The sequence below is a fragment of the Shinella granuli genome (genome assembly GCF_004341885.1).
Classification (GTDB): domain Bacteria; phylum Pseudomonadota; class Alphaproteobacteria; order Rhizobiales; family Rhizobiaceae; genus Shinella; species Shinella granuli.
On record NZ_SLVX01000004.1, the window covers coordinates 275,574 to 330,898 of the forward strand.

54 protein-coding genes (1 of these 54 only partly in view) are annotated in these 55,325 nt (G+C 66.0%); 26 read left to right on the forward strand and 28 right to left on the reverse strand.

The features are described from left to right. Positions 1–560, reverse strand: partial view of a glycosyltransferase family 2 protein gene (locus EV665_RS09665; protein WP_133033931.1) — the start only. The gene continues 1,375 nt to the left of window position 1, outside the view; the window shows 560 of its 1,935 coding nt (coding positions 1–560); the start codon lies at positions 558–560; its stop codon lies beyond the left edge, outside the window. 56 nt (positions 561–616) lie between these two features. Between EV665_RS09665 and EV665_RS09670 the strand changes: the two genes are divergently transcribed. Next, entirely contained in the window at positions 617–1,498 is an 882-nt protein-coding gene (locus EV665_RS09670; protein WP_133033932.1) for a transporter substrate-binding domain-containing protein, read from the forward strand. Between the two features lie 7 nt (positions 1,499–1,505). On the opposite strand, the gene EV665_RS09675 is transcribed toward EV665_RS09670, so the two are convergent. Together EV665_RS09675 and EV665_RS09680 are read right to left on the reverse strand one after the other, a co-directional pair. Beyond that, positions 1,506–2,168, reverse strand: a complete 663-nt coding sequence (locus EV665_RS09675) for a S24 family peptidase (RefSeq protein WP_133033933.1) — start codon at positions 2,166–2,168, stop codon at positions 1,506–1,508. A gap of 94 nt (positions 2,169–2,262) precedes the next feature. Beyond that, positions 2,263–3,168: a DMT family transporter gene (locus EV665_RS09680; protein ID WP_064328714.1), complete on the reverse strand. Its 906-nt coding sequence runs from the start codon at positions 3,166–3,168 to the stop codon at positions 2,263–2,265. A 188-nt stretch (positions 3,169–3,356) separates the two neighbouring features. Here EV665_RS09680 and EV665_RS09685 point away from each other — a divergent pair, with 188 nt between their 5' ends. The 4 genes from EV665_RS09685 to EV665_RS09700 all read left to right on the forward strand — a co-directional run bounded on the left by EV665_RS09685 (position 3,357) and on the right by EV665_RS09700 (position 7,350). After that, positions 3,357–4,238 (forward strand): DMT family transporter, encoded by an 882-nt coding sequence (locus EV665_RS09685; protein ID WP_133033934.1) that lies wholly within the window; start codon positions 3,357–3,359, stop codon positions 4,236–4,238. Positions 4,239–4,354: 116 nt separating this feature from the next. Beyond that, positions 4,355–5,851: a sensor histidine kinase gene (locus EV665_RS09690; RefSeq protein ID WP_133033935.1), complete on the forward strand. Its 1,497-nt coding sequence runs from the start codon at positions 4,355–4,357 to the stop codon at positions 5,849–5,851. Next, positions 5,848–6,294: a response regulator gene (locus EV665_RS09695; RefSeq protein ID WP_064328717.1), complete on the forward strand. Its 447-nt coding sequence runs from the start codon at positions 5,848–5,850 to the stop codon at positions 6,292–6,294. The genes EV665_RS09690 and EV665_RS09695 overlap by 4 nt, the downstream gene beginning before the upstream one ends. Further along, positions 6,295–7,350 (forward strand): sensor histidine kinase, encoded by a 1,056-nt coding sequence (locus EV665_RS09700; RefSeq protein ID WP_133033936.1) that lies wholly within the window; start codon positions 6,295–6,297, stop codon positions 7,348–7,350. A gap of 74 nt (positions 7,351–7,424) precedes the next feature. Here EV665_RS09700 and EV665_RS32290 read toward each other — a convergent pair whose 3' ends face one another. From EV665_RS32290 to EV665_RS09735, 8 genes are all read right to left on the reverse strand, one after another. Then, the gene (locus EV665_RS32290; protein ID WP_162853019.1) at positions 7,425–7,601 is read right to left on the reverse strand and encodes a hypothetical protein; all 177 of its coding nucleotides are present in this window, start codon (positions 7,599–7,601) and stop codon (positions 7,425–7,427) included. Between the two features lie 216 nt (positions 7,602–7,817). After that, the gene (locus tag EV665_RS09705; protein ID WP_133033937.1) at positions 7,818–8,042 is read right to left on the reverse strand and encodes a hypothetical protein; all 225 of its coding nucleotides are present in this window, start codon (positions 8,040–8,042) and stop codon (positions 7,818–7,820) included. A gap of 77 nt (positions 8,043–8,119) precedes the next feature. Then, entirely contained in the window at positions 8,120–8,359 is a 240-nt protein-coding gene (rpsU, locus tag EV665_RS09710) for a 30S ribosomal protein S21 (RefSeq protein WP_064332379.1), read from the reverse strand. A gap of 73 nt (positions 8,360–8,432) precedes the next feature. Beyond that, positions 8,433–8,720: a cold-shock protein gene (locus EV665_RS09715; protein WP_133033938.1), complete on the reverse strand. Its 288-nt coding sequence runs from the start codon at positions 8,718–8,720 to the stop codon at positions 8,433–8,435. Positions 8,721–8,835: 115 nt separating this feature from the next. Next, positions 8,836–9,045 carry a cold-shock protein gene (locus EV665_RS09720; RefSeq protein ID WP_064328721.1) on the reverse strand — a complete coding sequence of 70 codons (210 nt, stop codon included), beginning with the start codon at positions 9,043–9,045 and terminating at the stop codon, positions 8,836–8,838. Positions 9,046–9,384: 339 nt separating this feature from the next. Next, positions 9,385–11,592, reverse strand: a complete 2,208-nt coding sequence (locus EV665_RS09725; protein ID WP_162853020.1) for an FAD-dependent oxidoreductase — start codon at positions 11,590–11,592, stop codon at positions 9,385–9,387. 125 nt (positions 11,593–11,717) lie between these two features. Further along, positions 11,718–12,926 carry an acetyl-CoA C-acetyltransferase gene (locus EV665_RS09730; RefSeq protein ID WP_133033940.1) on the reverse strand — a complete coding sequence of 403 codons (1,209 nt, stop codon included), beginning with the start codon at positions 12,924–12,926 and terminating at the stop codon, positions 11,718–11,720. Between the two features lie 67 nt (positions 12,927–12,993). Then, complete coding sequence (locus EV665_RS09735; RefSeq protein WP_133033941.1) at positions 12,994–14,790, reverse strand: acyl-CoA dehydrogenase C-terminal domain-containing protein; 1,797 nt, start codon at positions 14,788–14,790, stop codon at positions 12,994–12,996. 492 nt (positions 14,791–15,282) lie between these two features. On the opposite strand from EV665_RS09735, the gene EV665_RS09740 reads away from it, so the two are divergent. From EV665_RS09740 to EV665_RS09750, 3 genes are all read left to right on the forward strand, one after another. Next, positions 15,283–19,182: a peptidoglycan-binding protein gene (locus EV665_RS09740; protein WP_133033942.1), complete on the forward strand. Its 3,900-nt coding sequence runs from the start codon at positions 15,283–15,285 to the stop codon at positions 19,180–19,182. Between the two features lie 515 nt (positions 19,183–19,697). Further along, positions 19,698–20,624 carry a sulfite exporter TauE/SafE family protein gene (locus tag EV665_RS09745; RefSeq protein ID WP_064328726.1) on the forward strand — a complete coding sequence of 309 codons (927 nt, stop codon included), beginning with the start codon at positions 19,698–19,700 and terminating at the stop codon, positions 20,622–20,624. Continuing rightward, on the forward strand, positions 20,621–21,415 hold the full coding sequence (locus tag EV665_RS09750; protein WP_133033943.1) for a TIGR02186 family protein: 795 nt from the start codon (positions 20,621–20,623) through the stop codon (positions 21,413–21,415). Before EV665_RS09745 ends, EV665_RS09750 begins: the two co-directional genes overlap by 4 nt. Positions 21,416–21,418: 3 nt before the next feature. Here the strand turns inward: EV665_RS09750 and EV665_RS09755 are convergent, their stop codons facing one another. Then, positions 21,419–21,859: a universal stress protein gene (locus tag EV665_RS09755; protein WP_133033944.1), complete on the reverse strand. Its 441-nt coding sequence runs from the start codon at positions 21,857–21,859 to the stop codon at positions 21,419–21,421. A 76-nt stretch (positions 21,860–21,935) separates the two neighbouring features. Further along, a complete protein-coding gene (locus tag EV665_RS09760; protein ID WP_133033945.1) occupies positions 21,936–22,442 on the reverse strand; it encodes a winged helix-turn-helix transcriptional regulator in 507 nt (168 codons plus the stop codon). 116 nt (positions 22,443–22,558) lie between these two features. Between EV665_RS09760 and EV665_RS09765 the strand changes: the two genes are divergently transcribed. Next, positions 22,559–23,119: a dihydrofolate reductase family protein gene (locus tag EV665_RS09765; RefSeq protein WP_064328730.1), complete on the forward strand. Its 561-nt coding sequence runs from the start codon at positions 22,559–22,561 to the stop codon at positions 23,117–23,119. Here the strand turns inward: EV665_RS09765 and pdeM are convergent. From pdeM to EV665_RS09785, 4 genes are all read right to left on the reverse strand, one after another. After that, complete coding sequence (gene pdeM / locus EV665_RS09770) at positions 23,109–23,834, reverse strand: ligase-associated DNA damage response endonuclease PdeM (RefSeq protein WP_133033946.1); 726 nt, start codon at positions 23,832–23,834, stop codon at positions 23,109–23,111. The two genes, EV665_RS09765 and pdeM, sit on opposite strands and share 11 nt — an antisense overlap. Positions 23,835–23,863: 29 nt before the next feature. After that, a complete protein-coding gene (locus EV665_RS09775; protein ID WP_133033947.1) occupies positions 23,864–26,389 on the reverse strand; it encodes a ligase-associated DNA damage response DEXH box helicase in 2,526 nt (841 codons plus the stop codon). 55 nt (positions 26,390–26,444) lie between these two features. Next, positions 26,445–27,080, reverse strand: coding sequence for a YitT family protein (locus EV665_RS09780; protein ID WP_064328733.1), 636 nt, complete (start codon positions 27,078–27,080; stop codon positions 26,445–26,447). A gap of 65 nt (positions 27,081–27,145) precedes the next feature. Continuing rightward, a complete protein-coding gene (locus tag EV665_RS09785) occupies positions 27,146–28,087 on the reverse strand; it encodes a class I SAM-dependent methyltransferase (protein ID WP_133033948.1) in 942 nt (313 codons plus the stop codon). A gap of 144 nt (positions 28,088–28,231) precedes the next feature. On the opposite strand from EV665_RS09785, the gene EV665_RS09790 reads away from it, so the two are divergent. Genes EV665_RS09790 through EV665_RS09800 form a run of 3 tightly spaced genes read left to right on the forward strand, consistent with a single transcriptional unit; the run spans position 28,232 to position 30,387 of the window. Further along, the gene (locus EV665_RS09790; RefSeq protein ID WP_023512405.1) at positions 28,232–28,498 is read left to right on the forward strand and encodes a DUF6460 domain-containing protein; all 267 of its coding nucleotides are present in this window, start codon (positions 28,232–28,234) and stop codon (positions 28,496–28,498) included. 2 nt (positions 28,499–28,500) lie between these two features. Further along, positions 28,501–28,989: a CAP domain-containing protein gene (locus tag EV665_RS09795; protein ID WP_133033949.1), complete on the forward strand. Its 489-nt coding sequence runs from the start codon at positions 28,501–28,503 to the stop codon at positions 28,987–28,989. A gap of 36 nt (positions 28,990–29,025) precedes the next feature. Continuing rightward, entirely contained in the window at positions 29,026–30,387 is a 1,362-nt protein-coding gene (locus EV665_RS09800) for an MATE family efflux transporter (RefSeq protein WP_064328736.1), read from the forward strand. Between the two features lie 23 nt (positions 30,388–30,410). Here the strand turns inward: EV665_RS09800 and EV665_RS09805 are convergent, their stop codons facing one another. From EV665_RS09805 to EV665_RS09815, 3 genes are all read right to left on the reverse strand, one after another. Next, a complete protein-coding gene (locus EV665_RS09805; protein WP_133033950.1) occupies positions 30,411–30,770 on the reverse strand; it encodes a DUF2934 domain-containing protein in 360 nt (119 codons plus the stop codon). A 138-nt stretch (positions 30,771–30,908) separates the two neighbouring features. Further along, on the reverse strand, positions 30,909–31,994 hold the full coding sequence (locus tag EV665_RS09810; RefSeq protein WP_133033951.1) for a quinone-dependent dihydroorotate dehydrogenase: 1,086 nt from the start codon (positions 31,992–31,994) through the stop codon (positions 30,909–30,911). Further along, the gene (locus EV665_RS09815; protein ID WP_133033952.1) at positions 31,994–32,341 is read right to left on the reverse strand and encodes a DUF952 domain-containing protein; all 348 of its coding nucleotides are present in this window, start codon (positions 32,339–32,341) and stop codon (positions 31,994–31,996) included. The genes EV665_RS09810 and EV665_RS09815 overlap by 1 nt, the downstream gene beginning before the upstream one ends. Before the next feature lie 109 nt (positions 32,342–32,450). On the opposite strand from EV665_RS09815, the gene EV665_RS09820 reads away from it, so the two are divergent. Together EV665_RS09820 and EV665_RS09825 are read left to right on the forward strand one after the other, a co-directional pair. Beyond that, the gene (locus tag EV665_RS09820) at positions 32,451–32,879 is read left to right on the forward strand and encodes a hypothetical protein (RefSeq protein WP_133033953.1); all 429 of its coding nucleotides are present in this window, start codon (positions 32,451–32,453) and stop codon (positions 32,877–32,879) included. Between the two features lie 70 nt (positions 32,880–32,949). Continuing rightward, the gene (locus EV665_RS09825) at positions 32,950–33,603 is read left to right on the forward strand and encodes a response regulator (RefSeq protein ID WP_064328741.1); all 654 of its coding nucleotides are present in this window, start codon (positions 32,950–32,952) and stop codon (positions 33,601–33,603) included. Between the two features lie 3 nt (positions 33,604–33,606). Here EV665_RS09825 and EV665_RS09830 read toward each other — a convergent pair whose 3' ends face one another. Beyond that, complete coding sequence (locus tag EV665_RS09830) at positions 33,607–37,107, reverse strand: PAS domain-containing hybrid sensor histidine kinase/response regulator (RefSeq protein WP_133033954.1); 3,501 nt, start codon at positions 37,105–37,107, stop codon at positions 33,607–33,609. Positions 37,108–37,292: 185 nt separating this feature from the next. Between EV665_RS09830 and mscL the strand changes: the two genes are divergently transcribed. Further along, positions 37,293–37,733, forward strand: a complete 441-nt coding sequence (mscL, locus tag EV665_RS09835; RefSeq protein WP_064332380.1) for a large conductance mechanosensitive channel protein MscL — start codon at positions 37,293–37,295, stop codon at positions 37,731–37,733. A 47-nt stretch (positions 37,734–37,780) separates the two neighbouring features. Here the strand turns inward: mscL and EV665_RS09840 are convergent, their stop codons facing one another. From EV665_RS09840 to EV665_RS09860, 5 genes are all read right to left on the reverse strand, one after another. Next, positions 37,781–38,569 (reverse strand): hypothetical protein, encoded by a 789-nt coding sequence (locus tag EV665_RS09840; protein WP_133033955.1) that lies wholly within the window; start codon positions 38,567–38,569, stop codon positions 37,781–37,783. Between the two features lie 307 nt (positions 38,570–38,876). Further along, the gene (locus tag EV665_RS09845; RefSeq protein WP_133033956.1) at positions 38,877–40,484 is read right to left on the reverse strand and encodes a 5-guanidino-2-oxopentanoate decarboxylase; all 1,608 of its coding nucleotides are present in this window, start codon (positions 40,482–40,484) and stop codon (positions 38,877–38,879) included. Then, a complete protein-coding gene (locus EV665_RS09850; protein ID WP_133033957.1) occupies positions 40,481–41,671 on the reverse strand; it encodes a pyridoxal phosphate-dependent aminotransferase in 1,191 nt (396 codons plus the stop codon). The genes EV665_RS09845 and EV665_RS09850 overlap by 4 nt, the downstream gene beginning before the upstream one ends. A gap of 28 nt (positions 41,672–41,699) precedes the next feature. Further along, entirely contained in the window at positions 41,700–42,338 is a 639-nt protein-coding gene (locus tag EV665_RS09855) for a TetR family transcriptional regulator C-terminal domain-containing protein (protein WP_133033958.1), read from the reverse strand. Between the two features lie 10 nt (positions 42,339–42,348). After that, positions 42,349–43,227, reverse strand: a complete 879-nt coding sequence (locus tag EV665_RS09860) for a dimethylarginine dimethylaminohydrolase family protein (protein ID WP_133033959.1) — start codon at positions 43,225–43,227, stop codon at positions 42,349–42,351. A 211-nt stretch (positions 43,228–43,438) separates the two neighbouring features. Between EV665_RS09860 and EV665_RS09865 the strand changes: the two genes are divergently transcribed. From EV665_RS09865 to EV665_RS09910, 10 genes are all read left to right on the forward strand, one after another. Continuing rightward, the gene (locus EV665_RS09865) at positions 43,439–44,212 is read left to right on the forward strand and encodes an ABC transporter ATP-binding protein (protein ID WP_064328749.1); all 774 of its coding nucleotides are present in this window, start codon (positions 43,439–43,441) and stop codon (positions 44,210–44,212) included. A 28-nt stretch (positions 44,213–44,240) separates the two neighbouring features. Continuing rightward, positions 44,241–45,023, forward strand: a complete 783-nt coding sequence (locus EV665_RS09870) for a transporter substrate-binding domain-containing protein (protein WP_064328750.1) — start codon at positions 44,241–44,243, stop codon at positions 45,021–45,023. 168 nt (positions 45,024–45,191) lie between these two features. After that, positions 45,192–45,923 (forward strand): ABC transporter permease, encoded by a 732-nt coding sequence (locus EV665_RS09875; RefSeq protein ID WP_064328751.1) that lies wholly within the window; start codon positions 45,192–45,194, stop codon positions 45,921–45,923. Further along, positions 45,920–46,738, forward strand: a complete 819-nt coding sequence (locus tag EV665_RS09880; RefSeq protein WP_133033960.1) for an ABC transporter permease — start codon at positions 45,920–45,922, stop codon at positions 46,736–46,738. Before EV665_RS09875 ends, EV665_RS09880 begins: the two co-directional genes overlap by 4 nt. A 13-nt stretch (positions 46,739–46,751) precedes the next feature. Continuing rightward, positions 46,752–47,921 (forward strand): M20 aminoacylase family protein, encoded by a 1,170-nt coding sequence (locus EV665_RS09885; protein WP_133033961.1) that lies wholly within the window; start codon positions 46,752–46,754, stop codon positions 47,919–47,921. 602 nt (positions 47,922–48,523) lie between these two features. Further along, positions 48,524–48,778, forward strand: a complete 255-nt coding sequence (locus tag EV665_RS09890) for a hypothetical protein (RefSeq protein WP_133033962.1) — start codon at positions 48,524–48,526, stop codon at positions 48,776–48,778. A 51-nt stretch (positions 48,779–48,829) separates the two neighbouring features. Further along, positions 48,830–49,090, forward strand: coding sequence for a hypothetical protein (locus EV665_RS09895; protein ID WP_133033963.1), 261 nt, complete (start codon positions 48,830–48,832; stop codon positions 49,088–49,090). A gap of 222 nt (positions 49,091–49,312) precedes the next feature. Further along, positions 49,313–50,731, forward strand: coding sequence for a cytochrome ubiquinol oxidase subunit I (locus tag EV665_RS09900; RefSeq protein ID WP_133033964.1), 1,419 nt, complete (start codon positions 49,313–49,315; stop codon positions 50,729–50,731). Further along, positions 50,721–51,725 carry a cytochrome d ubiquinol oxidase subunit II gene (gene cydB / locus EV665_RS09905; protein WP_133033965.1) on the forward strand — a complete coding sequence of 335 codons (1,005 nt, stop codon included), beginning with the start codon at positions 50,721–50,723 and terminating at the stop codon, positions 51,723–51,725. Before EV665_RS09900 ends, cydB begins: the two co-directional genes overlap by 11 nt. 446 nt (positions 51,726–52,171) lie before the next feature. Continuing rightward, positions 52,172–52,471, forward strand: coding sequence for a chorismate mutase family protein (locus tag EV665_RS09910; RefSeq protein ID WP_064328758.1), 300 nt, complete (start codon positions 52,172–52,174; stop codon positions 52,469–52,471). A 3-nt stretch (positions 52,472–52,474) separates the two neighbouring features. On the opposite strand, the gene galE is transcribed toward EV665_RS09910, so the two are convergent. Continuing rightward, complete coding sequence (gene galE / locus EV665_RS09915; RefSeq protein WP_133033966.1) at positions 52,475–53,467, reverse strand: UDP-glucose 4-epimerase GalE; 993 nt, start codon at positions 53,465–53,467, stop codon at positions 52,475–52,477. 113 nt (positions 53,468–53,580) lie between these two features. Here galE and EV665_RS09920 point away from each other — a divergent pair, with 113 nt between their 5' ends. Continuing rightward, complete coding sequence (locus tag EV665_RS09920; protein WP_133033967.1) at positions 53,581–54,108, forward strand: AAA family ATPase; 528 nt, start codon at positions 53,581–53,583, stop codon at positions 54,106–54,108. A 6-nt stretch (positions 54,109–54,114) separates the two neighbouring features. On the opposite strand, the gene EV665_RS09925 is transcribed toward EV665_RS09920, so the two are convergent. Continuing rightward, on the reverse strand, positions 54,115–55,281 hold the full coding sequence (locus EV665_RS09925) for a pyridoxal phosphate-dependent aminotransferase (RefSeq protein ID WP_133033968.1): 1,167 nt from the start codon (positions 55,279–55,281) through the stop codon (positions 54,115–54,117). Positions 55,282–55,325 lie beyond the last annotated feature (44 nt).

The window sequence follows — 55,325 nt, forward strand, 5'->3', positions numbered from 1 at the left end:
ATGGTGGCATGGAGGTCGTCGACGGTGTCGCGCAGCCGTCTTTGCTGGCCGGCCTGCCAGAGCGCGGCCCGGAGGGCCGAAGGCGTGGTCGCCGCCATCATGGTGCGCAGGACGGGCGAATGCGCCAGCCGTTCGCTAAGATAGGCGAGCCGCTCGGCACTCGGCACGATCGCCGTCGTCGGCGGGCGCGAGGAATGGCGCAGCCGTACCACGGTGGGCTCGACAAGCTGGGTATCGGCGCCGGGAATATCCTCGACCTCCGCCGGATCCAGCCGGTCGAGGAAGGGGATGTTCAGGATTTCGGCCAGCGCCTCGTAGTAGATGTGCTCCGAAACCGAACCGCTCGCCAGCAGCTCCGTTTCCAGTGACGTGCCGTGCTGGTTGGCGCGCACCAGCATGGTCGAGATGAGGGGCTTGGGCAGGCCGAGGCGCCGGAAGAGCCGGGCTTCCGTCATCAGGTGCGACGGCACGGTGTCGTCGCGGGGTGGCGCCGGCGGCGCCGGCAGGATGCCGATTGCGGTAGCGAAACCGATGTCGTCGGGATATTCTGCCAGTCGCATGCAGCCCCGCAGCCGCGTAGGCGGCCACGCCCCCTTTAAACCCCAGGTTGATTGTAATGCGGCATATCAAAATTGCACCCCTCAAAATTTACGGGCTGCTCGCCTTTTGCCTGTTGCTGGCGGCGGTGCGGCCGCAGGAGGCGGCAGCGCAGGAGCCTGCGTCGGTCGACCTGCCGATCCTGTTCGACACGCGCGAGCGCATCGCGCGACCGGACCTGTCCGGCATCGTGCGGCTGCGCTTCCTGACCACGGTGGATTTCCCGCCGTTCAACTTCATCGACCAGACCGGCAAGCTCGCCGGCTTCCATGTCGATCTGGTGCGGGAAATCTGCCGGGAGCTGGCACTCACGGAAAAATGCCAGATCCAGGCCGTGACCTTCCCGGAACTGGAAAAGGCGCTGGTCGACGGCAATGGCGAGGCGGTCGCCGCGGGTGTCGCCGTCACCGCGGAGCTGCGCAAGCGCTTCCTCTTCTCGCGCCCCTTCATGCGCCTGCCGGCCCGCTTCGCCGTGGCGAAGAAGACGCCGCCCGCCGGAGAGACCGCGGCGGCGCTCGATGGCAAGCGGGTCGGCGTCGTCGCGGCGAGCGCGCATGAGGCGATGCTGAAGGCCTTCTTCCCGCGCGTGCAGGTGCAGACCTTTCCCGATCGCGCCGCCCTGCTGGCGAGCCTCAAGGACGGCAAGGTGGATGCAGCCTTCGGGGATGGCATGCAGCTCGCCTTCTGGACGAGCGGCTCGGAATCGGCCGGCTGCTGCCGCCTGTTCGACGGCCCCTATCTGTCGGAGCGGTTCCTCGGCGAGGGGCTGACCATCATGTTCCGCAAGGAGGACGCGACGATAACCGGCGCGATCGACCATGCGCTGCTGGCGCTCTCGCGCAGCGGCCGCCTGCAGGAGATCTATCTGCGCTATTTCCCGGTCAATCTCTACGGCGGCTGACGCGCCCCTACTGGCTGGCCCAGATGATGCGGGCGATCCAGTCGACGTCGTCGATGTCGAAATTGCGGTTCGGATGCTCGGGGTTGAGCGAGACGAGCTCGATCGTGCGCGGCGTCTGGCGATGCAGCACCTTGGCCATGACCTCGCCCTCCCGGGTCTTGACGACCACGCGGTCGCCGCGGCGCACCTGCGCGCCCGGCTCGACGATCAGGACGTCGCCGTCGCGGTAGAGCGGCAGCATGCTGTCGCCCTGCACCTCCAGCGCATAGACGCCCGGCTTGCGATCCGGCGAGGCGGGAAACTCCACCACGTCCCAGCCCTGGCCGGCCGGAAAGCCGCCATCGTCGAAGAAGCCGCCGGCGCCCGCCTGTGCGAAGCCGAGCAGGGGAATGGTGCCGGTCTGCGGGGGAAAGGCGCCCTGCGGCAGGGCGGCATCGCGCGCCGGGTCGGCCAGCGTGAAGAATTCGTCGATCGAGGCGCCGGTCGCGTCGAGCACCTTGGCGATCGATTCCGTCGAGGGCCAGCGCTGGCGGCCATCGGCGCCCTGGCGCTTCGACTTGTTGAAGGATGTCGGGTCGAGCCCGGCGCGGCGGGCAAGGCCGGACGGCGAGAGCCGGTTGCGCTCGGCAAGGGCGTCGATCGCTGCCCAGATCCGGTCGTGGGAGAACATGCTGAAAAACCCTGCCAAGGCAACGGACCGGCAAGGGCCGGTCCGAGTGATCGGAAGCATATCCAAGGATGGCGGGCGAGTAAAGGAAAAAGGATTATTTTCCTGTATTCTTTCCGGACCGGTTTTCCGCCGCCCGGCGCCGGGCGACGACGCTCTCGCGCCAGACGGTGAAGATGCCGGCGCCGACGACGATGGCCGAGCCGAGCACCATGTTGAGGTTCAGCGTTTCGCCGAAGACGCTGACGCCGATGATCGCCGCCAGCACGACCTGGAGATAGGTGAGCGGCTGCACGGCGGCGGCATCGAGCAGGTCATAGGCGCGGATCAGGAAATAGTGGCTCGACATGCCGGTGATGCAGAGCAGGCCCATCCACAGCCAGTCCCCCGCGGTGAGGTTCGTCCAGAAGAACGGGCCGACGAGCGAAATCGCCGCTGCGCCGACGACGCCGATGTAGAAGAAGCTCGTCGAGGCCGTGTCGTCCCGGCTGACGAGGCGGGTCGCGATCACATAGACCGCGAACATGAGCGCGGAAACCAGCGGCAGCAGGACGCCCATGTCGAAGCCGCCGTCGCCCGGGTTGAGGATGATCAGCACGCCGCAGAGCCCGGCGCCGATCGCCGTCCAGCGCCGCCAGCCGACCCGTTCGCCGAGCAGCGGCATCGACAGGAGCGCGACGAAGATCGGTCCCGATGCCAGGATCGCCTGCGAATGGGCAAGGCCGACCGTGGTGAAGGCGGTGATGGTGACGACGATCTGGCAGGCGAGGAGCACGCCGCGCAGGATCTGCAGCGCCGGCCGTTTCGTCGCCGCCGCCACCTTCAGGCCGCCCGGGCTGCGGGCGCCCAGCGCGATCGCGAAGGCGCCGAAGGCCCAGAAGCGCAGCATGGCGATGAAGACCGGCGGATAGAGGCTGCCGAGATGTTTCGAGATCGCGTCCTGCAGGCTGAAGATCAGGATGGCAAGCAGGGTGAAGAGATAGCCGGTGCGTTTGGAATCCATGGCTCGCGCATATACCTGTGCGGCCCCGCTTGCACGCCGAAACTTGCAGGCGAAACGGACTTTTCGCGGCAAGGTTCACGGCGGTGGGAAAAATTTCCTCCCCCCGTGATTTTCAGCCTCTTTCGCCGTATTGATCGGCGCGCTATCAAGGCGGGGCGCGGCGCTTCCGCGCCTTCGAGGCTCACTCCGTGCAAAAGACCGTCTCTTCCGGCATTCTGCTGACGTCCTTCGCCTATTTCATGTTCTCCTTGCAGGATGCGACGGTCAAATGGCTCGTCGCGGCCCTGCCGGTCTGGCAGATCCTGTTCGTGCGCAGCCTGACGATCTTTCTGCTCTGTCTGGCCTTCGGCGGGCGCCCGCTCCTGCAAAACGCGCGCCGCTCTCCGGTGATGAAGCCGCTTTTCCTGCGCAACCTGCTGCTGCTCGCCGCCTGGCTGTCCTACTACACCGCCGCGCGCGACCTCGGCCTTGCCGAGCTGACGACGCTCTACTACGCCTCGCCGGTCGTCATGACGATCCTCTCCGTGCCGATCCTCGGCGAGAAGGTGCCGGGATACCGGTGGTTCGCGGTGGTGATCGGTTTCGTCGGCGTGGTCGTCGCCTGCGGGGTGGCGGTCAATGGCCTGCAGCTTTCGCTGCCCGTCTGTCTCGCCCTGCAGGCCGCCATCTTCTGGGCGATCGCGACGGTGCTCCTGCGCAAGACGGCGCTGCACGAGCGCACCGAGGTACAGGTGACCATATCGAGCGGCTTCTTCCTGCTCTTCACCGCCATCGCGCTGCCCTTCGTCTGGCAGCCGGTCGCGCTGCTCGACCTGGCGCTGATGGCGGGAACGGGGGTGATTGCCGGCATCGGGCAGTTCGCGATGTTCGAGGGCATGCGCCGGGCACCGGTCTCCGTGCTCGCCCCCTTCGAATATTCCTCGCTCGTCTGGGCCTTCGTGCTCGGTTATCTCATCTGGAGCGACGTGCCCGGCTCGAATGTCTTCGTCGGCGCCACGCTGATTTTTTCCGCCGGCATGGTCATCATCGCGAGCGAACGCTTCGCCGGGCGCTTCCGTATCAGGATCTGACCCCCTAAGTGACGAAACAACCAAAAGAATTCCGTTTTCATCACGCTGGTTGGTTGCAAGCGTTCATGACCACGATATTGTCGCCGTCCTGTGGACGGCTTGAACCGGGGGGTTAGATGCCGATTTCGAACGCCGCCTTCGTGCGCTCGACGGTTATTCTGTTGATAGCAGGCATGCTTGCGTTGCTCGGCATCGTCGGCACGTCGCTCTGGCTCGTCAGCAAGGTGCAGGGCTATTTCGCCGGCTTCATCGAGGTGCGCGAAGCGCGCAGCGCCTCTGCCGACCTCCTGTCCATCCTGAAGGACGCGGAAACGGGCCAGCGCGGCTTCATCATAACAGGCGATATCGCGTTCCGGGCCCCCTATGACAGCGCGCTGCGCGGCGTCGCCGAGCAGGAGGAGGTCTTCCTCGAGAAGACGATGCGCCTGCCCGAATATGCCGGGCGGGCCAGGCGGGTCGGCGAGCTCGTCGAGCAGAAGCTGGCGGAGCTTGCCGCAACCGTCGATCTCATGGAACAGGGCCGCCAGGCGGAGGCGATCGAGGAGATCAAGACCGATCGCGGCCGCGTCCTCATGGACCAGCTCCGCGTCGAAATCGGCTCCATCATGAACGATGCGGACCGGCGTCTGGAGGAGAGCGTTGTCGATACGCTCCGGTCCGCCGGCGCGCTGCAATGGACGACGGTGATCGGCGCCATCGCCATCATCGGCGTGCTCGGCGGCGCGGCCGTCGTCGTCATGCAGTATACCCGCGATATCCTCGCTGCCCGCCGCGAGGTCGAGACGCTGAACGCCACGCTGGAAAAGCGGGTGGACGAGCGCACGGAGGAGCTGATCCGCGCCAACCAGGAGGTGCAGCGCTTCGCCTATATCGTGACGCACGACCTGCGCGCGCCGCTCGTCAACATCATGGGCTTCACCAGCGAACTGCAGGCCTCGCTCGCCTCCATCCAGAGCTACGTGCTGGCCGACGGCAAGGCGCCGAGCGAAGGCGACATCCTCGAGGCGCGCCGCGCGGCCTCGGAGGACCTGCCCGAGGCGATCGGCTTCATCCGCTCCTCCACCAAGAAGATGGACGGCCTCATCAACGCCATCCTGAAGATTTCGCGTGACGGGCGGCGGGAACTCAGGATCGAGCGCGTGGACATCAAGGCGCTCGTCGAGACGGGCGCGGCGGCCGTGGGTCACCAGGTCGGCGAATCCGACGGCGAGGTCACCATCGACGACAAGCTGCCGACCGTCATTTCCGACCGGCTGTCGCTGGAGCAGGTTTTCGGCAACCTCTTCGACAATGCGATCAAATACCAGGTGCCCGGCCGGCCGCTGCGCATCTCCGTCACCGCGAAGAATGGTGGCCGCGCCGGTTTCGTCATCGAGTTCACCGACAATGGCCGCGGCATCGCGCCCGAAGACCACGAGCGGGTCTTCGAGCTGTTCCGTCGCTCGGGCACCCAGGACAAGCCCGGCGAGGGCATCGGCCTTGCGCATGTGCGTTCACTGATGCGCAATCTTGGCGGTGATATCGTCGTCCGATCCGAACTCGGGCAGGGGACGACCTTCGTGCTTCGTCTTCCGCCCGACCTCAGCAAAGTTGTCAGGAGTATGCAGGCATGAACGGACTGGGTAAGGAAGTCACCATCGTCATGATCGAGGATGATGAGGGCCATGCGCGCCTCATCGAGAAGAACATCCGCCGCGCCGGCGTGCACAACGAGGTCGTGCCCTTCACCAACGGCACCGATGCGCTCGATTTCGTGCTGGGCAAGGACCGCTCCGGCCTTGCGAGCGCCGGCAAGTTCCTGCTGATCCTGCTCGACCTCAACCTGCCGGACATGTCCGGCATCGATATCCTCCAGCGGATCAAGACCAATGCCCACACCAGGCGCCTGCCGGTCGTCATCCTGACGACGACGGACGACGAGCGGGAAATCCAGCGCTGCTACGATCTCGGCGCCAATGTCTACATCACCAAGCCGGTGGAATACGAGAGCTTCGCCCATGCGATCCGCCAGCTCGGCCTGTTCTTCTCCGTGATCCAGATCCCCGAGACGCAGTAAATGAAGGAAGGCGCCGTCCGCATCCTCTATATCGACGATGATCCGATCCTCGCGCGGCTCGCCGAGCGTGCGCTCGGCCGTCTCGGTTACGAGGTGCTGCATGCCGAGGACGTGGAGCATGGCCGTGCGCTTTTCCAGGACGGTGGTTTCGATGCCGTCGTGCTCGACCACTTCCTGAAATCCGGCACCGGCCTTGCCTTCCTGAAGGAACTCGTCGATGCGCCGGGTGCCGTGCCGGTCGTCTATGTGACGGGCTCCGACGACGCCCAGGTCGCCGTCGAGGCGCTGAAGGCGGGCGCGGCGGATTATGTCATCAAGTCGGTCGGCGACGACTTCATGCCGCTTTTGGCCAATGCACTCGGTCAGGCGCTGGAAAATGCCGAGCTGAAGCGTGCGAAGCTCCGCGCCGAGCAGGAGATCCGCGCCGCCAAGGAGCGGGCCGAGGTGCTTCTGGCCGAGGTAAACCACCGTGTCGGCAATTCGCTGGCGCTCGCCGCCGCCCTCATCCGCCTCCAGATGTCGAGCGCGTCCGACGAGGCGGTGAAGGAGGCCTTGTCGGAGACGCAGGCCCGCATCACCGCCATCGCGGGCATCCACCGCCGGCTCTACACATCGGAAGACGTGCGCCATGTAGATATGGGCGCTTATCTCTCGACGCTGCTTTCCGAACTCGACACGTCGATGAAGGGCCAGGGCTGCAACGTGCGGCTCAACCGCATGCTGGAACCGCTGCATGTGCCGACCGACCGGGCCGTCTCGCTCGGCGTCATCGTCACGGAACTCGTCACCAATGCCTTCAAATATGCCTATGGCGATATTGGCGGCGAGGTGCGTGTCGGCTTCACCCGCCTGGACCCGGAGACCGCGCTGCTCTTCGTCGAGGACGACGGCATCGGCTGGCGCGGCGATGGTCCGGTGCGCGGCACCGGCCTCGGCTCCAAGATCATCGGCGCCATGGCCACGAGCCTCGGTGCCAGGCTCGCCTATGCCAGCCGCACCGTCGGCACGCGCGCGGAACTGCTGGTGCGCATGGCCGATGCCGCACGGCAGGCATAGGGCGGAATACCGCACGACAAAGGACCCGGATGCAGGGACATCCGGGCCTTCGGGGAGGTCGGCGGGAAAGGCGCTTACTTGCAGACCTTGATCTTCTTGATGATCACGTTGCCGTAGTAGTCGTAGGACTTCACCTTCTTGATGAAGCAGTGCGGCTTGTAGCCGTAGCTGTAGTAGCCGGCCTGCGAGGGGGCGGCGAAGGAGATGGCGGCAACGGCTGCGATGGCGGCGGAAACGATGATCTTGCGCATGGGGTCTCTCCTGATCGGTTGGGGATGAGCCTCTCTCATCCGGTGATCAGAAGGTCTCACATCGCCGCGCCCGCCGCTGTTCCGCAGGAAACAGGAAAAATGCCGCATCGCCCGGGACGATGCTGCGCGGCTGACTTCGAGCGCAATTCCAGAAAAAGGGCGACGCGGTTTTGCGTCCCGCATCGCGGCGAAGCACGCCAAAGGTTGGCGGCCGGCTCAGAGAGTTGCGGAGGCTGCGCGCTTGCGGGATTTGCGGGCCGGCTTGGGCTCTGCCTCGACGGGCTCCTGCTGCAGGCGCAGGGCGCGCAGCCGGGCGGTCTTCTTTTCCCGCTCGGTCGCTTCGGCAGCGATGATGGTGCGGGCCGTCTGGTCGGTCGCAGCCGCCTTGTCCTGCGCAGAAAGTTTGACGGGGTTGAAGAATTTTTCCTTGGTCGCGGTCATGACGTCTCCTTTCTGGAGTGAGGTCCGACAGGACGGGCCGGGCGGCGGACTGCGTCACCCGGCGCGCTGATGGATGGTCAGCGGGCGGGACGCGCCGCACGCTTGGGCGCGGGCAGCAGGCCTTCGCGCTGCAATTTCTTGCGGGCGAGCTTGCGTTGGCGGCGAACCGCTTCGGCCTTCTCGCGGACCCGTTTTTCGGACGGCTTCTCATAGGCGCTGCGCGCCTTCATTTCGCGAAAGAGGCCTTCGCGCTGCATCTTCTTCTTCAGCACACGAAGCGCCTGGTCGACATTGTTGTCTCTGACGAGAACCTGCACGATATGTCCTTTCTCTCGCGGCTTGCGCCGCATTGGGGTCGATATGCCGCCGCTCGCCTCCGGAGCGGCCGCGTCACTTTCCGATGCGAATGCTCGACGGCTTCAGCCAGGGACCGCCCTTGCCGGCGGCGGCTGTCGCCGTCTTGCGCGACGCAGGGGCGGCGGTTTCATCGGCATCGATGTCGCTATGGACGATGCGCCGCTCGAAATTCTCGTTGTCGAGCTGCACCCGATACTGGGCTTCTCCATGGTCGGCCGGCAGAACGCTGACGATCCGGCATGTCCGCTCGCCCGTCGCCGTACGGGTCAGGCCGGCCTTCAGAACGACGCGATCGCCGACGGCATGAGTTTTCCGGCTCATGACCTTCTCCTTCGGGGCTATGGAAACAAAAAGGCCGGGTGTGACCCCGACCTCTTCCCGTCACTCAAACGCTCTGCCGCCAGTACATCCGTGGTCGGCGGGCGGAATGACAATCTTAAACGGCGCGAAGGTTGTCGGCCGAGCTCTTGCCGGACTTGCGGTCGCGGACGATCTCGTAGCTGACCTTCTGGCCTTCGGCGAGCGAGCCGAGGCCCGAGCGCTCAACGGCGGAGATGTGAACGAACACATCCGTCGCGCCATCGTCAGGCTGAATGAAACCGAAACCCTTGGTGCTGTTGAACCACTTTACGGTACCTGAATTCATAACGATATCCTTTCCATCGCTAGTGTAATCGGACGATATCTTGTCCGTTTTGATCGATCTTGAAAGGAAATCTGACAGAGCTTGAAGGCTCAAAGACAAAGGTCGCAAGCAGTTTTCGACATGTTCTATATAAAGTTTATTCGCGAAAACGCAATGGTTGGCCGGAATTTTTCTGACGGCCCCCGAGGGAAAAGCCGAAAAACGCAACGATTCGCTGATTTTATGTCGAGCTGGATTTATGGATTCGACAGTTTTATTTTCGCGCCCGTGGATGAAACGCAGGCATCGGACGAAGAAAGGATGGCGCCGCGCCATCCTTTTCCTGTCGATGCGCCTGCTTCAGGCCGCCTTCTTCGCCTCCGGTGCGAAGCGGCTGTAGAAGGTCTCGCCCTTGGCGGCCATGTCCTTCAGCAGCGGCGTCGGCTGGAAGTGGCTGCCGTATCGGGCGGCAAGCTTCTCGCAGAGCTCCACGAAGGTCTTCACGCCCATGCCGTCGATATAGGAGAGCGTGCCGCCGGTATAGGGCGCGAAACCGAAGCCGAGGATGGAGCCGACATCGGCCTCGCGCGGATCGGTGACGATGCCCTCTTCCATGGTGCGGGCCGCTTCCAGCGCGATGGTGGCGAGCAGGCGCTGCTTGAGCACCTTCACATCGACATTTTCGGGCTTCTGCTGCGGATAGAGGTCTTTCAGCCCCGGCCACAGCTTCTTCTTCGCCGGCTTCGGCGGATAGTCGTAAAAACCCTTGCCGGCCTTGCGGCCGAGACGGCCTTCGCCTTCCACCAGCTTCGTCACCAGTTCCATATGGCGCGGATCGACCGATTCCGGCCCGAGATCGGCGATGGAGGCCTTGAAGATCTTGTAGGAGAGATCGACGGCCACCTCGTCATTGAGCGACAGGGGGCCGACCGGCATGCCGGCCATCTTCGCCGCATTCTCGATCATCGCCGCCGGTACGCCTTCGATCAGCATGTCATAGGCCTCCGCCATGTAGCGGAAGACGCAGCGGTTGACATAGAAACCGCGCGTGTCGTTGACGACGATCGGTGTCTTCTTGATCGCCGCGACATAGTCGAGCGCCGTGGCGAGCGCCCGATCACCCGTCTCCTTGCCGAGGATGACCTCCACCAGCATCATCTTGTCGACCGGCGAGAAGAAGTGGATGCCGATGAATTGTCCGGGACGCTTCGAATTCTTCGCAAGGCCTGATATCGGCAGTGTCGAGGTGTTGGAGGCGAAGATGGCGTCCTCGCGCAGCACCGCCTCGATCTTCTCCGTGACCTCCTTCTTGACCGTGCGGTCCTCGAAGACCGCCTCGATGACGAGGTCGGCATCGGCGAGGCTGGCATAGTCGGGCGTCGGCGTGATGAGGGAGAGCAGCTTTTCGCCCTCTTCCTTCGTCATGCGGCCCTTGCCGATCGCACCGGTGACGAGCCCTTGCGAGACGCCCTTGCCCTTGTCGGCGGCCTCCTGGTCGCGGTCGATCAGCACGACCGGAATGCCGGCGGCGGCCGTCACATAGGCGATGGAGGCACCCATGAAGCCGGCGCCGACGACGGCGACCTTCCTGAACTCCGCCTTCGGCTGGCCCGCCGGGCGGCGCGCGCCCTTGCCGAGTTCCTGCATGGAGACGAAGAGCGACCGGATCATCGAAAACGCTTCGGTCGTCTGGAGGATATGGGTGAAGTAGCGCTGCTCGATCCTCAGCCCCGTCTCGAAGGGCACTTGCAGGCCCTCATAGACGCATTTGAGGATGGCGAGCGCGCCCGGATAATTGCCCGCGGTCTCGCGGCGCAGAATGGCGGGCGCTGCCGGCCAGAGCTGCGCGGCGGCCGGCGTCCAGATGCCGCCGCCCGGTGCCTTGAACCCCTTTTCATCCCAGGGCTGGACGGGCTTCAGGCCGTCCTTGATCATCTGCTTTGCCGCGGGGATGAGCTGGTCCGGCTCGACCACCTGATGCACGAGGTTCATCGCCTTGGCGCGCGCGGCCGTCAGCGAGGAGCCTGTCGTCATCATCTGGAGGGCGTTCTGCGCATTGGCAAGCCGCGGCACGCGCTGGGTGCCGCCGGCGCCCGGGAAGAGGCCGACCTTGACTTCCGGCAGCGCGATCTTGACCGACTTGGCGTTCGAGGCGACGCGGCCGTGGCAGGCGAGCGACATTTCGAACGCGCCGCCCATGCAGGTGCCGTTGATGGCGGCGACCCACGGCTTGCCGCAGGTTTCGAGCTTGCGGAACAGCCAGGTCATGCGCCCGGTCGCCTCGAAAAGCTTTTCGACGGCGGTGGCCGGGTCCTTCGCCTTCGCCTCCTTCAGGAGATCGAAGCTCGCCTGGATCATCGAAAGATCGGCGCCGCCGGAGAAGGAGCTTTTTCCGGAGGTGATGACGACGCCCTTGACCGCGCTATCCGCCACGACCTGGTCGACGATCTTTTCCAGCTCGTCCATCACCTCGATGGTGAAGACGTTCATCGACTTTTCCGGCATGTCCCAGGTGACGAGCGCAATGCCGTCGGCGTCGGTCTCGATGGTGAAATTCTTGTGGCTCATGATGGGATTCCTCTTCCCTGAAATCTTTTGCGGAGCGGCCGGTTGCCCCTCATCCGCCTGCCGGCACCTTCTCCCCGTGAACGGGGAGAAGGGACATGCCGCGCCGTCGCCGTTCCCCCTCGCCCTCAGACCCGTTCGACGATCGTCGCCGTGCCCATGCCGGCGCCGATGCAGAGCGTGACGAGGGCGGTGTTGAGGTCGCGGCGCTCCAGTTCGTCGAGCACGGTGCCGAGGATCATCGCGCCGGTGGCGCCGAGCGGATGGCCCATGGCGATCGCCCCGCCGTTGACGTTGATCCTGTCATGCGGGATGTCGAAGGCCTGCATATAGCGCAGCACGACGGCGGCGAAGGCCTCGTTCAGCTCGAAGAGGTCGATGTCGGACAGCTGCATGCCGGTGCGGGCGAGCAGCTTTTCCGTGACATCGACGGGGCCGGTCAGCATCAGCGCCGGATCGGAGCCGATATTGGCGAAGGCCTTGATGCGGCCGCGCGCCTTCTTTCCGAGGATGTTGCCGCCTTCCTTCGAGCCGAGCAGCACGGCGCTAGCGCCGTCGACGATGCCGGAGGAATTGCCGGCATGGTGCACATAGGTGATGCCCTCGATTTCCGGATGGGCCTGGATGGCGACGGCCTCGAAGCCGCCCATCTCGCCGGGCATCTGGAAGGAGGGCTGGAGCTGGGCGAGCGCCTGCATGTCCGTGCCGGGGCGCATGTGCTCGTCATGGGCGAGGATGGTGAGGCCGTTGATATCCTTCACCGGCACGACGGATTTTTCGAAATAGCCGCTCTGCCAGGCATGGGCGGCGCGCTTCTGGCTCTCGACGGCATAGGCATCGACATCGTCGCGCGAAAACCCGTATTTCGTGGCGATGAGATCGGCCGAGACGCCCTGCGGCATGAAATAGGCCGGGAAGTTGACCGAGGGGTCCATGAACCAGGCGCCGCCCGACATGCCGAGCCCGATGCGCGACATGCTCTCGACGCCGCCGGCGATCACGAGGTCGTCGGCCCCTTGCGCGATCTTCGCCGCGCCGAAATTCACGGCGTCGAGGCCGGAGGCGCAGAAGCGCGAGATCTGCATGCCCGGCGCGCGGGTCGAATAGCCGGCTTCGAAGGCGGCGGCCTTGGGGATCACCGCGCCCGCATCCATGACGGGATCGACGCAGCCCATGACGATGTCGTCGACTTTCGCCGTATCGAGCCCGTTGCGGTCGCGCACCGCCTCCAGCACCTTGGCGGCGAGGCGGACGGACGGCACTTCATGCAGCGAGCCGTCCTTCTTGCCGCGCCCGCGCGGGGTGCGCACATGATCGTAGATGAAGACGTCGGTCATTGGTCTCTTCTCCCTGGGCGGCGCAGCGGCGCCGTCAAACTCGCAATGGATCGTCTGATTCTAGAGGCTAGAACGCCTCGGCCGAAAGCGCCATCATCGTCTCGGCGCCGGCCTCGATGCGGGTCTTGCGCAGCGCCGTTTCCGGCATCAGCCGCTCCATGAAGAATGTTGCCGTGACCAGCTTGTTCTTCAAAAAGTCTTCGCGCTCGCCCGCGCCGGCCGCAATTCCGTCCTCGGCGGCTTTCGCGATCTTCGCCCACATATAGCCGATGACGACGAGGCCGAAGAGATGCATGTAGTCGGTCGAGCCGGCACCGGCATTGTCGGGCTTGGCCATGGCGTTCTGCATGAACCACATGGTTCCGGCCTGGAGATCGTTCAAGCCCTTCTTCAGGTGCTTGGTGAAATAGGCCAGCTTCTCGTCATTGCGGTTCTCCTCGCAGAAATCGCCGATCTCCTTGAAGAGCGCCATCACGGCGCGACCGCCGTTCATGCCGAGCTTGCGGCCGACGAGGTCGAGCGCCTGGATGCCGTTGGCGCCCTCGTAGATCATGGCGATGCGCGCGTCGCGCACATAATGGCTCATGCCGTGCTCTTCGATATAGCCGTGGCCGCCAAAGACCTGCTGGGCCATGACGGCGTGGTCGAAACCCTTGTCGGTCAGGACGCCCTTGAGGATCGGCGTCATCAGGCCGAGCAGGTCGTCGGCGGCCTGGCGTTCCTTCTCGTCGGCGGCGCGGTGGGCGATGTCGGATTTCAGCGCCGTCCAGAGCGTGAAGGCGCGGCCGCCCTCGGTCCAGGCCTTGATGGTCATCAGCGTGCGGCGGATATCCGGGTGGACGATCAGCGGATCGGCCTTGCCATCGGGGTTCTTGACGCCGGAGAGCGAGCGGCCCTGCAGGCGCTCGCGGGCATAGTGGGCGGCGTTCTGGTAGGCGATCTCGGCGATCGACAGGCCCTGCAGGCCGACGCCGAGGCGGGCCTCGTTCATCATCACGAACATGGCGTTGAGGCCCTTGTTCTCCGCGCCGATGAGGAAGCCTTTCGCCGCGTCATAGTTCATGACGCAGGTGGCGTTGCCGTGGATGCCCATCTTGTGCTCGATGGCGCCGCAGGACACGCTGTTGCGGTCGCCCGGCGTGCCGTCGTCCTTCAGCAGGAATTTCGGCACGATGAACAGCGAGATGCCCTTGGTGCCCTCGGGCGCGCCCTCGATGCGGGCGAGGACGAGGTGCACGATGTTGTCGGACATGTCGTGCTCGCCGGCGGAGATGAAGATCTTCTGGCCGGAAATCCTGTAGGAACCGTCGCCCTGCGGCACGGCCTTGGTGCGCAGCAGGCCGAGATCGGTGCCGCAATGGGGCTCCGTCAGGTTCATCGTGCCGGTCCAGGTGCCCTCGACCATCTTCGGCAGGTAGGCGGCCTTCTGCTCGTCGGAGCCGTGCACGAGGATCGCGGCGATCGCGCCCTGCGTGAGGCCCGGATACATGGTGAGCGCCATGTTGGCCGAGGACATGTATTCGCCGACGGCGGTGTGCAGCACGTAAGGAAGGCCCTGGCCGCCGAATTCCTCCGGCACCGCAAGGCCGATCCAGCCACCCTGGCGGTAGAGGTCGTAGGCGGCCTTGAAACCCCTGGGGGTCGTCACCGTGGCGTCGTCGTGGCGCTTGCAGCCCTCCTGGTCGCCGGAAAGGTTGACCGGGAACAGCACCTCTTCTGCCAGTTTCGCGGCCTCGCCGGCGATCGCCTCCAGCATGTCGCCCGTGGCATCGGCAAAACCGGGCAGGTTGTTGTACCGTTCGAGCGCCAGGACGTCGTTCAGGATGAAAAGCGTGTCATTCACGGGGGCCTTGTAGATCGGCATGCTGGGGTCCTCACCTGTCCCGCGGACATGGGTCCGCTCCTTGAGATCGGATACTATAAAACTTTGACGTTTGCGTAAACGTCAAAACACAGTCGCAGCGAAATTTTCGTCGAACGGGGAGGGACGGCGGGTGGGCGAGGCGGCGGCGGATGGCTCGTCCCGCGCCCATGGCTGTGCCGCTAACGGTCGCCTTTCCTTCCGAAGGCCATTCTATGAGCAAATCGTTAAAAAATTTCCGGGGCGATTAACCCCTTGTTTACCATGTTTCATGAATTGTGACGCCTGAGGGCGTGGGATCGGGAATCATTTCGGCATCCCTTTGTAACGGCCGGACGGACGGTCCGGTACAGACAGGGGCGATACTGTTTCCCATCGCGCATGCAGTGTTTGACGGCGGGGATCCGCCGGCGTGGAAGAAGGGGCGCAGCCGGGCGGCAGTGCCTTCGGAAGTATCTCCCGGCAGGCCGCTCGGCCGCCAAAGCGAGGCGAAAGATGAACGGATCGCGAAACCCGCAGCGTCACGGCGAAAGATCCTCGCTCGATGCGCTCAATCGCACCATCGAGGGGTTGGAAGCCCGCATCGAGGGCCTGATGGCGGGCGGGCGCGAGGCGCGCGGACGCGGCGAGGAGCGTTTCGCGCCGCGCGGCGAGCAGCCCCGTTATGAACCGGCGCGCGCGATCCCGCTGCGCGACGATCCGGTTTCCGAAATCGTGCAGCGCCAGCGTGCCATCGAAGGCGGCCGCGAACGCGTCGCCCAGCGCCTGGAGCGCCGTCCGCTGTCGGCCGACCACCATGCCGCCGCCCAGCAGGCCCACGCCGCCTATGGCGGCGCTCAGGCAGGTGCCGCCCATGGCGGCCAGCAGGTTCATCCGGCCTATGGTCATCAGCAGGCTGCGCCCGCCCGCGCGGACAATTCCGTCGAGGACATCGCCAAGGCGCTCGTCTCGCTGCGCCAGGACCTGAAGAAGGACATCGCCGACGGGCTGGAGCGCGAGATGCAGTCGCTGCGCTCGGAGATCCGGGGCATCCGCCAGATGGCCGAAGGCCGCGACAACAATGACGACCTGCGCGAGGAATTGCTGCGGCTGTCCACCGGCATCAACCAGCTCGGCCGTCAGTCCGGTCAGACGGAAAGCCTGCGCGTCGAATTCGACGAATTGCGCTCCGTGCTCGACGGGCTCGCCCGCGAGGATTCCGTGCGCCGCATGGAGGACCGCTGGAATGGTGTCGAGAAGAAGCTCTCGATCTTCGACCAGACGCGCGACGACGAGCTGGTGGCGCTTGCCTACCGGCTGGACGAGCTGAAGAGCCAGATCGGCGCGGTGAGCGCCACGCCGGCCATCCATGCGCTGGAAGGCAAGATCGAGACCATCGCCCGCGCCATCGACATGCTGGCCCGCCAGGCGCAGCCGGATGACGGCCGGTTCGTTTCCGCCGTCACCTCGCAGTTCGAGGGGCTGGACACCCGCCTCGACGAGATCAGCCGGGCGATCGCCGCGGCCGGCCGCATGCAGCAATCGTCCATGGCCGACAACGGCATGATGCAGCGCCTCGAAGGCCGCATCGCCGATCTCGCCGGCCAGCTCGATCTCATCGCCCATCGCCCGGACCCCGCCCCGGACCAGGGCCTTTCCCTGCGCATCGAGGCGCTGGCGAGCCGCATCGAGGACTTGTCGAACGAACGCGCGGCGCTGCGCCTCGAAGAACGCATCGAGCACCTCTCGCAGATGCTGGAGCAAAGCCAGCAGGCCGCCCCTGCCCAGGGTGGCGAGGAGCTTGCCTACTACCTCTCCGACATTTCCCGCAAGATCGACGCGCTCGACCAGGGCAGCGTCAACGACCAGCTCGCCGAGCGGCTGGATGCGCTTGCCCGCCGCATCGACGGCCTCGACGCGCCGACCGGCAGCCCCTTCCAGGACGACCGCTTCGCCCATATCGAGGATCGCCTTTCGGCGATCGCCGACCGGCTCGATGCGACCAGCGTCGCCCCGGCGGGCGACCATGAGGCATTGCGCGGGCTGGAGGCGCAGATCGCACATCTCTCCACGCTGATCAGCACGCCGTCCGCCGCGGTCGCGCAGATCCCCTCCGAATTCGAGGGCCGTCTTGCGACGATCGAGGACTACATGGCGACCAATGACGAATATATCGTCGAGGCCGCCCGCCAGGCGGCGGAAGCCGTGATGGAAGCCTACCGCCATGCCGGTCCGGCCACGGCCGCCGGCAGCGACATGGAAGCGATCGCCGGCCTTGCCGACGACCTGCGCGCCCTGGAGGAGCTGACCCGTTCGAGCGAGGAGCGCACCGCGCGCACCTTCGATGCGCTGCACGACACGCTGGTGCAGATCGCCGGCCGCCTCGAACAGCTCGACGCCCCGCACGACACCTTCGGCCGCCGCGAGGCCGCCATGCCGCGCGCCGAAATGCCGGCGATGGACGTGGAGCGCCACGCTGCCCCCGTCTCCAGCATCTACGGCAACGACTACCCTTTTGACGATGACGGCTTCGGCGCCCGCGAGACCCGCAAGGCCGAAGCCGAGACGCCGCAGGAGGAAAGCCGCTTTGCCGAGATCGAGGTCGAGACGATCCCCGTTCCCGAGCGTCCCGCCCCGGAAGAGGCGCTCGCGGACGAGCCCGTTGCCCTTGCCGCCGACCAGCCGGCCGAGGCCCAGCCCAAGTCCGGCCTGCTCGCCGGCCTGAAGCGTCGCTTCGCTCCCGGCCGCAAGGAAGCCGTGCCGCCGGCCGAACGCCAGCAGATCGACCCGACGCCCTCGATCGACCCCACCGACGAATTGGCGCCGGAAGAGGCGAACCAGTTGCTGGAGCCGGGCTCCGGCGTGCCGGACGTGCGCCGCATCCTTGAGCGCGTGCGGGCCGGCCAGGCTTCGGGAAGCCGCGCAGCAGGCGGCAGCGAGGGCGAGAAGGCCGATTTCATCGCCGCCGCCCGCCGTGCCGCCAGGCTTGCCGCCGAGGAGACCGACACGATCTCCCGCGTCGCTCCGGCCCGGAAAACGGAAAAGCTGGCGAAGGGCGAGAAGCCCGCTTCGGCGCTGTCGCGCCATCGCCGGCCGATCCTCTTGGCTGTCGGCGCCGTGCTCTTGGCGATCATGTCCTACCCCCTGGTCAACACGCTGGTGGCCGGCGACGAGGCACCTGTCGTCGTTGAACAGACCGCCATCACCGCGAACGAGACGGTCCCGGTCGAGACCACGACCGGCACCGGCGAGGCCGTGACCGCCAACACCGCCGCGGCGCCTGTCGTCGGCGAGGAGGCCGTGACGGATCCGGCCCCGGTCGAGAATGGCGATGTGGAGAGCGGCGATGCGCGCGGCCTTGGCGACACGCAGACGAATGCCGGCGCCGAGCGGACGTCGACCGATATTTCGGCGACCGGCAGCGACGCGCTGACGGCCCCGGTCGAAATGACCGACGGTGCCGCGACCGCCGGCTTCGAACCGGTGACGACACCGGAAACCGCCGTCGTCGAAGAGACCCAGCCGGTCGACCAGACGCAGACCGCGGCGATCGTCGTTCCGGAAGCGATCACCCCTGCCTCGCTCTCGAAGGCGGCGACCGACGGCGATCCGCTGGCGCTGTTCGAGATCGGCGCGCGCTATACGGAAGGCCGCGGCATTGCGATGGACCTTGCGGAAGCCGCCCGCTGGTACGAACTTTCCGCCGCCCGCGGCTTTGCGCCCGCCGAATACCGCCTTGCCAATCTCTACGAGAAGGGCCAGGGCGTCGAGCGTGACCTGCCGCGTGCCCGCGAGCTCTACGAAATCGCGGCGAACAAGGGCAATGCCAGCGCCATGCACAACCTCGCCGTTCTCCTGGCGACGGGCGTCGGCACCCAGCAGCCGGATTTCGACGGCGCGGCCAAGTGGTTCCAGAAGGCCTCCGAATTCGGCGTGCGCGACAGCCAGTTCAACCTTGCCATCCTCTATGCGCGGGGCAACGGCGTGACGCAGGATCTGGAAGAATCCTACAAGTGGTTCGCCATCGCCGCCCGCGACGGCGACGGCGATGCGGCGCAGAAGCGCGACGAGGTGGCCAATGCCATGCGTCCCGAGCAGCTTTTCAGCGCCAAGGCGAAGGCGGAGCTGTGGAAGCCGCAACCGCTCGACGAGAAGGCCAATTCGGCGGACCTGCCGGATGAATGGGTCGGCAAGCCGACGAAGACCGCCAGCGTCGACATGAAGAAGGCGATCCGCAACATCCAGGCGATCCTCAACAACAACGGCTTCAACGCCGGCACGCCCGATGGCGCGATGGGCAAGAAGACGGTCGCCGCCATCAAGGCCTTCCAGAAGTCCGTCGGCCAGAAGGAAACCGGCGAGATCGACGACGCGCTGGTGACGGAACTCCTGAAGCGCAACAAGCAGCCGAGCTGATCGGCGGATTGCCGGAGAGGCCCTGAAAACGGCTTCTCCGGTTGACTTGTCCCCACCCTGCGGGCATGACGCTCACCACGGCGCGGCACACCGTTCACGATGTGCTACGGACGCTGTGGCATTTTGTATTTGCCGCTTGATCTCATCCTTAAATCGGCCCCGATTTCAGGAATGATGCGGTAGAAATTTTCATGTCGCCCCAAGATGATACGCGCTCGACAAACGTTATCATCAGGGAAGGTGGCAAACGCAGTTCCAGCAAGGCTGCAAAATGCGGTCTTGTGTCCGGAATCGCACAGAAGAACAGGGCGCACCCAGACGCTGCGCCCCGTGACCGATCCTTGCATGATGCAAGGCGCAACCGGCTGCCGGAGGGGTCCCCTCCTTCACGCGGCGGGGCGCTTGCGCATATGCGCAACCTGCCGGGGAGAGCCGCGACGGCAGGCAAAACGGCCAGCGGCCGCCGGATGTTTTGAGCCCGCGCAAGCGGAAAATTTGCCGATCGGGGTATTGTTGTGACTGTCTATCTGCCCATTGCAGAGCTCTCGGTGAACATCTTCATCATTCTGGGCATGGGCGCGGCCGTCGGCTTCCTTTCCGGCATGTTCGGGGTCGGCGGCGGCTTCCTCATCACACCGCTCCTCATCTTCTACAACATACCGCCGATCGTCGCTGTCGCGACGGGCGCCAACCAGGTCGTCGCCTCCTCGATATCGGGCGCCCTCTCGCATTTCCGGCGCGGCACGCTGGATGTGAAGCTCGGCACGGTGCTGCTCTTCGGCGGCCTCGCGGGCGCCACGGTCGGCATCTGGATCTTCTCGCTCCTGCGCAGCGTCGGCCAGCTCGATCTCGTCATCTCGTTGCTCTATGTCGTGCTGCTCGGCACCGTCGGCATCCTGATGCTGCTCGAAAGCATCCGGGCGCTGCGCCGTGCGGCGAAAAACCAGCCCGTCTCGCTGCGCCGGCCCGGCCAGCATAGCTGGGTGCACCGCCTGCCGCTGAAGATGCGTTTCAAGAAGTCGAAGATCTATCTTTCCGTCATCCCGGTCGTCGGCCTCGGCTTCGGCATCGGCATCCTCACCTCCATCATGGGTGTCGGCGGCGGCTTCATCATGGTGCCGGCCATGATCTATCTCCTGCGCATCCCGACCAATGTCGTCGTCGGCACCTCGCTGTTCCAGATCATCTTCGTCACGGCCTATACGACGATGATGCAGGCGACGACCAACTATTCGGTCGATATCGTGCTCGCCTTCATCCTGATGGTGGCGGGCGTCATCGGCGCGCAATACGGCGTGCGCGTCGGCCAGAAGCTGCGCGGCGAACAGTTGCGTGCGCTGCTGGCGCTGCTCGTCCTTGCCGTCGGTGCCCGCCTTGCCGTCGATCTCGTCGTCACGCCGGCCGATGTCTATTCCGTCGTCAGCGAGGGGGTCTATCGATGAGAGCCGTCGCTGCGCTTCTTCTTGCCCTGGGCCTTGCCCTTCCCGCTGCCGCGCAGGTGCTGGAGGACAGGCCGGTCGAGTTCCCGGAAAAGCTCGAGATCGGCATCTCGACGGACGAGATCGCGATCTCCTCGGATTTCCGCGGCGCGGACCTGACGATCTTCGGCGCCATCGAAGGCTATGACCCGTCCCTGCTCGCCCAGCGCAAATACGATATCGTCGTGGCGCTGGAGGGGCCGAAGGACAACAATACGGTGCGCGTGAAGGAGCGCATCTTCGGCATCTGGGTCAACCGCCGCTCGATGACCTTCGAGCTCGTGCCGGAATCCTATTCGCTGTCGAGCACGCGGGACGTGGAGACGATCGCCGAGCCGCCGGTGCTCAACGGCGTCGGCGTCGGCATCCAGCACATCCGCCTTTCGCCGATCGGCTATGTCGGCGACGGCAGCACCATCACGGAGTTTCGCGAGGCCTTCCGGCGCCTCAAGGAGAGCGGCGGCTTCTACCAGCGCGATCCGGGCGGCGTGCAGTTCATCAGCGCGAGCCTGTTCAAGGCGACGGTGAAACTGCCGGCAAGCGTGCCGAACGGCACCCACGTCGTGCGCGCGCATCTCTTCCGCGATGGTGTCTTCATTGCCGAGAAGGCGCTGCCGCTGCGCGTGATGAAGACCGGCATCGAGCAGATGATCTCCAATGCCGCCTACAACAATGCGCTCGCCTACGGCGCCTTCTCGGTGCTCCTCGCCCTGCTCACCGGATGGCTGGCCAGCATCGTCTTCCGCAAGGACTGAACGTCAGGAGCGGTAGACCAGGACCGGCACCTTGGCGTGGCTGAGCACCTTCGTCGTGACGCTGCCCATCAGGAAGGCGCTGACGCCGCGCCGGCCGTGCGAGGCCATGGCGATCAGGTCGCAGTCCTTTGCCTTGGCGGTGTCGACGATCGCCTGCCAGGCATCGCCCGCCGTCACCTGCAGCGTCTCGACCGGCACGCCGGCGGTGCTCGCCTTCGTCTCGACGGCGCCGAGGATGCGGATGCCATCCTCCTTCACATGCGCTTCGTAATCCGCCCTGAGATTGACGGTCGCGCCGGGGGTCACGGGCAGGAAATGCAGCGGCTCGGCCACCGTCAGCACCGTCACCTTCGCGCCGAGCGTCCTGGCGAGCTGGAGCGTCTGGTCGATGGCAGCGGTGGACAGGTCGGAACCGTCCGTGGGAACGAGGATATGCTTGTACATGGTGCAGCCTCCTTTTTGTCCAGACTAGAGCCGGCGTCCGGTGCTGCCTTGATGGAAATCAACCTTGAGGCTTTCGTCAAGCGCCGGCTGCGGCCATGCTCCGGGCGACGGTCGCCTCATAGGCGGCCTGCAGCTCGTTGAAGACCGAGCGGGCAGGGCGCGGCGCGCCGAGATGGATCGCCCGCAGCTCCTCCATGAAGGCTTCCCACAGCGGCGCGCCGCCCTCTTCCAGCAGCTCCGCACGGATCGACAGGTCCTCCGTCACCGGCAGGAAGCGCCGGCCCCAGGCGCCCATCATGGCGAAGACCGGCACCAATGCGATGCCCATTTCGGTGAGGCTGTAGAGCGCCTTCTGCTTGTGGCTCGGATCGTCCGCCTTGCTGATGAGGCCCTCGTCGACGAGGCGGCGCAGCCGGTCCGCCAGGATGTTGGAGGCGATGCCTTCCTCCGATTTCGTCAGGAGCTCGCGAAAATGGCGGCGGTTGCCGAACATCATGTCGCGCAGCACGATCAGGCTCCAGCGGTCGCCGAGGATTTCGAGCGTCAGGTTGATCGGGCAGCCGGAGCGGCGGGTATCTTTCATCAGGTTCTCCAAAAACTGCTTGCATATTACAACTGGTTTCGCTATCCATCAACCAGTTGCAAATCGCAACTGGTTTAAAAGCGGGCGGCAGACGGCCCGCAATGGAGGACAGGACGATGGCAAAGGTAATCATCTGGAACCTCGTGACGCTCGACGGCTTCTTCGAGGGCGAGAAGAAATGGGATCTCGACTTTCACAACCGGGCCTGGGGGCCGGAGCTGGAAAAGCTCAGCACGGATTTCGGCACGTCGGCGAGCCTCCTCGTCTTCGGCCGCGTGACCTATGAGGGCATGAAGGCCTACTGGACGACGACCGAGGACGAAGGGGCCGTGAAGGCCTTCATGAACGACCTGCCGAAGCTCGTCGCCTCGCGCACCATCACCGCTTCCGACTGGAACAACACCGAGGTGACCGCCGACATCGTCGCGGCGCTTTCGGCGCGCAAGGAGGTACTCGACAAGACGATCTACGTCTTCGGCAGCGCCGACCTCACGGATTCGCTGCTGAAGGCCGGGCTCGTCGACGAGGTCATGCTGGCGGTCGTCCCGGTGCAGCTCGGCAACGGCACGCCCTTCTTCAAGGAGGGCACGCGGCGTGACTTCACGCTACTGGAGGCACGGCCGCTCGAAAACGGCACGGTGGTGATGCGTTATGCGCCGGAGGCCGTCAGCCGATAAGGTTGGCGAAGCGCACCGAATAGATGCGGTCGCGGCCGAGCATGTGCGCGACGAGGCTTGGCCGCTCGAAAAGGCCGGTCATCGCCCTGTGACGCAGATCCAGGCCGCCGGTCATCAGGCCGAAGGCGGGCATCAGGAGGCGCCGCCCGTCGGTCGCAAAACACGGTCGGCGCACGGCCTTCTCCCGGCGGATGACGGTGGCGGCCGGGTGCAGGTGGCCGGCGATCTCGCCGGCAGGCGACAGCAGCGACGGCTCGTGCCGGAAGGCGAGGCCCGCATAGTGCAGCTCGTCCGCCGACTGGCCGGGCAGGTCCACCGTCCCGTCCGGATCGTGGTTGCCGTTGATCCAGATCCAGTCGCGCCCGCGCGCCAGATCCGTGATCTTCGCGCGAAAAATGTCCGGCAGGTGGGCCGAGCCGACGCGATCATGGAAATTGTCGCCGAGGCTGACGACGATCGCCGGATCATGCCTGAGGATGACGGCTTCGAGCACCTTGAGCGTGGCGAGCGTATCGTAGGGCGGCAGCATCATGCCGCGCCGCGCGAAGGCCGCGCCCTTTTCCAGATGCAGGTCCGAGACGACGAGAAGGCGGGTTTCCGGCAGGTAGAGCGCGCCGAGCGGATCGCACACCGCTTCCACGCCCGCCACCACGGTGCGGGCCGAAACGGCGCCGAAATCCTCGATCTTCGCCGATGCCAGCGCGAGCCTCTGCATGCCTGTCGTTCAATCCTCTCGATGGCCCTTCAGATGGCCGCCACGCCCATCGCCTCGGCGATCAGGTCCTCCGCCGCTTCCGCCAGCAGAGAATCCTGTGCCTCGCCCGCCACCGGCTCCCTGCCGATTTCCAGCATGATCGGCACGGCGAGCGGCGATATGCGGTCGAGCCGCCGGTGGGTGATGTGGCCCTTGATTCGTGCCAGCATATCGCCCAATCGCTGAATATCCAAAAGCCCCGCCGCCGCATCGTTGCGCGTGGCCTCCAGCAGGATGTGGTCCGGCTCGTGGCTTCTCAGCACGTCGTAGATGAGGTCGGCGGAAACGGTGACCTGCCGCCCGGTCTTTTCCTTGCCCGGATGGCGCTGCTCGATAAGCCCGGCAATCACGGCGCAATTGCGGAAGGTGCGCTTCAGCATGAAACTCTCGTCAAGCCAGGCCTCCAGGTCGTCGCCCAGCATGTCCTCGTCGAAGAGGCTTGCGAGCGACGGGCGCTCCACCGCAAAGCTGTAGCCGAGATCGTCGAGCGCCCAGACGGCAAGGGAATAGTCCGTGGCGACGAAGCCGAGCGGCCGGCGGCCGGCCCGCTCCAGCCGGCGCGTCAGCAGCATGCCGAGCGTCTGGTGCGCCAGCCGCCCCTCGAACGGATAGGCGACCATGTAGTGCCGGCTGCCGCGCGGAAAGGTCTCGATGAGCAGTTCGTCGCGCTTCGGCAGGGCGGAGACGTCCCGCTGCAGGGCGAGCCAGTCGCGCACCTGCTCGGGCAGCCCGCCCCAGCGGTGGGGATCGTCGAGCATGCTGCGCACCTGGTCGGCGAGATAGGTGGAGAGCGGGAACTTGCCGCCGGCATAGGCCGGCACCTTCGGATCGAGCGAGAAGGCCTGGGAGACGAGACATTCGTTCTCGCGGATGCCTTCGAAGCGCAGCACCTTGCCGGAGAAGAGGAAGGTATCGCCGGGCGCCAGCATTTCGAGGAAATATTCCTCCACCTTGCCGAGCGAGGCGCCGCCGCGGCCGATCGCGCCCTTGGCGCCGCGCTTGACCATGCGCACGTTCAGCATCGGCATTTCGACGATCGTGCCGAGGTTGAGGCGGTATTGCTGGGCGACCTGCGGATTGGAGACGCGCCAGAGCCCGTCCTGTGTTTTGCGGATGCGGGCATAGCGCTCGTAGGTCTTCAGCGCATAGCCGCCGGTCGCGACGAACGCGACGATGCGGCCGAATTTTTCCCGCGGCAGGCCGGTATAGGGCGCGGCGGCGGTGATCTCGGCAAAGAGCGCATCCTCGTCGAAGGGCGCCGCGCAGGCCATGCCGAGGACATGCTGGGCGAGCACGTCGAGCGCGCCGTCGCCCACCGGCGGCGTATCCTGCGCGCCGAGATAGTTGGCGTCGAGCGCCGCCTGGCACTCCATCACCTCGAAGCGGTTGGCGGGCACCAGGATCGCCCGGCTCGGCTCGTCCATGCGGTGGTTGGCGCGGCCGATGCGCTGGGCGAGCCGCGAGGCGCCTTTCGGCGCGCCGACATGGATGACGAGGTCGACGTCGCCCCAGTCGATGCCGAGGTCGAGCGTCGAGGTGGCGACGACGGCGCGCAGGCGGTTCTCCGCCATGGCGGCCTCCACCTTGCGGCGCTGGCCGACATCGAGCGAGCCGTGGTGCAGCGCGATCGGCAGCGTGTCCTCGTTGATGTTCCAGAGCTCCTGGAAGAGGATTTCCGCCTGGCTGCGCGTGTTGACGAAGAGCAGGGAGGTCTTGTGGTCGCGGATCGCCTCGTAGACCTCGGGCATGGCATATTTCGCCGAATGCCCGGACCAGGGCACGCGCTCCTTGCTCTTGAGGATGGTGATGATCGGCCGCGCCCCGCCCGGCGCCGTGACGAGGCCGGCATGCCGCGCCGCGCCCGGTCGCTGCGCGACCAGCCAGCGCCGCAGGTCCATCGGCTCGGCGACGGTGGCCGACAGGCCGATGGTGCGAAGGCCGGGCGCAAGGCGGCGCAACCGCGCGAGCCCCAGCGACAGGAGATGGCCGCGCTTGGAGGTGACGAGCGAATGCAGCTCGTCGAAGATCACATATTTCAGGTCCTTGAAGAAGCGCGGCGCCTCGCCGTTGGCGATGAGCAGGGCGACCTGCTCGGGCGTCGTCAGCAGGATGTCGGGCGGATTGAGGCGCTGGCGCTGGCGTTTGGCCTGCGGCGTGTCGCCGGTGCGCGTCTCGACGGTGATGGGCAGGCCCATCTCCTCGACGGGCTTCATCAGGTTGCGCTCGATATCGACGGCGAGCGCCTTCAGCGGCGAGATGTAGAGCGTGTGGATGCCGGTGAAGGCGCTGCCGGGCGGGAGCCTGCCGCGGCGCGTCAGGTCGGTGAGGGCCGGCAGGAAGCCGGCGAGCGTCTTGCCGGCGCCGGTCGGAGCGATGAGCAGCAGGCTTTCGCCCGCCGTCGCCCGCGCAAGGAGCTCCATCTGGTGCGCACGCGGCTGCCATCCCTTGGCCGAAAACCAGGCGGCGAAGGCGGCGGGCAGGAGGCTGGGGCCGGCGGTGGAATCGATGGTGCTCACCGGCCTAAGCTAGTGACCGCCGGGCGAATGTGAAGCGGTCCCCGGAAAAATAGCCTCACATGGCGATGTAGCGGTCGGCGCGGTGGTTGACCGTCAGGAAGAGGTTGAGCACCACCGCCCCGACGACCGAGCAAAGCACGATGAAGGGCGCTGCCACCGAGAAGGCCGCGATGAGCACGACGATGTCGAAAGCGAGCTGCACGAGGCCGGCGCGGATGCCGAAGCGCTCCTGCATGTAGACCGCGAGCACGCCGATGCCCCCGAGGCTGGCGCGGTGGCGGTAGAGGCCCAGCAGGCCGAAGCCGAGCAGGATGCCGGCCAGCACCGCCGTCCACATCGGATCGACGCTCTCGATCGTCACGAAATGCGGCTGCAGCTCGGTGATCAGCGAGGTCATCGTCACGGCGAGCACGGTCTTGATCGTGAAGGCCCAGCCGAGGCGCTTCAGCGCCAGGATGTAGAAGGGGATGTTCACGACGGTGTAGTAGAGGCCGAAGCTCACGCCGGTCAGGTAGTGCAGCACGAAGGCGACGCCGGCGGTGCCGCTCGCCACCAGCCCGGCGCTGCCCATCAGGGCCAGGCCGAGCGCGGCGATCATGCTGCTGGCGAACAGGCCCTGGGCGTCTTCCAGCGGCGTATGGCGGGTGGGAGTGGGATTCCAGAAGCCGAAACGCCGCTTGTCGCCGTCCATGCCAGATCTCCGAGGGTTTCTTCTGTTGTATAGGGCGCAATGCCCGGCGCAAGCGCTGCCTTCGGCTAAGCCTCGCGTCGTGCAAGGAAAAGCAGCCCGTGCACCGGCTGGCCGGCATCCTGCCGGATCACGCTTTTCTCCATGGCGAGGACGACAAGGCCGTTCTCTTCCGCCCGCCTCCGGATGAAGCGTTCCGGATGGGCGTAGCGCAGCGACGGGCGCAGCAGCGGCGCATCGCCTGTTCCGCCGTCCTCGACGGAGAAGGCGAAGAGGCCGCCGGCCTTCAAGAGGCGCGCGGCGCTCGGGAAGACCTCGGCAAGGTCGCCGAGATACATCAGCACGTCGGCCGCGCCGACGAGGTCGGCCCGTGCCTCCGGCGCAGCGTCGAAAAGCCCGCTCTCTCCGGCGGGCAATGACAGGTCGGCCTGCGCGAGATGGTCGTAGACCCCTTTCTCCGCCGCCTTGGCCAGCATGCCGGCGGAAAGGTCGAAGCCCTCGAGCCGGCCGGCATTGGCGCGCAGTTCCACGCCGAAGAGCCCGGTGCCGCAGCCGATATCCGAGACGAGGCCGAAAGGCGCATCCTCGCCCGCATGCCGGCGCACCAGCCGGGCGAGCGTCTGCGGCACGGTATAGTCGAGCCGTTGCACGAGGGCGGTGTCGAAGCGGTCGGCATAGTCGTCGAAGAGCCGCTCGACATAGGCGGTGGAGGGCGCGGCGGGCGTTTCGGCAGCGCCCAGCACGGCCAGTTTCAGGCCGGCGCCGAAGATATCGGCCGGGTCGAGGGCGACGACCTTTGCAAGGGCGGCCGTCGCCGCCTCCTTCCGGCCCGATTTCTCCGCATATTCGGCGAGCCGGAACCAGCCGGCGGCCCAGGAGGGTACCTGTTCGAGCGCCTGTTCCATGAGTTCCGCAGCCTCCGCGAATTCGCCCGATTCCGCGAACATGCGGGCATAATCGGCGCGGCGGTCGGCGATGAGATCGCCGGAGGAGAAGTGCGGGCTCGTCATGGGGGCTCGAAAACGGGAAAACGGACGGCGCTACATGGCAGGGCCGCAGCAAAAGGCAAGCGAATTCTCATGAGAGCCCCTTGCTTGCCGTGGAACCGGTGACGGCTTATCTGGAATGGACACGAGTTTTTGGAGAATCAATCGATGTCGAATGGCGTGAACGGGTTCCTCGGCGATACACCGATCCGCGTGATCATCAAGCTCTTGATCCTGTCGGTGGCCGTGGGCTTCCTGATGTCGATCTTCGGGCTCTATCCGGACGACATCCTCTTTGCCGTGCGCGATTTCATCGTCGATCTCTGGAACACCGGCTTCAAGACGCTCGGCCGGCTGGGCGACTACCTCCTGCTCGGCGCCGTCATCGTCGTGCCCGTCTTCATCCTCATCCGCGTCCTGAGCTACCGTCGCTGACCATGATCACCCGTCGCGCCTTTCTTGCCGCCTCCGCGGCGTCCGTCGCTGTGCTGGCCGCGGGCTGTTCCACCACCAGCGTGCTGACCCCGTCGGCCGGCACCGGCAGCGACCAGACGCCGTCCTCGCTCGCCTTCGTCAACAAGATCAGGGCCGAACGCGGCCTTGCGCCGCTTTCCCCCGACAAGGCGGCGCAGCGCGCGGCCATGGACCAGGCGAGCCGCATGGCGAGCGCGGGCAGGATGGAGCACAATATCGGCTTCGGCGCGAATTTCCTGAAGCGCATGAAGGGCATGGAGGTGCCGCTGCCGGCAGCGGAGAACATCGCGGCCGGGCAGGACAGCGCGGCGGAAGCCTTCGAGGCCTGGTATCGTTCGCCGAAACACCTGGAAAACATGCTCGGGACGGGTTACCGCGGACTGGGCGTCGCGGTCGTCTCCAATCCGGCCTCGGGCAACCGGCCCTATTGGGCGATGGTCCTGTCGAGCTGAGCGGCAGGCCGGGACTGAGGAAGAGGGGGTGGACCCGTGAGCGCGACGATCGCAGGCGAGAATGACGGGGCCGGACCCTTCGAGGTGACGCACCGGCTGGTGCTGGCGATCGCCATTCCCATGACGCTCGGCTTCCTGACGACGCCGCTGATCGGGCTGACCGATACGGCGGTCGCCGGCCGGCTCGGCTCGGCGGATGCGCTGGCGGGCCTTGCCATCGGCGCCGTGCTGTTCGACCTGCTGCTCGGCAGCTTCAACTTCCTGCGTGCCTCCACCACGGGCCTCGTCGCCCAGGCCTTCGGCCGCGGCGACCCAAGGGAAGAACAGGCGGTCTATTGGCGCTCGCTTGCCATCGCGCTCTGTTGCGGCCTCGCCATCGCGCTGCTGTCGCCGCTCCTCTTGTCGGCCGGCCTCTTCCTCATGGCGCCGTCGCCCGGCGTCGCGGCGGTGACCTCGACCTATTTCATGATCCGCGTGCTGGCCGCCCCCATGGCGCTTGCCAACTATGCCCTGCTCGGCTTCGTGCTCGGCCGCGGGCAGGGCCTGATGGGGCTGATGCTGCAGGCCATCATCAACGGCACCAACATCGTGCTGTCGATCATGCTCGGCCTCTGGTACGGCTGGGGCATTGCCGGCATCGCCTGGGGCACCTTCGCCGGCGAGGCGATCGGCATGCTTGCCGGCTTCCTCATCATCGTCTCCCGCTTCAACCGGGCGCACCGGCCCTCGCGCGCCGAAATCCTTGCCCGGGACCGGCTGCAGGCCCTGTTCTCGCTCAACCGCGACATCATGATCCGCACCTTCGTGCTGATCGGCGCCTTCGCCATCATGACGCGCATCGGCTCCTCGCTCGGCCCGCTGGCGCTGGCGGCCAATGCGGTGCTGATGAACATCTTCCTCGTCGCCGGCTATTATCTCGACGGGCTTGCCAATGCGGCCGAACAGCTCGTCGGCCGGGCCTTCGGCGCGAATTTCCGCCCCGCCTTCGACCGGGCGGTGAAGCTCACCATGCTCTGGTCCTTCGGTCTCGGCCTCGTCACCACGCTGCTCTTCCTCGCCTTCGGCACGGATGTGATCGGCCTTCTGACGACGACCGAAAGCGTCAGGGCGGAAGCGGCGAAATACCTGCCCTGGGCCGCCCTGACGGCGATCACCGGCGCACTCGCCTTCCAGATGGACGGGGTCTATATCGGCGCGACCTGGTCGACGGCCATGCGCAACATGATGCTGCTGGCCTTTGCCGGCTATCTTTCGGCGCTCGCCCTCTTCGTGCCGCTCCTCGGCAATCACGGGCTCTGGCTGTCGCTCAACCTGTTCCTCGCCTTTCGCGGCGTCTTCCTGGCGCTGCGCCTGCCGGGACTGGTCGGCCGGCAGTTTTCCGGACCGGGCCGGGGGTAATCCCCGACCCGAACGCTCGATTCTCAGAAAGGCCGGTCGAGCTGGGTGTCGAGGTCGCGCGCGTCAAGCGGTTTTGTGGGCCGCGCCGGTTTCAGGCGGGCGATGCGGTCGGGATTTTCCGCCGTCGGATTCTCTGGCACGGTGCCGGGCGGAAGCGCATTGCGCGCGATATCGGCCTTGCTGGCCCGTTCCATCTTCTCGCCCGGCTGCATATCCGGGCGCAGGATGAGCCCGCTCCTTGCGAGGAACGATACCTCGCCGTCCTCCTCGTGGACATCCGCCCTGGCGCGCAGCCAATGCGAATATTCGCGGCCTTCCGGGCGGCCTTCTTCTTCCCAGATTTCGTGGGCCCTTTGCCGGATACGTTCGTTTTGATCGTCCATGGTATTGTCCCTTCCTGGCCTTTTCGGCCGTTATGGACGGGATCGGTGCAGGCTACCGTCGATGCGAATCAGCTTTTGCCGAACACTCCACCCGCAGAAGCGAAACCCTCGACGACGAGTATGGTTCCCGTGTGACGCTCAGAGGGCGCGGTCGGCCCAATGAGCGGTGCGGGTGCCGCGAAGCACGGAAATCGAGGCGATCTGCTCGCGATCACAAATGCGCGAGAGGCCGCTCACGATCTCGCCCGGCAGGGTCGGGCCGGCATAGACCATGCAGGAATAGAGCTGCACGAGGTGCGCGCCGGCACGGATCTTCTCCGCCGCCGTCTCGGCGGAGGAGACGCCGCCGACGCCGATGATCGGCAGGTTTTCGCCGACGCGCCGGCGCATCTTGGCGAGCACCACGGTCGACTTCTCGAAGAGCGGCTTGCCGGAAAGCCCGCCGGCCTCGCCGGCCTGGCGCGTGTCACTGAGGCCGTCGCGCGACAGCGTCGTGTTGGAGACGATGAGGCCGTCGAGCGGATGGGCGAGCGCCACTTCGGCGATGTCGTCGAGGCTTTCCTCGGTGAGATCGGGCGCGATCTTCAGGAAGACGGGCACCTGGCGGCCGCTTTTCTCCGCCTCCTCGGCGCGTGCGGCGAGCACGGCGGACAGCAGGGCATGCAGGCTTTCCTTGGCCTGCAGGTCGCGCAGGCCCGGCGTGTTGGGCGAGGAGATGTTGGCGGTGAAATAGCGCGCCACGTCGTAGAAGGTGCGGATGCCCGCGACATAGTCCGCGATGCGGTCGGCACTGTCCTTGTTGGCGCCGATATTGACGCCGATCAGCGCATCGCGCCGGCAGGCCTTCAGGCGGTCGAGCGCCGCCGCATGGCCGGCATTGTTGAAGCCGAGGCGGTTGATGACGGCATCGTCCTGCACAAGGCGGAAGATGCGCGGCTTCGGATTGCCCTCCTGCGGGCGCGGGGTGACGGTGCCGATCTCGGTGAAGCCGAAGCCGAGGCGCAGGAGGGCCTCCGGCACCTCGGCATTCTTGTCATAGCCCGCGGCCATGCCGAGCGGGTTGGGGAAGGCAAGGCCGGCGACGGTCTGCGCAAGGCGCGGATCGGCCTTGGCCGGGCAGGCGGGCACGACCCCGGCCTTCAGCGCGGCGATCGACAGGCCGTGTGCGGTTTCGGGATCGAAGAGGAACAGGCCCTTGCGGCCGAGGGTGGACAGGAACGACATCAGAGCGGCATCTCCGGAAACTGGTGGGCGCCGTCCGGGCCGAGCGGCAGGGGTTTTTCCCACAGCACGGCGGACAGCGGAAGGGCGGCATAGAGATGGGGGAAGAGATCGCCGCCGCGCGACGGCTCGTAGACGAGCGTGTCGCCGAGCGCATCGCCGTCGACGGCGACGAGGAGGAGATCGGTCTGTCCGGCGAAATGGCGGGCGGCCGTCTCCCTCGCCTGCGCGGCGGTGGAGAAATGGATGAAGCCGTCCGAAAGGTCGATGGCGGCGCCCTCGAAAATCCCCGCCGCCTTCGCCTTCTGCCACAGACTTGCCGGAACGATCTTGTAGATTGTTTTGGCCATCTCGTCCGTTCCTCCACTGGCTGCCGTTTTTCAACGGTAGCGCTTGCCGCAAAGAACGGCGAATGTCCACCGGCGACAGGCCCGCAAAAGGGCTCTTGGAGGATTTTGCATGCGAATTCACGCTCTGCCTTTCATCTTCGTCGCCGCCCTCGTGGCGGGTTCGGCCCAGGCCGAGGGCGAGGGACGCTACCGCATGGAGAAGACGGAGGGCGGTTTCGTCCGCCTCGACACCGCGACGGGCGAGGTTTCGCTGTGCCGCGAGCAGGAGGGCCAGATCGTCTGCCGCATGGCGGCGGACGAGCGCGCGGCCTTCGAAAAGGAGCTCGACCTTCTCACAAAGCGCGTCGAAGCGCTGGAAAAAGGCGGCGTGACGGGCGAGACGGCCGCAAAACCGTCGCTACCCACGGATGAAGAGATTGACCGGACCATGACCATCATGGAAAAGATGATGCAAAGGTTCATGGGTATCGTGAAAAACCTGGAGGAGGGTGAGGAGGAAACCACCCCCGGGAAGGACGCGATCCCGCAGAAGACCTGACGGGCACCTTTTGCCGGCCGAGGCCGTGCTGCGCCCGTCGCAGGGTCCATCTACTCTTGGGAGGGAGCGCATGGCATCGGCACTCACGATCATCATCGCGGACGACCATCCGCTGTTCCGCGGCGCGCTGAAACAGGCGCTGACCGGAATGGCGGGCAATCCTGACATTGTCGAAGCCGGCGATTTCGAGGCGGCGCGCAAGGCGGCCGCCGGCCATCCGAACGCCGACCTCATGCTGCTCGACCTCGCCATGCCCGGCGTCAGCGGCCTGTCCGGCCTTATCTCGCTGAGGGCCGAGTTCCAGAGCCTTCCCGTCGTCATCGTCTCGGCGAGCGACGATCCGGCCACCATCCGCCGGGCGCTCGACCTCGGCGCCTCGGGTTTCATTTCCAAATCCGCCTCCATCGAGGACATCCGCGAGGGGATAGGCTCGGTGCTGGAGGGCAATATCTATACGCCCGGCGGCTATGTGCGCGGGCCGGAGCAGGACAGCGAGGTGGCGGACCTCATCGCACGGCTTCGCACGCTGACGCCCCAGCAGTCGCGCGTGCTCGCCATGCTCGCCGAAGGCCTGCTCAACAAGCAGATCGCCTATGAACTCGGCGTCTCCGAGGCGACCATCAAAGCGCATGTCTCGGCCATCCTTCTGAAGCTCAATGTCGACAGCCGCACCCAGGCGGTCATCCAGCTCGGCAAGATCGGCAGCGCCCAGGCCGCCGCCTGACGCCTATTCCGCCGCTTCCCGCTGCGTCGTCGAAAGCTGCGTCAGCCAGGCCCGCATGGAGGCCGGACGGACGGGCTTGTTCTGCACGAGGATATTGTCGCGCTCGGCCTCGGCGCGCACGTCCGGCGTGCGGTCGGCGGTGACGAGCAGGGCCGGGACTTGCCGGCCGAGCGCCGCCCGGAGCTTTCCGATCGCGGCGATGCCGGTGCCGTCGTCGAGATGATAGTCGGCGATGACCGCATCGAAGGTGGGGGTGCCGGCCGCGGCCAGCGCCTCGACCGCGGCCACCGATTCGGCGAGCGTCACCGTGCAGCCCCAGCCGGAGAGAAGCAGCCGCATGCCGTCGAGGATCTTCGGCTCGTTGTCGACGCAGAGGACACGCAGGCCCTTGAGCGGCTCCTCGCTTGCCGGCACCGCGGCCGGCTTGTCGGCGACGTGGCGGCTCGCGGCGGCATCGATGGGCACGCGCACCTTGAAGCTGGTGCCGCGCCCCGGCGTCGATTGCAGCTCGACCGGATGGGAGAGCACGCGCGAGATGCGGTCGACGATGGAAAGGCCGAGCCCGAGGCCCGGCGCCGTGCGCGCGCCCTCGTCGAGGCGAGCGAATTCCTTGAACACCGTGCGGAATTTCGAGGCGGGAATGCCGATGCCGGAATCCAGCACCTGTATATAAGCGTGCCCGCCCTTGCGCCGGACGCCGACGAGGACCTTTCCCGAATTGGTGTATTTGATGGCGTTCGAGACGAGGTTCTGCACGACGCGGCGCAGGAGGTTCGGGTCGGTGCGGATGGCGAGCGAGGAGGGGAGCACGGTGAACTTCAGGTTCTTCGCCCGCGCCATGGGCGCAAAATCGGTCTCGATGCGTTTCAGGAGGTCCTTCAGCGGCACCGTCTGCACGCGCGGCTTCATCGCGCCGGTGTCGAGGCGGGAAATGTCGAGCACGGCGCCGAGAATGGCCTCCACCGATTCCAGCGAGGAATCGATGTTGTGGATCATCTGGCGGTTCTCCGTCTCGCCGAGCCGTTCGACGAGGGAGGAGGAATAGAGGCGGGCGGCGTTCAGCGGCTGGAGGATGTCGTGGCCGGCGGCCGCGAAGAAGCGCGTCTTGCTGATATTCGCCTCCTCGGCGGCCGCGCGCGCTTCGGCCAGCTCCGTGTTGACGCGGGTGAGCTCGGCGGTGCGCTGGGCGACGCGCTGTTCCAGCGTCTCGTTGACCTGTTTCAGCGCCCGGTCGGCCGCCACGCGGTCAGTGATGTCGGTATAGGTGGAGACGAAGCCCTTTTCCGGCATGGCATTGGTGCGCACCTCGATGATGCGCTCGCCGCCGGAAAGCACCAGCGCGAAGGGCTCGTCGTAGGTCATGGTGCGCGTCACCGCGGCCTCGCGGTCTTCTTCCGCGATGTCGCCGCGCTCGATGAGGATTTCCACGATGTCGGCAAGCGGGAAGCCGACCTGGCCGACATATTCCGGCAGGTCGAGCAACTGGCGGAAGCGGCGGTTCCAGACGGTGAGGTTGCCGGCGCTGTCGAAGACGGCGATGCCCTGGTCCATCTGGCCGAGCGCGGTCTGCAGCATGTCCTGGTTGTATTGCAGCGCCTCGCTGGCCTGGTCGAGCAGCCAGTCCGTATCCGTCGGCGTGTCGTCGATGCGCTGGAGCACGAGCGACAGGACGAGGCGGGCCGAGGAGGAGCCGATGGCGCTGCCGAGCAGCTGTTCGGAAAAGTGCACGATGGCGGCATCGGCCGGCGAATTGTCCTCCAGCCAGCGGCCGACCTGCCGCTCATAGGTATGAAAGGAGCGCTGCATGCGCTCTTCGCCGAGATATTTGGCGATGGTGGTCTTCAGATCCTTGACCGTCACCTTGGTGCGTCGGCCGCGGAAGGCTCGTTCGAGACGCGGCTTGGAGCGGATGAAGGTGCCGGCCTGGAGCCGTTCCAGCGAGGTCGGGTTGCGGGTGAGCGAGCCGATGACATAGGCGCCGATATTCACCATCATGGCGAGCAGCGTGGCGTTGACCAGTGGGTCCGCGTTCTCGCCGGTGAAGATGGTCGCACCGGGAAACAGGAAGCCGAGCACCGTTTCGGCGATATAGGCATTGTCGGCGACGCCGATACTCGGCAGGAAGAGCAGGTAGGCCCACACGACGAGGCCGGAGATCATGCCGGCCATGGCGCCGCGGGCATTGGCATTGCGCCAGAAGAGGCCGCCGAGCAGCGTCGGGGCGACCTGCGCCGCCGCGGCGAAGGCGAGCAGGCCCATCGAGGCGAGGCCGGCATTGGCGGTCGCGGCGCGATAATAGGCATAGCCCAGCAGCAGCACGAAGAAGATCGCGAGCCGCCGGATGCGCAGCAGCATGCGCGACAGGTCGTCCTGCTGCTCGACGCCGCCGATGAGGTTGCGCCGCAGCACGACGGGGATGACGATGTCGTTCGACACCATGATGGAGAGCGCCACCGAGGCGACGATGACCATGGCGGTGGCGGCGGAGAACCCGCCGATGAAGGCGATGAGCGTCAGGACGGGCTGGTCGAGCGCGAAGGGCAGCGTCAGCACATAGAGATCGGCATCGCCCTGGCCGTTGAAGGTGAGCACGCCGCCGATGGCGACGGGCAGCACGAAGAGGTTGATGGCGACGAGGTAGAGCGGGAAGAGGATGCCCGCCATGCGCAGCTCGCCCGCCGTGCGGTTCTCCACCACCGTGACGTGGAACTGGCGCGGCAGCATGACGATGGCGAAGGCGGACAGCACGATGAGCAGGATCCAGCGCGCGACCGGCGTTTCATAGGTCAGCGCCTGCATGACGCGCTCGTTCTCCGCCGCGCGCTGCCAGAGGTCGCCGAGCCCGTCGAACATGAAGAAGATGACGTAGATGCCGACGGAGGCGATGGCGACGAGCTTGACCAGCGATTCCATCGAGATGGCGAGGATGAGGCCGTCCTGGTGCTCGGTGGCGTCCGTGTGGCGCGTGCCGAAGACGATGGCAAAGCAGGCGAGGAACAGCGTGACGACCAGCGGCAGGTCGATGAGGCCGCCGGACGCGGCAATGCCGAAGCCGGTCGTATCGACCATGGCCGAGACGGAGCTCGAGACGGCCTTCAGCTGAAGCGCGATATAGGGAATGTAGCCGATCAGCGAGATGAGGGCGACGACGGCGGCAACGCCGGGATTCTTGCCATAGCGCGCGGCGACGAAGTCGGCGATCGAGGTGAGGCGCTCGGATTTGGCCAGCGTCACGATGCGGCGCAGGAGCGGCATGCCGAGCGTGAACATCAGGATCGGGCCGATATAGATGCCGGCAAATTCGAGGCCATTGGTCGTGGCGAGGCCCACGCCGCCGAAATAGGTCCAGGAGGTGCAGTAGATGGCAAGGCTCAGCGCATAGACCAGCGGCCGGCCCTTCGATGTGCGGCCGGTGCGTTTTGCCTTCCGGTCGCCGTAACTTGCAACCGCGAAGAGCAGGAGCAGATAGGCGAGCGCCAAGGCGAATATCAGCGAGCCCGGCATGCTTCCTCCCGCAGTCCTTCGGCCTTTCGGTCGAGAATAGGCCAAAGCGGACGGGAAGGAAATTGCGTCGAAGGTCGAGGATGAAAAGGACCGGTGCGTAAACTCCCGGATATTGACGGACCGCAGTTCCATCCCGGTAAAAACTACACTAGGTTGCTCAGGCTTTGCAGCAACAGGAGACCCTCATGCTCAATGAGTTCAAGGCGTTTATCGCCCGCGGCAATGTCATGGACCTCGCCGTGGGTGTCATCATCGGTGCAGCCTTCAACAAGATCGTCGAATCCGTCGTCAATGACCTCGTCATGCCGATCGTCGGTGCCTTGACCGGGGGCGGTTTCGACTTTTCCAACTACTTCCTGCCACTGTCGAGTAACGTGACGGCCTCGTCGCTTGCCGCCGCCCGCGAGCAGGGCGCCGTGTTCGCCTATGGCAGCTTCATCACCGTGTTCATCAATTTCCTCATCCTCGCCTGGATCATCTTCCTGATGATCAAGGGCGTGAACCGCATGCGCGCGTCGCTGGAGAAGGAAAAGGCCGCCGGTGCCGCCGAGCCCGCACCGCCGCCGGAAGACGTGCTGCTGCTCACCGAGATCCGCGACCTCCTGAAGAGCCGCCCGGTCGCCTGAAGCATCCGGAGCTGATTTTATACGAAAGGCCCGGTTCGCCGGGCCTTTTAGGGTGCGGGCCAGCCCGTCGTGCGGGCCTCTTCGAGCGTGGCGAGAAGGGCAGCGGCCGGCGAAAGCCCGAGCCGTTCGGCCTGGCGCGAAAGCCAGCCGGCATGCACCAGGCGGATTTCGACGGGAATGCGCTCGATGCCGAGCGCGACGGCTGCCGCCGTGCGGTGCTTGCCGTTGGTATGGCGGACGAGACGGCCCTCGGCGTCGATCGCCACGCCGATATCGCGCTCGGCAAGATCCTGCCAGAGCGTGCGCGTCCAGCGGTGGCGCCGGCCGGTCTGGCCGCGCAGGCCCAGATCGGAATGCGGCACGATGCCGTTCTTCTCGATATCGGCGATCAGCGCCAGGTAATATTCGAAGAAATTGTCGAGCTTTTCGATCGTGTCGATGGCGATGCGGTTGCGCTTGACCGTCGCGCCGTCCTTGATGCGCCTGGCATAGGCCTGGTAGCGCGCGCCTGCGCGAAAATCCTGCCGCGTCTCGATGAGTTCGACGATCTCCGTATGGGAGGAGGACTTTTCGAGCGGCTCGACGATACGGCTCCAGTCGCTGCCGTCGAGGAAGTGCGTGCCGATCCAGCGGAGCCGCCCGCGATCGGAAATATTGTCGCGCAGCCGCGTGGTCAGGTGCCCGGTCGCGATGGGAATGACCAGTTGTTCGCCGAAATGGAAATGGGCCTGGGCGGCGAGGATGGCCGGGCCGCCCTCGCGATCGAGCCGACGGACCGCGCGGTTGAATCGCCCGGTGAAACCGATATGCGCCGCCACGAAGTCGCGCATCGGCACCAGGTCGAGCGCCCTCTGGAGGAGCGAGGGTGCAGGCGGCCGCGCGCGGGGCGGGCTCCGTTCATAGACCGGTCGTGGAAATGTCTGCTGGTCCGCCAACCTGAACTCGAGTCCGTTCCCGATAGCCGCCGGCGCAAGAGGTGGCCGGCGGCGGCGTCATCCATGGCAAATAAACGAGGGTTTGCAAAGTCGCGAGGATCGGGGGCGCCGTTGCCGGCCGGAAAACCCGGATATTTCCGGGTTTTCGCGCTGTCGAGCCGCCGAGGGCGGCGCGCGGCGACGGCACGGATCCCTTGCCGGCCGCGAATCAGGCCGTCGCGCCGGCCGTCTTCGTCTGGTGGATCTCGATGAGGCTCGGGCCCATGCGGTCACCTGCCTTCTCCAGCGCGGCCGGCAGGTCGCGCACGTCGGCGAGGCGTTCGGAGGGCACGCCATAGGCGGTGCCGATGGCGATGAAGTCGGGCGCGGAAGGTTTGACGCCTTCCGGCGTGATGCCGGCCTCGACCATGTAGTTCTCGATCTCCTGGTAGCCGTCATTGTTCCAGACGAGGAAGACGACGCGGGCGCCGGCATCCGCCGCCGAGCCGATCTCCGACAGCGAGAACTGCAGGCCGCCGTCGCCGACGAGGCAGACGATCGGCGCATCGGGCTCGGCAAGGGCCGCACCGACGGCGGCGGGCGGGGCGAAGCCGAGCGCGCCGTAGCCGGTGGCGGCATTGAACCAGCTACGCGGGCGCGGCGCGTCGCAATAGTAGTTGCCGGCATAGACGGCCTGGGTGGAATCCCCGACGATGATCGCCTTCGGCAGCGTGCGCCAGATGGCATCGATGACGCCGATTTCCGCCTGCATCTTCGCCGTCAGCTCGTTCCAGGCGCCCTTGCGGGCCGTTTCGGCGCGCGCCGCCCCGTTGCTTGTCGCCTTGTGGCCTTCGAGGAAGCCGAGCATGCCGGCCGCCGCCGTCTTGGCGCTGGAGAAGATCGAAAGGCCCGATTGCGGCGTGCGGGCGAGCTGGGCGGCGTCGATATCGATGCGGATCAGCGATTTCAGCCGCGGGAAGCCGTTGTCGACATTGATGTCGTAGTCCGTCGGGCCGAATTCCGTGCCGAAGGCGACGACGAGGTCGGCATCGGCAAGCAGCCGGCGCACCGCCTTGAGGCTGGGGCTGGCCGGCACGCGCAGCGGATGGCCGGCGAGCATGCCGCGGGCGTTGACCGTGGTGACGACTGGTGCGCCGATCCACTCGGCAAGCGCGCGGATCTCGTCTTCCGCCGTCACCGCGCCGCCGCCGGCGAGGATGACGGGGCGCGAGGCATTGGTGCACAGGATGGTGGCGTGCTGCAGGGTTTCCGCATCGGCGCGCGGGCGCGTGGCGACCGCGGCGGGGAAGTTTCCGGTTTCGATGGGCTTCGCCATCACGTCGGTCGGGATTTCGATATGCACCGGACCGGGGCGGCCGGAGAGCAGCACGGCGAAGGCGCGTTCCACGACGAGCGGCAGGTCGGCGGGATTGAGCAGCGTGTGCGAATAGAGGGCGAGCGTCTTCATCATGCCCTGCTGGTCGGGCAGCTCGTGCAGCAGGCCACGGCCGTGGCCAAGCGAATCGCGCCGGTTGACGCCGGAAATGACCAGCATGGGCACGGAATCCTGCCGCGCCTGCGCCATCGCCGTGATGGTGTTGGTAAGGCCCGGGCCGGTGATGACCAGCGCGACGCCCGGCTTGCCGGAAACGCGGGCATATCCATCCGCCATGAAGCCGGCGCCCTGTTCGTGGCGCGGCGTGATATGGCGGATCTTCGAGGCGGCAAGGCCCCGGTAGAGCTCGACCGTGTGCACGCCCGGAATGCCGAACACCACCTCGACGCCGTTCGCCTCCAGGAGGTCGACCAGGACTTCCCCGACGGTTTTCGTGCTCATGCGCGGCGCTCCTTCGGCATGGTGGAACGGGTGGCGAGCGCGGTGATGCGCCGGCAGGCCTCGTCGATATGGGCATCGGGCACGGTGAGGCTGAGGCGGATGAAGCCTTCCGCCTCCTCGCCGAAGGAGGAACCCGGCATGACCGCGACACGTTCCTCGCGCAGGAGCGCCCAGGCGAAATCCTCACCGCTCATGCCCGTTTCGGAAACGTCGACGACGATGAACATGCCGGCCTCCGGCGGCAGCGGCACGAGGCCGGGCGCCCGCGACAGGGCGTCGGCGAAGCGGGCGGCGCGCGCCTTGTAGCTCTGGCGCATCGTCGCGGCGGTCGAGATCGGGTTGTCGAGCGCATAGGCCGTCATGTCGGCGATGAAGGGCTGGCCGCCGAACAGCATCGTCTCGGAAACCGAGAGCAGCCGCGTGCAGAATTCCGCCGGGCCGATCGCCCAGCCGCTGCGGAAACCCGGCGCGGCATGCGATTTCGAGATGGAGGAGACGACGATGGTGCGCTCGGCAAGGTCGGGATTGTCGAAGGGCGAGGCGAAGGTCGCGCCGAAGACGAGCTCTTCATAGACCTCGTCGCAGACGATCCACAGGTCGTGCCTGCGGCAGACGGCGCCGATCTCGGCAACCTCCGCGGCGCTCAGCACCGCGCCGGTCGGGTTGTGCGGCGTGTTGAGCAACAGCACCCGGCAGGCCGGCGTGATGGCGGCTTCGAGGTCGGCCGCCTTCATGTGGAAGCCGTTTTCCGGGCGCAGCGGCACGGCGATGCGCTCGGCGCCGGTCGCGCGGATGACGCCCTCGTAGGTCGCATAGAGCGGGTCGCCGACGAGCACCGCATCGCCCGCCTCCACGAGGCCGAGCATGACGGCGAAGAGGGCGGTCTGGGTGCCGGGGAAACAGAGCACGTTGGCGACGGTGACGTCGCTGCGGCGCTTCCGGTACTTGCGCACCAGCGCGTCGACCACGGAAGGTTCGCCGCGGCCGTTGGAATAGCGGTAGCGGCCGGCATGCATGCTGCGCACGGCCTCCGCCAGCAGCGCCGGGTCCGGCGGCACGTCCGGCTCGCCGATGGTCAGCTCGATGACGTCCTCGCCTTCGGCCTTCATGCGCCGCGCTTCGGCATGGATGGCCCATTTTTCAGAGCCGAGATTGGCAAGCCGATCTGTGATGGATGCATAGCGCATGGCCGTCCTCCGCATTATAGGATGTCGTTTAGTGATCAGCGCCCGTGGCGTCGACTGGTCTCAGGCGCAGCCCGAGCAGGGTTTCGATCGAGGTCAGCGCGATCTCGACGAGCTCGCTTTCCCCGAAAAGCTCGCCGGCCAGGCAGCCTTCCAGCCAGAGGCCGTCGAGCAGGCCGTTGATCGCGATGGCGAGCCTGCGGCAGCGTTCCGGCGAGGCATCCTCGCCGCGCGCGGCAAGGAAGTCGCCGAGCAGGCCCTCCAGCGCGTTGCGGAAGCTCAGATAGCCCTCGCGGTGGATGGCGGCGAGTTCCGGATCGACGCTGACGCGGCTGATGAAGGAGGCCCAGAGCGAGAGGCTGCGGCTGTTGGCGACGGGTTCCGTCAGGTTGATGACGATGAAGTCGCGCAGCCGCGTTTCCGGATCGCCCGTCACCCGCTCGGCCTTTTCGGTGAGCCGGGCGATGACGATCCGGTAGGCTTCCTGCAGGATGTGCTCCTTGGACTGGAAGTAATGCCGGATGAGGCCGGCCGTCACGCCCGCCTTGATGGCGATCTGCCGGACCGTCGCGCCCTGCAGGCCGTATTCCGCGATGCAGTCGAGCGTCGCCTCGATCAGGTCGTGGCGGCGTTCGGCCTCGGGAGCGCGATGGAAGGTCCGGCGGGCCATGGTTCCCTCGTTATGCGGCGCGGCGCAGCACCGGCCGCGTCAGGCAGGTCGGCCCGCCCTCGCAGGCGATGCACAGCGCGTCGGCCTCGAAGGTCTCCACCGTGCAGCCGGCCGCTTCCATCGCCGCCCTGGTGGCCGGGAAGCCTTCGACCATGATGACCTCGTAGGGCCGGGTCGGCAGCACGTTGAGCGAAAGGCCGTTGCTGGCATGGAATTCGTCGGCCGGCGCCTCGATCAGGCGGATGCCGCGCTTCTTGAGCAACTGGTAGAAGGCGGCCGGCAGCAGCGGGGCGAAGACGAGGGCGAGGTCGTCCGCCAGCGGGCTCATCACGCTCATCAGGTGGAGGCAGGCTTCCTCGCCCTGCCAGAGCGGCAGGTCATAGGCGAGAACCGTGACGCCGTAGGGGGAAAGGATCTTCGTGATCTGGTCGATGCCATCCTGGTTGGTGCGCACGCCCCGGCCGATGACGAGCGTCTTGGCATCGAGCCAGATGCAGTCGCCGCCCTCCACGGTGCCTTCGCCCTCGATGCGGCCGAGGATCGGGATCTGGCGCTCGGCATAGGCCTTTTCATGCAGCGCCGTTTCGGCGACGCGCAGCGGCTTGCCCATGCGCAGGAGGATCGCGCCGTGATCGGACATCAGCGAGGGATCGTGGGTGAACATGGCGTCGGCAAGCCCGTCGCCCTCGTCCTCCAGCCAGATGATCTCGGTGCCGGATTTTTCCACGAGCTCGGCGAAGGCCTTGTACTGGTGGACCGCGCGGGCGCCGTCGAAGGTCGGGCCATAGTGCCACTTGGCGGCATCGGCGTCCTTCAGGCTGGCGCCGGGGCGGCGCATCAGAACACGCATCAGGGGGGCCGACATTTCCTGCGAACCGTAGGCGGACATTCAATACTCCCGGGAAAAATCATCTTGGACGGGCGCTGCCAGAAAAGTCAGCGATGAGCCTATTATACGCTTGAATAATTTCTTAACAAGTGCCACGATGCTTTTCACAAGACGGAACGACGGGCCGAAGATGCCCGCGGGAACGCTGAAAAACAGGGGAATTTGGCATGGGTCATGCATCGATTTTCCGTGCGCCGGAGACTGCTCCGCGATGACGGAACGCGCCGAGGCAATCGCGGTCAGGGACCTGCACAAGCGCTTCGGGCCGCTTGACGTTCTCAAGGGTGTTTCACTGACCGCGCATGAGGGCGACGTCATCGCCATCATCGGCGGCTCGGGTTCGGGCAAGTCCACCTTCCTGCGCTGCATCAACATGCTGGAATTGCCGACCGCCGGTTCGGTGACCATCCACGGCGAGACGATCGCCATGAAGAAGGACGGCCATGGCGGCATGATGCCGGCCGATCGCAGGCAGGTGCAGCGCCTGCGCTCGCGCCTCGGCATGGTGTTCCAGAGCTTCAATCTCTGGCAGCACATGACCATCCTGGAAAACGTCATCGAGGCGCCCGTCCATGTGCTCGGTGTCAAGAAGGACGAGGCGATCGACCGCGCCGAGACGCTGCTGCGCCGCGTCGGGCTCTACGAGAAGCGCGACGCCTATCCCGCCTTCCTCTCCGGCGGCCAGCAGCAGCGCGCGGCCATCGCCCGCGCGCTCGCCATCCAGCCCCATGTCATGCTCTTCGACGAGCCCACCTCCGCGCTCGATCCGGAACTGGTCGGCGAGGTGCTGTCCGTCATCGGCGATCTCGCCAAGGAAAAGCGCACGATGATCCTCGTCACGCACGAGATGAAGTTCGCGCGCAATGTCGCAAGCCACGTCGTCTTCCTGGCGAACGGGCTCATCGAGGAACAGGGCCCGCCGGACGAACTGTTCGGATCGCCGAAATCGGAGCGGCTGAAGAAATTCATCAGCTCCATCCACTGAGAAGCAAAAAACCAACAGAGGGAAGATCATGAAGAGTGCCGTAAAGACAATCGCCCTTGCTGCCGCGATCGGCCTTGCCGCCATCTCGGGCGCCGCGGCCCAGCAGGTCCGTGTCGGTTTTGCCGCCGAGCCCTATCCGCCCTTCACCTCGCCGGATGCCTCTGGCAACTGGGAAGGCTGGGAAGTGGAGTTCATGAAGGCGATCTGCGCCGAGGCCAAGCTCGACTGCGTCGTCACGCCGGTCGCCTGGGACGGCATCATCCCGGCGCTGACCTCCAACAAGATCGACATGATCATCGGCTCCATGTCGATCACCGCGGAGCGCCAGCAGACGATCGACTTCTCCGACAAGTACTACAACTCGCTTCCGGGCGTGATCGGTCCGAAGGACGTCACCTTCGACCCGACGCCGGAAGGGCTGGCCGGCAAGACGCTCGGCGTGCAGGTGGCCACCATCCACCAGGTCTACGCCAACAAGTATTTCGCGCCTGCCGGCACGACGGTGAAGGAGTATCAGACGCAGGACGAGGCCAACAACGACCTCGCCGCCGGCCGCATCGATGCGGTGCAGGCCGACTCCGTCGCAATGCTGGAATTCCTCAAGTCCGAGCAGGGCGCTGCCTGCTGCGACATGAAGGGCATGGTGAAGGATGATCCCGAGGTCCTCGGCCTCGGCGTCGGCGTCGGGCTGCGCAAGGGCGAGACGGAGCTGAAGGACAAGATCAACGCGGCCATCAAGGCGATCCGCGAGAACGGCACCTACGAGACCTTCTCGAAGCAGTATTTCGATTTCGACATCTACGGCGGTTGAGTCTCCTACCGTGCCCCTCCTCACGAAGGGGAAGGGCGTAACGCGCTGCACCCTCGGCCGGAAAGGCCGGGGGAGGAGCAGGCAACCGGCTTTCTCCCCTTGTGGGGAGGGACCGGCAGGCAGAAGGGGTTTTCATCTGCGATTGCCCCGAAGGACTGAAGGAACCCCATGGCCGACGCCGGATCGCTGATCAACTGGAGCCTGCTTGCCCTCGAACCGCCCGGCTGGGGCGGGGTGATGCTGGCGGGGCTCTGGCAATCCCTGCAGATTGCCGTCGGCGGCTACGGGCTCGGCCTCATCCTCGGCACCGGCGGCGCCATGGGCAAGCTCTATGGCGGCCCGGTCGCAAAGGACCTGCTCGAGGTCTATACGACGCTCGTGCGTGCCGTGCCGGAACTCGTTCTGATCCTCATCCTCTATTATGCCGGCACGGACGTTTTGAACCAGCTTTCGGCGCTGGTCGGCTTCGGCCCGGTCGACATCAGCGGCCTTGCGGCCGGCATCTTCGTCATCGGCGTGGTGCAGGGCGCCTATTCCACCGAGGTGTTGCGCGGTGCCATCAAGGCGGTGCCGGCGGGGCAGATCGAGGCGGCGCGGGCCTACGGCATGTCGCCGGTGCAGATCATGCGGCGCATCACGCTGCCGGCCATGCTGCCGCACGCCATTCCCGGTCTTTCCAATCTCTGGCTGATCGCCACCAAGGACACCGCGCTGCTCGCCGTCGTCGGCTTCAGCGAGCTGACGCTGGTGACGCGCCAGGCGGCGGGCAGCACCAAGGCCTATCTCTTGTTCTTCTGCGCGGCCGGCGTGCTCTACCTCATGATCACGCTGGTCTCGAACGTGCTGATCGGCTTCATCGAGCGCCACTATCGGCGCGGCATGGTGGAGCCGGTGCGATGAGCGATGAGACCGTCGCCGCCATGGCGCTCACCGAACTGCCGACGAGAAAGAGCTTCTTCAAGCCGCACCGCATCGTGCTGATGGCCATCGCCGCCATCCTGGTCTTCTGCATCGTCTGGTTCATGCGCTGGGATTGGGTACCGAAATATTCCGGCCGCCTTGCCTATGGCGTCGGCGTCACGCTGCTCATGCTGTTCGTCACCTCGGTCCTCGGCTTCCTGCTGGCCGTCCCGATCGGCCTCGTGCAGGTGACCGGGCCGTGGCCGCTGAAACTCCTGGCGCGCAGCTTCTGCACCGTCATCCGCGGCACGCCGCTGCTGCTCCAGTTGTGGCTGCTCTATTACGGGCTGGGCTCGCTCTTCCCGCAGTTCCCGGAAATCCGCAATTCCTTCCTCTGGCCCTATCTGCGCGAGGCCTGGCCTTATGGGGTGGCGGCGCTGACCCTATCCTTTGCGGCCTATGAGGGCGAGGTGATGCGTGGCGCCTTTGCCGGCGTGCCGGCGGGGGAACTGGAAGCGGCGCGCGCCTATGGCATGAGCCGTTTCACGGCGTTCCGCCGCATCTGGCTGCCGCGCGCCGTGCACCGGGCGCTGCCGACGCTGAATGGCGAGACCGTGCTGCAACTGAAGGCGACGCCGCTCGTCGCCACGATCACCGTGATCGACGTCTATGCGGTCATCTCCAAGGTGCGGCAGGAAACCTACATCACCTATGAGCCGCTGCTGCTGCTCGCCCTCATCTATCTCTGCCTGACCGCCATCCTGGTGGTCGCGTTCCGCTATTTCGAACGCAGGATCCCGACGCGTGGTGCCTGAAAAGGACGATGACATGACGATCCATACGACCCTCCAGAATTCCATGCCGGAAATGGTGGCGATCCGCCGCGACCTGCACGAGCATCCGGAACTGGGCCTCGAAGAGGTGCGCACATCCGATGTCATCGCGCGCCATCTCGAAAGCTACGGCTACAAGGTCACGCGCGGCCTTGCGAAAACCGGCCTCGTCGCGACGCTCGTGAACGGTACCGGCCGCAGGTCGATCGGCATTCGTGCCGATATCGATGCACTGCCGATCCACGAGGAGACCGGCCTGGCCTATGCCAGCAAGACGCCCGGCAAGATGCATGCCTGCGGCCATGACGGGCACACGGCCATGCTGCTCGGCGCGGCGAAGGCGATTGCCGAGCGGCGCAATTTCGACGGCACCGTGCACCTGATCTTCCAGCCGGCAGAGGAGAATTTCGGCGGTGCGAAGATCATGGTGGAGGAGGGGCTGTTCGACAAGTTCCCCTGCGATGCCGTCTTTGCCCTGCACAACGAGCCGGGCCTGCCCTTCGGCCAGTTCGCGCTGCGCGACGGCCCGATCATGGCCGCGGTCGACGAGGCGCGCATCACGGTGAACGGCGTCGGCGGCCATGGCGCGGAGCCGCAGGAGACGCTGGACCCGATCGTCTGCGGCGCCTCGATCGTCATGGCGCTGCAGACCATCGTCTCGCGCAACATCCACCCGCTCGATCCGACGGTGGTGACGGTCGGCTCGTTCCATGCGGGCTCGGCAAGCAACATCATTCCGAGCCGGGCCGAGATCGTCGTCGGTATCCGCTCCTTCGATCCCACCGTGCGCGACGAGCTGGAGCGCCGCATCCGCCTCATCGCCGAGCGCCAGGCCGAAAGCTATGGCATGAGCGCCACGGTGGATTACCAGCGCTTCTACGATGCGACGGTCAATCACAAGGCCGAGACGGACCTCGTGCGGGACCTCGCCATCCGATTCGCCGGCGCCGACAAGGTGGTCGATCTGGCCAGGCCCTTCATGGGCAGCGAGGACTTCGCCTATATGCTGAAGGCGCGGCCGGGCACCTATTTCTTCCTCGGCGGCAAGGGCGGCGAAAACGACAAGTCGCTCCACCACCCCGGCTACAACTTCAACGACGACCTCCTGCCTGTCGGCGCCGCGTTCTGGACGGAGCTGGTCGAACACTACCTGCGCGCCGGCTAGGGCGGAGCGACGGCCTTCGACGCAATCCGGACACAATTCAAGCCGCGCCGAAAGCGATTTCGGCGCGTTTTTTTGCTCCTCACACATTCGTGAAACTCTTGAAATCGGCGGTGCGGCTTTCCACGCCACAATTGTGAATGCCGCCGGTTCCCGCTGCATCCTTCGCGTGCGCCCTCATCCTTCCGCGGCGGGAGGGGTAATTATTGCCAATATGAATCAGTTGGTTGGCCCGTAAAGCTTTTTCTGAGAAAAACCGTCCAGATGGACGGTTTTGTCGATTTTTGCCTGTCCGGTTGTGTATCGAAAGAGCCGTTTTCATCGTTCAAAAAACGTTGACGGTTGTTTCCAATTCGAGACCCTTCCATCCCGCAAATTGAGGGACCATCTTTGTTTCAGGGAAGCGGCGAACCCGCTCCCGGAAGACGGAAGGGAATGACGATGCCGGACCATGTTGAAGGAAAGAGACCTGCGGGCGCCGCCCTGTGGCGCCTCCCGGCGAGCCGCCGGATCGTCCCCGTCGCCACCGATGGCAGGGGATGCCAGCAGCCACGGTGAACCCGATCCGCCAGTTTCACGATGGATATATGGAAAGGAACAAGACGATGACCAAGACCTTGAGCACGACCTTTGTGACCGCCCTCCTCGCCGCCTCCGTTTACGGCAGCACCGCGGCCCTTGCCGGTGGTGATGGCGACTACTATCGCGGCATCGACCGCGATCAGGCCCAGAGCGAGACCGTCGATCGCATCACCACGCAGAGCATCGGCAGCGACGATAAAGCGTCCACCCCGGTCGTGGTGGCCGTCGGCCCTGCCAGGGGCGACTACTACAGCGGCCTCGACAGGGACAACCGCTGACTGCCAGCGGCAACAAGACCGACTCCCAAGACTGACCACAGGAACGAAACGATGAGCAAGTCCCTCAACACGACCTTCACCGCCACATTGCTCGTGGCCTCGCTGTTCGGCGCTTCGGCCGCCCTTGCCGCCGGCAGCTACTATGAAGGCACCTGGCCCAGCGCGAAGCAGGACCGGATGATCGAAAGCAAGCGCCAGGCGCGCATTGCAAACGGCTACGTCCATCCCCGGACGGAAACCACGACCCGCCGGGTCGGTCCGGCCAATGGCGACTACTATCCGGGTCTCGATCGCTCGGCGATCACCGACTGACGGGTAAGGCCCTCTCTATTCCGCCGTCAAAGCTCCCGGTTTTCCGCCGGGAGCTTTATGCGTCCAGGAGAGCGGCGGCCGAAATGCCGCACGCGGGCGATTGTCGCGGTGCGGCAACGTGGGCGGGCCGGCAGAATTGACCTTTGCCTGTTCCGGACCACATTCTTTCGTGCGACCGCGGCCTGCTGAGGCCCGCGCCAGCCTTACGAAAGGACGTGGCCAATGTTCGAATCGTTGGACGCAACGCTGCTCGCCCGATTCCAGTTCGCCTTCACGGTCTCGTTCCACATCGTCTTCCCCGCCTTCTCGATCGGCCTTGCGAGCTATCTCGCCGTGCTGGAAGGGCTGTGGCTCTGGACGAAGGACGAGGTCTATTTTTCGCTGTTCAACTTCTGGAAGACGATCTTCGCGCTCGCCTTCGGCATGGGCGTCGTCTCCGGCATCGTCATGTCCTACCAGTTCGGCACGAACTGGAGCGTCTTCTCCGACAAGGCGGGACCGGTCATCGGCCCGCTGATGGGCTACGAGGTGCTGACGGCCTTCTTCCTGGAGGCCGGCTTCCTCGGCGTCATGCTGTTCGGCCTCAACCGTGTCGGCCCGAAACTGCATTTCTTCGCCACCCTCATGGTCGCCGTCGGCACGCTGATCTCGGCCACCTGGATCCTTGCCGCCAATTCCTGGATGCAGACGCCGGCCGGCTTTACGATCAACGATGTCGGCCAGTTCGTGCCGGTCGACTGGTGGGCGGTGATCTTCAACCCGTCCTTCCCCTACCGCCTCGTGCACATGGTGCTGGCCGCCTACCTGACGACCGCCTTCGTCGTCGGCGCCGTCGGCGCCTATCATCTCCTGCGCGGCGATGCGCCCAAGCGCGCGAAGACGATGTTCTCCATGGCCATGTGGATGGCGGCCGTCGTCGCGCCGATCCAGATTCTTGCCGGCGACATGCACGGCCTCAACACGCTGGAGCACCAGCCGGCCAAGGTCATGGCGATGGAGGGGCACTACCAGAGCCATCCCGACGGCGCGCCGCTCATCCTCTTCGGCATTCCGAATTCGGCCGAACAGCGCGTCGACTACGCCATCGAGATCCCGAAACTGTCGAGCCTCATCCTCAAGCATGACCTCGATGCCCCGCTCGCCGGGCTCGATACGGTGCCGAAGGAACTGCACCCGCCGGTCGGCATCGTCTTCTGGTCCTTCCGCATCATGGTCGCCATCGGCTTTGCCATGCTGGGCATCGGGCTCTGGTCGCTGTGGTGTCGGTGGCGCGGGACGCTCGGCGAGAACCGCTGGCTGTACCGTGCCGCCGTGCTGATGGGGCCTGCCGGCTTCCTCGCCGTTCTGGCCGGCTGGGTGACGACGGAGGTCGGCCGTCAGCCCTATACGGTCTACGGCCATCTGCTCACCGCCAATTCCGTGGCGCCCATCGATGCGCCCGCCGTCGCCACCTCGCTGATCGCCTTCATCGTGGTCTATTTCCTCGTCTTCGGCGCCGGCACCTTCTACATCCTGCGCCTGATGGGCCGCCTGCCGCGCGATCCCATGCCGGATCTGGCGGAAGGTCCCCTCCGTTCGGCCGGCATCACGCCTGCCGCCGCCATCGCCACCACGCCCGGGAGCCACCACCATGGCCATTGATCTTCCCTTCATCTGGGCAGCCATCATCGCCTTCGCGGTGCTTGCCTATGTCATCCTCGACGGCTTCGATCTCGGCGTCGGCATCCTCTTCCCCTTCTTCGAGGAGAAACACGATCGCGACGTGATGATGAATTCCGTCGCGCCCGTCTGGGACGGCAACGAGACCTGGCTGGTGCTGGGCGGCGGCGGGCTGATGGCCGTCTTCCCGCTCGCCTATGCCACCATCCTGCCGGCACTCTACATGCCACTGCTCCTCATGGTGCTCGGCCTCATCTTCCGCGGCGTCGCCTTCGAATATCGCTGGCGCACCCGGCGCGGCGAGTTCCTCTGGGACATCGCCTTTTCCGGCGGCTCCATGGTCGCGGCCTTCACGCAAGGGGTGGCGCTCGGTGCCCTGGTGCAGGGCATTCCGGTGGAAGAGCGCGCCTATGCCGGCGGCTGGTGGGACTGGCTGACGCCCTTCTCCATTGCCACGGGGTTTGCGCTCCTCATCGGCTATGCCCTGCTCGGTGCCACCTGGCTGGTGATGAAGACGAGCGGCGATCTTGCCGAACGTGCCCGCGGCTACGCGCTGAAGGCCGGCATCGGCACGCTGGTCGCCATGGGCGTCTTCAGCCTGTGGACGCCCTTCCTGGAGCCGCTCTATTTCGACCGCTGGTTCGGCTGGCCGACGCTGCTCTTCAGCCTGCTGGTGCCGCTGCTGGTGCTCGGCTGCTTCTCGCTGCTGGTCCAGGGCCTGCGCACCCGGCATGATTCGCGGCCCTTCATCGCCGCGCTCGGCCTCTTCGTGCTCGGCTTCGCCGGCATCGGCATCAGCTTCTACCCCTATATCGTGCCGGCCTCGCTGACGATCTGGCAGGCGGCCGCGCCGGAAGAGAGCCTTGCTTTCCTGCTGGTCGGCGCGCTGGTGCTCATTCCCATGATCCTCGGCTACACGGCCTATGCCTATTGGGTCTTCCGCGGCAAGGTCGATCCGCAGGAGGGCTATCACTGATGACGGAGGGTTCGACCGGCCGCAGGCTGCTCTGGTTCGTCGGTCTCTGGGCGGGCGGCGTGCTGGCGGTGACGATCGTCGGCTTCGCCATCAAGCTCGCCATCGGCACCTAGAGCAATTCCAGCAAAAGTGCGAAGCGGTTTTGCGTCCGGAATAGCGTTAAAACAAAAAGCTGGAGCACTTTCGCGATTCGAAGAAAAGCGAAACTGCTCCAGCCGGATGCTGGAAACAAGGGGCTCACGTAACGTAAAAGCATCCAGCCTCGCGCCAGCTTGCTTGCCTAGGTTCCGCCTCGGCCAGCATGCAGGCCCGCAAGCAGAAGACAGGACCGCACCCTCCTTCCGCTTAACCCCCGGGCCTGCATGTGGCCTTGCGTCTCAGGAGACGTTCGCGGCTTTCCCCCAAAACATTCCTCTGCTATCGGGGTCCCGACAAGGGAGACCGCAATGGCGAAGACGGCCGCAGACTGCACGACGATGGCGGAAATCCGGGAAAACATCGACCGGGTCGACCGGGCGCTGATGGCGCTTTTCGCCGAGCGCTGGAGCTTCATCGGCCGGGCGGCCGAGATCAAGGCGGGCCTCGGCATTCCCGCCGACGTGCCGGAGCGCGTCCGGGAAGTGCGCGACAATGCGCATCGCAACGCCGAGGCCCTCGGCCTCGACGGCGCCTTCTACGAAGAGATCTGGGCGCAGCTCATCAACCGCGCCATCGCCCATGAAAAGGCGCTGCTCGGCGAAGAATAGGCGTCAGATCTGGTTGCGCTTTCCGAGGTGCTCTTCCCAGTCGAGCGCCGTGCGCACGATGAAGCCGAGGTCGTCATGCTGCGGCGTCCAGTCGAGTTCCCGCATCGCGACCGAGGGGTTGGCGACGATCAGCACCGCATCGCCCGGCCGGCGACCGGCAAAGTGCACGGGGAAGTCCTTGCCGGACACGGCCTTCACCTGCTCCAGCACCTCCAGCACGGAAAAGCCGCGGCCATAGCCGCAATTGGCGACGATCGAGCCGCCGCCCGCCCGCATGCGCTGCAGCGCCTTCAGATGCGCATTGGCAAGGTCGGTGACGTGGATATAGTCGCGCACGCAGGTTCCGTCCGGCGTCGGATAGTCGGTGCCGAAGACATCCATGCCGGCGCGCTTGCCGAGCGCCGCCTCGCTCGCCACCTTGATGAGATGCGTGGCGCCCGCCGTCGACTGGCCGGTGCGCCCGCGCGGATCCGCGCCGGCGACGTTGAAGTAGCGCAGCGCCGTATAGGTGAAGTCATGCGCCGCGGCGGTGTCGCGCAGCATGATCTCGGTCATCAGCTTGGAGGAACCGTAGGGCGATTCCGGCCGCAGCGCCGCGCTTTCCAGCACCGGTTCCGTGCCGTCGGGCGTGCCGTAGACGGCGGCGGTGGAGGAGAAGACGAAATGCGGGATCTTCGCCGCGACGGCCGCAGCGATCAGCGCCCGTGACTTGACCGTGTTGTTGTCGTAATAGGAGAGGGGATCGGCGACCGATTCCGGCACGATGATCGACCCGGCGAAATGGATGATCGCGTCGATGCTGTTTTCGGAGAAGACCTGCGCCAGCAGCGCCGCATCGGCAAGGTCGCCCTCGTAGAAGCGCGCCTCGGGCGCCACTGCCCAGCGGAAGCCGGTCGAGAGCCGGTCGAGCACCACGACCTCCTCGCCCGCATCGATGAGCGCCCAGACCATGTGGCTGCCGATGTAACCTGCGCCGCCCGTAACCAGAACCGCCATGTCATTCCCCGAATCGACTGAATTGCCGGCATATCACCCTGCCGGCCGGCAACACGCAACCGCAATTGCGGCGCATTTGCGGGCCTCTCCCGCCGAACAGAAGGAAGACCATCATGTCCGACCGTTTCATCGTGCTTTCCGGTTGCTCCGGCGGCGGAAAATCCACCCTCCTGGAAGAGCTCCGCCGGCGCGGCCACGCCATTGTCGAGGAGCCCGGCCGGCGTATCGTGCAGGCGGAACTGGCGAGCGGTGGCACCGCCTTGCCCTGGCTGGACCTTGCCGCCTTCGCCCGGCGCGCCATCGCGCTGGCGCTCGCCGACCGGGCGGCGATGCAGCAGCATCCCGGCCTCGTCTTCTTCGATCGCGGCCTGATCGACGCGGCCGCCGCCCTCGATGCAGAAGGCGGGGAGCCGATCCTGCCGGCGCTGGCCGCGGCGCATCGCTACAACAGGCAGGTCTTCCTCACACCGCCCTGGCCGGAGATCTATGCCGCCGATCCGGAACGCCGGCACGATCTTGCGGCCGCGCTTGCCGAATATGAGCGGCTGGAAAGGGTCTATCCCATGCTCGGTTACGAGGTGGTCATTGTGCCGAAGATGCCGGTAGCGGAGCGCGCTGATTTCGTGCTCGGCCGCCTTTGATCGCCGTCAGCGCGCCGCGATGTAGCGGGCGAGGCGCTCCGCCGCCTCCTCGACCTGCCGGGGATCGCGCAGGAAACAGGCACGCATGAAGAGTTCGCCACCCGGCCCGAAGGCCGTGCCCGGCGCAAGGCCGACATTGGTGCGGTCGACGATGTCGAGCGCGGCGAGGCGCGAATCCGTCACGCCGTCGATCTTCAGGAAGGCGTAGAGCGCCCCGTCCGGCTTTAGCGTCTCGACGCGGTTGGTGGCGATCAGCGCGTCGCAGAAGACGTCGCGGTTCGTCGTGGCCTTGTCGATATTCGCCTGCACGAAGGCATCGCCCTCGTCGAGCGCCACGATGGCGCCCTGCTGCAGGAACTGCGGCACGCCCGAGGTGGAATACTGGATCAGGTTCTCCAGCACCTGGCCGATTTCCGGCGGCGCGACGATCCAGCCGACGCGCCAGCCGGTCATCGACCAGTTCTTCGAGAACGAATTGACGAAGACGACCTTGTCGCCTTCCTCCATCACGTCGAGGAACGAGGGCGCCCGCCCGCCCGCATAGTGATAGAGCGCATAGATCTCGTCGGCCATGATCCAGAGGCCATGGCGCCGCGCGATCGCGAGCAGGCTGGCAAGGTCCTCGCGCGTCGCCGTCCAGCCGGTGGGATTAGAGGGCGTGTTGACGAAGAGCACGCGGGTCTTCGGCGTGATCGCCGCTTCTACCCGCTCAAGGTCGACCTGCCAGCGCCCGCCGGCAAAGGCGAGCGGCACGGCGATGGGGTTGGCGCCCGAAAGCTCCGCTGCCGCCGCGAAATTCGGCCAGGCCGGCGTCAGATAGACCATGTCGTCGCCCGGCGAGACGAGCGCCTCGATCGCCAGCTTGATCGCCTGCATGCCGGAGCCGACGACATAGAAATGCTCGTCGGGAAGCGCCGCGCCGAAACGGCGGGCATAGTAGCGTGAAAGGGCGGCGCGCAGCTCGGGAATGCCGCGCTGCCAGGTGTAGAAGGTCTCGCCGCGCAGCAGCGCCTCGGCCGCGGGCCGGGCAATGAAATCCGGCGTCGGCAGGTCTCCCTCGCCGACCCAGAGCGGGATCAGCCCTTCGCGCCCGCGCGCATAATTGACCACTTCGACGATCCCGCTTTCCGGGGCGCGGAGCGAGCGCGGGCTGAGGCTTTCGATGAAGGACATGGAACATCACTCCGGCAGGATTGGACCCAAGCATCGACGATGAC

Bases quoted from the DNA above. Each gene is read 5' to 3' on its own strand.
- EV665_RS09670 (WP_133033932.1), top strand. From the start codon at position 617: ATGCGGCATATCAAAATTGCACCCCTCAAAATTTACGGGCTGCTCGCC.
- EV665_RS09675 (WP_133033933.1), bottom strand. From the start codon at position 2,168: ATGTTCTCCCACGACCGGATCTGGGCAGCGATCGACGCCCTTGCCGAG.
- EV665_RS09680 (WP_064328714.1), bottom strand. From the start codon at position 3,168: ATGGATTCCAAACGCACCGGCTATCTCTTCACCCTGCTTGCCATCCTG.
- EV665_RS09690 (WP_133033935.1), top strand. From the start codon at position 4,355: ATGCCGATTTCGAACGCCGCCTTCGTGCGCTCGACGGTTATTCTGTTG.
- EV665_RS09695 (WP_064328717.1), top strand. From the start codon at position 5,848: ATGAACGGACTGGGTAAGGAAGTCACCATCGTCATGATCGAGGATGAT.
- EV665_RS09700 (WP_133033936.1), top strand. From the start codon at position 6,295: ATGAAGGAAGGCGCCGTCCGCATCCTCTATATCGACGATGATCCGATC.
- EV665_RS32290 (WP_162853019.1), bottom strand. From the start codon at position 7,601: ATGCGCAAGATCATCGTTTCCGCCGCCATCGCAGCCGTTGCCGCCATC.
- EV665_RS09705 (WP_133033937.1), bottom strand. From the start codon at position 8,042: ATGACCGCGACCAAGGAAAAATTCTTCAACCCCGTCAAACTTTCTGCG.
- EV665_RS09715 (WP_133033938.1), bottom strand. From the start codon at position 8,720: ATGAGCCGGAAAACTCATGCCGTCGGCGATCGCGTCGTTCTGAAGGCC.
- EV665_RS09720 (WP_064328721.1), bottom strand. From the start codon at position 9,045: ATGAATTCAGGTACCGTAAAGTGGTTCAACAGCACCAAGGGTTTCGGT.
- EV665_RS09725 (WP_162853020.1), bottom strand. From the start codon at position 11,592: ATGAGCCACAAGAATTTCACCATCGAGACCGACGCCGACGGCATTGCG.
- EV665_RS09730 (WP_133033940.1), bottom strand. From the start codon at position 12,926: ATGACCGACGTCTTCATCTACGATCATGTGCGCACCCCGCGCGGGCGC.
- EV665_RS09735 (WP_133033941.1), bottom strand. From the start codon at position 14,790: ATGCCGATCTACAAGGCCCCCGTGAATGACACGCTTTTCATCCTGAAC.
- EV665_RS09740 (WP_133033942.1), top strand. From the start codon at position 15,283: ATGAACGGATCGCGAAACCCGCAGCGTCACGGCGAAAGATCCTCGCTC.
- EV665_RS09750 (WP_133033943.1), top strand. From the start codon at position 20,621: ATGAGAGCCGTCGCTGCGCTTCTTCTTGCCCTGGGCCTTGCCCTTCCC.
- EV665_RS09755 (WP_133033944.1), bottom strand. From the start codon at position 21,859: ATGTACAAGCATATCCTCGTTCCCACGGACGGTTCCGACCTGTCCACC.
- EV665_RS09760 (WP_133033945.1), bottom strand. From the start codon at position 22,442: ATGAAAGATACCCGCCGCTCCGGCTGCCCGATCAACCTGACGCTCGAA.
- EV665_RS09765 (WP_064328730.1), top strand. From the start codon at position 22,559: ATGGCAAAGGTAATCATCTGGAACCTCGTGACGCTCGACGGCTTCTTC.
- pdeM (WP_133033946.1), bottom strand. From the start codon at position 23,834: ATGCAGAGGCTCGCGCTGGCATCGGCGAAGATCGAGGATTTCGGCGCC.
- EV665_RS09780 (WP_064328733.1), bottom strand. From the start codon at position 27,080: ATGGACGGCGACAAGCGGCGTTTCGGCTTCTGGAATCCCACTCCCACC.
- EV665_RS09785 (WP_133033948.1), bottom strand. From the start codon at position 28,087: ATGACGAGCCCGCACTTCTCCTCCGGCGATCTCATCGCCGACCGCCGC.
- EV665_RS09790 (WP_023512405.1), top strand. From the start codon at position 28,232: ATGTCGAATGGCGTGAACGGGTTCCTCGGCGATACACCGATCCGCGTG.
- EV665_RS09795 (WP_133033949.1), top strand. From the start codon at position 28,501: ATGATCACCCGTCGCGCCTTTCTTGCCGCCTCCGCGGCGTCCGTCGCT.
- EV665_RS09805 (WP_133033950.1), bottom strand. From the start codon at position 30,770: ATGGACGATCAAAACGAACGTATCCGGCAAAGGGCCCACGAAATCTGG.
- EV665_RS09810 (WP_133033951.1), bottom strand. From the start codon at position 31,994: ATGTCGTTCCTGTCCACCCTCGGCCGCAAGGGCCTGTTCCTCTTCGAT.
- EV665_RS09815 (WP_133033952.1), bottom strand. From the start codon at position 32,341: ATGGCCAAAACAATCTACAAGATCGTTCCGGCAAGTCTGTGGCAGAAG.
- EV665_RS09820 (WP_133033953.1), top strand. From the start codon at position 32,451: ATGCGAATTCACGCTCTGCCTTTCATCTTCGTCGCCGCCCTCGTGGCG.
- EV665_RS09825 (WP_064328741.1), top strand. From the start codon at position 32,950: ATGGCATCGGCACTCACGATCATCATCGCGGACGACCATCCGCTGTTC.
- EV665_RS09830 (WP_133033954.1), bottom strand. From the start codon at position 37,107: ATGCCGGGCTCGCTGATATTCGCCTTGGCGCTCGCCTATCTGCTCCTG.
- mscL (WP_064332380.1), top strand. From the start codon at position 37,293: ATGCTCAATGAGTTCAAGGCGTTTATCGCCCGCGGCAATGTCATGGAC.
- EV665_RS09845 (WP_133033956.1), bottom strand. From the start codon at position 40,484: ATGAGCACGAAAACCGTCGGGGAAGTCCTGGTCGACCTCCTGGAGGCG.
- EV665_RS09850 (WP_133033957.1), bottom strand. From the start codon at position 41,671: ATGCGCTATGCATCCATCACAGATCGGCTTGCCAATCTCGGCTCTGAA.
- EV665_RS09855 (WP_133033958.1), bottom strand. From the start codon at position 42,338: ATGGCCCGCCGGACCTTCCATCGCGCTCCCGAGGCCGAACGCCGCCAC.
- EV665_RS09860 (WP_133033959.1), bottom strand. From the start codon at position 43,227: ATGTCCGCCTACGGTTCGCAGGAAATGTCGGCCCCCCTGATGCGTGTT.
- EV665_RS09865 (WP_064328749.1), top strand. From the start codon at position 43,439: ATGACGGAACGCGCCGAGGCAATCGCGGTCAGGGACCTGCACAAGCGC.
- EV665_RS09870 (WP_064328750.1), top strand. From the start codon at position 44,241: ATGAAGAGTGCCGTAAAGACAATCGCCCTTGCTGCCGCGATCGGCCTT.
- EV665_RS09875 (WP_064328751.1), top strand. From the start codon at position 45,192: ATGGCCGACGCCGGATCGCTGATCAACTGGAGCCTGCTTGCCCTCGAA.
- EV665_RS09880 (WP_133033960.1), top strand. From the start codon at position 45,920: ATGAGCGATGAGACCGTCGCCGCCATGGCGCTCACCGAACTGCCGACG.
- EV665_RS09885 (WP_133033961.1), top strand. From the start codon at position 46,752: ATGACGATCCATACGACCCTCCAGAATTCCATGCCGGAAATGGTGGCG.
- EV665_RS09890 (WP_133033962.1), top strand. From the start codon at position 48,524: ATGACCAAGACCTTGAGCACGACCTTTGTGACCGCCCTCCTCGCCGCC.
- EV665_RS09895 (WP_133033963.1), top strand. From the start codon at position 48,830: ATGAGCAAGTCCCTCAACACGACCTTCACCGCCACATTGCTCGTGGCC.
- EV665_RS09900 (WP_133033964.1), top strand. From the start codon at position 49,313: ATGTTCGAATCGTTGGACGCAACGCTGCTCGCCCGATTCCAGTTCGCC.
- cydB (WP_133033965.1), top strand. From the start codon at position 50,721: ATGGCCATTGATCTTCCCTTCATCTGGGCAGCCATCATCGCCTTCGCG.
- EV665_RS09910 (WP_064328758.1), top strand. From the start codon at position 52,172: ATGGCGAAGACGGCCGCAGACTGCACGACGATGGCGGAAATCCGGGAA.
- galE (WP_133033966.1), bottom strand. From the start codon at position 53,467: ATGGCGGTTCTGGTTACGGGCGGCGCAGGTTACATCGGCAGCCACATG.
- EV665_RS09920 (WP_133033967.1), top strand. From the start codon at position 53,581: ATGTCCGACCGTTTCATCGTGCTTTCCGGTTGCTCCGGCGGCGGAAAA.
- EV665_RS09925 (WP_133033968.1), bottom strand. From the start codon at position 55,281: ATGTCCTTCATCGAAAGCCTCAGCCCGCGCTCGCTCCGCGCCCCGGAA.